This is a genomic window from Actinoallomurus oryzae, from assembly GCF_039541955.1.
GTDB classification, from domain to species: Bacteria; Actinomycetota; Actinomycetes; order Streptosporangiales; family Streptosporangiaceae; genus Actinoallomurus; species Actinoallomurus oryzae.
On the sequence record NZ_BAABHF010000057.1, the window covers coordinates 1 to 53521 of the forward strand.

The 53521-nt window shown below is 73.0% G+C and carries 61 protein-coding genes; 33 read left to right on the top strand and 28 right to left on the bottom strand.

The annotated features are described in order from the left end of the window. Positions 1-110: 110 nt before the first annotated feature. Positions 111-866 carry a nuclease-related domain-containing protein gene (locus ABEA10_RS43910; protein ID WP_345474501.1) on the bottom strand — a complete coding sequence of 252 codons (756 nt, stop codon included), beginning with the start codon at positions 864-866 and terminating at the stop codon, positions 111-113. Positions 867-1070: 204 nt separating this feature from the next. Here ABEA10_RS43910 and ABEA10_RS43915 point away from each other — a divergent pair, with 204 nt between their 5' ends. Beyond that, positions 1071-2006 (top strand): hotdog domain-containing protein, encoded by a 936-nt coding sequence (locus ABEA10_RS43915; RefSeq protein WP_345474503.1) that lies wholly within the window; start codon positions 1071-1073, stop codon positions 2004-2006. A 180-nt stretch (positions 2007-2186) separates the two neighbouring features. Here ABEA10_RS43915 and ABEA10_RS43920 read toward each other — a convergent pair whose 3' ends face one another. Continuing rightward, positions 2187-2969, bottom strand: coding sequence for an alpha/beta fold hydrolase (locus tag ABEA10_RS43920; RefSeq protein WP_329235496.1), 783 nt, complete (start codon positions 2967-2969; stop codon positions 2187-2189). A gap of 332 nt (positions 2970-3301) precedes the next feature. Between ABEA10_RS43920 and ABEA10_RS43925 the strand changes: the two genes are divergently transcribed. Genes ABEA10_RS43925 through ABEA10_RS43945 form a run of 5 tightly spaced genes read left to right on the top strand, consistent with a single transcriptional unit; the run spans position 3302 to position 5853 of the window. Then, the gene (locus ABEA10_RS43925; protein ID WP_425551038.1) at positions 3302-3430 is read left to right on the top strand and encodes an urease subunit gamma; all 129 of its coding nucleotides are present in this window, start codon (positions 3302-3304) and stop codon (positions 3428-3430) included. After that, positions 3427-3849: an urease subunit beta gene (locus ABEA10_RS43930; protein ID WP_425551039.1), complete on the top strand. Its 423-nt coding sequence runs from the start codon at positions 3427-3429 to the stop codon at positions 3847-3849. Before ABEA10_RS43925 ends, ABEA10_RS43930 begins: the two co-directional genes overlap by 4 nt. Continuing rightward, positions 3842-4198: a hypothetical protein gene (locus tag ABEA10_RS43935; RefSeq protein ID WP_345474509.1), complete on the top strand. Its 357-nt coding sequence runs from the start codon at positions 3842-3844 to the stop codon at positions 4196-4198. Before ABEA10_RS43930 ends, ABEA10_RS43935 begins: the two co-directional genes overlap by 8 nt. Next, a complete protein-coding gene (locus tag ABEA10_RS43940; protein WP_345474510.1) occupies positions 4198-4944 on the top strand; it encodes an urease accessory protein UreF in 747 nt (248 codons plus the stop codon). The genes ABEA10_RS43935 and ABEA10_RS43940 overlap by 1 nt, the downstream gene beginning before the upstream one ends. Positions 4945-5004: 60 nt before the next feature. After that, positions 5005-5853 carry an urease accessory protein UreD gene (locus ABEA10_RS43945; protein ID WP_345474511.1) on the top strand — a complete coding sequence of 283 codons (849 nt, stop codon included), beginning with the start codon at positions 5005-5007 and terminating at the stop codon, positions 5851-5853. On the opposite strand, the gene ABEA10_RS43950 is transcribed toward ABEA10_RS43945, so the two are convergent. Next, positions 5822-8251, bottom strand: coding sequence for a hypothetical protein (locus ABEA10_RS43950; RefSeq protein ID WP_345474512.1), 2430 nt, complete (start codon positions 8249-8251; stop codon positions 5822-5824). The genes ABEA10_RS43945 and ABEA10_RS43950 overlap by 32 nt on opposite strands. A gap of 156 nt (positions 8252-8407) precedes the next feature. Here ABEA10_RS43950 and ABEA10_RS43955 point away from each other — a divergent pair, with 156 nt between their 5' ends. From ABEA10_RS43955 to ABEA10_RS43965, 3 genes are all read left to right on the top strand, one after another. Further along, positions 8408-9385 (top strand): EamA family transporter, encoded by a 978-nt coding sequence (locus tag ABEA10_RS43955; protein WP_345474513.1) that lies wholly within the window; start codon positions 8408-8410, stop codon positions 9383-9385. A 199-nt stretch (positions 9386-9584) separates the two neighbouring features. Then, entirely contained in the window at positions 9585-11189 is a 1605-nt protein-coding gene (locus ABEA10_RS43960; protein ID WP_345474515.1) for an FAD-dependent oxidoreductase, read from the top strand. A gap of 34 nt (positions 11190-11223) precedes the next feature. Beyond that, a complete protein-coding gene (locus ABEA10_RS43965) occupies positions 11224-12501 on the top strand; it encodes a cytochrome P450 (protein WP_345474517.1) in 1278 nt (425 codons plus the stop codon). Positions 12502-12538: 37 nt separating this feature from the next. Here ABEA10_RS43965 and ABEA10_RS43970 read toward each other — a convergent pair whose 3' ends face one another. Next, positions 12539-13291, bottom strand: coding sequence for a hypothetical protein (locus ABEA10_RS43970; RefSeq protein ID WP_345474519.1), 753 nt, complete (start codon positions 13289-13291; stop codon positions 12539-12541). Between the two features lie 53 nt (positions 13292-13344). Beyond that, positions 13345-14058 (bottom strand): ABC transporter ATP-binding protein, encoded by a 714-nt coding sequence (locus ABEA10_RS43975; protein ID WP_345474521.1) that lies wholly within the window; start codon positions 14056-14058, stop codon positions 13345-13347. 161 nt (positions 14059-14219) lie between these two features. Between ABEA10_RS43975 and ABEA10_RS43980 the strand changes: the two genes are divergently transcribed. Together ABEA10_RS43980 and ABEA10_RS43985 are read left to right on the top strand one after the other, a co-directional pair. Continuing rightward, the gene (locus ABEA10_RS43980; RefSeq protein ID WP_345474523.1) at positions 14220-15374 is read left to right on the top strand and encodes a sensor histidine kinase; all 1155 of its coding nucleotides are present in this window, start codon (positions 14220-14222) and stop codon (positions 15372-15374) included. Beyond that, positions 15371-16015, top strand: coding sequence for a response regulator (locus ABEA10_RS43985; protein WP_345474524.1), 645 nt, complete (start codon positions 15371-15373; stop codon positions 16013-16015). Before ABEA10_RS43980 ends, ABEA10_RS43985 begins: the two co-directional genes overlap by 4 nt. A 28-nt stretch (positions 16016-16043) precedes the next feature. Here ABEA10_RS43985 and ABEA10_RS43990 read toward each other — a convergent pair whose 3' ends face one another. Continuing rightward, complete coding sequence (locus ABEA10_RS43990) at positions 16044-16646, bottom strand: TetR/AcrR family transcriptional regulator (RefSeq protein WP_345474526.1); 603 nt, start codon at positions 16644-16646, stop codon at positions 16044-16046. A gap of 92 nt (positions 16647-16738) precedes the next feature. Between ABEA10_RS43990 and ABEA10_RS43995 the strand changes: the two genes are divergently transcribed. Next, positions 16739-18379, top strand: coding sequence for an FAD-dependent monooxygenase (locus ABEA10_RS43995; protein WP_345474528.1), 1641 nt, complete (start codon positions 16739-16741; stop codon positions 18377-18379). Positions 18380-18471: 92 nt separating this feature from the next. Then, positions 18472-19176 carry a DedA family protein gene (locus ABEA10_RS44000; protein WP_345474530.1) on the top strand — a complete coding sequence of 235 codons (705 nt, stop codon included), beginning with the start codon at positions 18472-18474 and terminating at the stop codon, positions 19174-19176. Here the strand turns inward: ABEA10_RS44000 and ABEA10_RS44005 are convergent, their stop codons facing one another. Then, positions 19177-19677: a universal stress protein gene (locus ABEA10_RS44005; protein ID WP_345474532.1), complete on the bottom strand. Its 501-nt coding sequence runs from the start codon at positions 19675-19677 to the stop codon at positions 19177-19179. A 3-nt stretch (positions 19678-19680) separates the two neighbouring features. After that, positions 19681-20904, bottom strand: a complete 1224-nt coding sequence (locus ABEA10_RS44010; RefSeq protein WP_345474534.1) for an SLC13 family permease — start codon at positions 20902-20904, stop codon at positions 19681-19683. A gap of 144 nt (positions 20905-21048) precedes the next feature. On the opposite strand from ABEA10_RS44010, the gene ABEA10_RS44015 reads away from it, so the two are divergent. Further along, positions 21049-21816 carry an SDR family NAD(P)-dependent oxidoreductase gene (locus ABEA10_RS44015; RefSeq protein WP_345474536.1) on the top strand — a complete coding sequence of 256 codons (768 nt, stop codon included), beginning with the start codon at positions 21049-21051 and terminating at the stop codon, positions 21814-21816. A 265-nt stretch (positions 21817-22081) separates the two neighbouring features. On the opposite strand, the gene ABEA10_RS44020 is transcribed toward ABEA10_RS44015, so the two are convergent. From ABEA10_RS44020 to ABEA10_RS44030, 3 genes are read right to left on the bottom strand one after another with little or no spacing between them, the layout of a single operon-like run. Continuing rightward, the gene (locus ABEA10_RS44020) at positions 22082-22873 is read right to left on the bottom strand and encodes an alpha/beta hydrolase family protein (RefSeq protein WP_345474538.1); all 792 of its coding nucleotides are present in this window, start codon (positions 22871-22873) and stop codon (positions 22082-22084) included. 23 nt (positions 22874-22896) lie between these two features. Beyond that, on the bottom strand, positions 22897-23760 hold the full coding sequence (locus ABEA10_RS44025) for an ABC transporter permease subunit (RefSeq protein WP_345474540.1): 864 nt from the start codon (positions 23758-23760) through the stop codon (positions 22897-22899). Then, positions 23757-24668: an ABC transporter ATP-binding protein gene (locus tag ABEA10_RS44030; RefSeq protein WP_345474542.1), complete on the bottom strand. Its 912-nt coding sequence runs from the start codon at positions 24666-24668 to the stop codon at positions 23757-23759. Before ABEA10_RS44030 ends, ABEA10_RS44025 begins: the two co-directional genes overlap by 4 nt. Positions 24669-24824: 156 nt before the next feature. Here ABEA10_RS44030 and ABEA10_RS44035 point away from each other — a divergent pair, with 156 nt between their 5' ends. Both ABEA10_RS44035 and ABEA10_RS44040 read left to right on the top strand, forming a co-directional pair. After that, on the top strand, positions 24825-26087 hold the full coding sequence (locus ABEA10_RS44035; protein WP_345474734.1) for a sensor histidine kinase: 1263 nt from the start codon (positions 24825-24827) through the stop codon (positions 26085-26087). Beyond that, a complete protein-coding gene (locus ABEA10_RS44040) occupies positions 26084-26737 on the top strand; it encodes a response regulator (protein WP_345474544.1) in 654 nt (217 codons plus the stop codon). Before ABEA10_RS44035 ends, ABEA10_RS44040 begins: the two co-directional genes overlap by 4 nt. Positions 26738-26831: 94 nt before the next feature. Here ABEA10_RS44040 and ABEA10_RS44045 read toward each other — a convergent pair whose 3' ends face one another. Further along, positions 26832-27791 carry a helix-turn-helix transcriptional regulator gene (locus ABEA10_RS44045; protein ID WP_345474546.1) on the bottom strand — a complete coding sequence of 320 codons (960 nt, stop codon included), beginning with the start codon at positions 27789-27791 and terminating at the stop codon, positions 26832-26834. A gap of 94 nt (positions 27792-27885) precedes the next feature. Here ABEA10_RS44045 and ABEA10_RS44050 point away from each other — a divergent pair, with 94 nt between their 5' ends. Then, entirely contained in the window at positions 27886-28623 is a 738-nt protein-coding gene (locus tag ABEA10_RS44050) for an alpha/beta hydrolase (RefSeq protein WP_345474548.1), read from the top strand. Here ABEA10_RS44050 and ABEA10_RS44055 read toward each other — a convergent pair. Further along, positions 28612-29124 carry an SRPBCC family protein gene (locus ABEA10_RS44055; protein WP_345474549.1) on the bottom strand — a complete coding sequence of 171 codons (513 nt, stop codon included), beginning with the start codon at positions 29122-29124 and terminating at the stop codon, positions 28612-28614. The two genes, ABEA10_RS44050 and ABEA10_RS44055, sit on opposite strands and share 12 nt — an antisense overlap. An 89-nt stretch (positions 29125-29213) precedes the next feature. Between ABEA10_RS44055 and ABEA10_RS44060 the strand changes: the two genes are divergently transcribed. Together ABEA10_RS44060 and ABEA10_RS44065 are read left to right on the top strand one after the other, a co-directional pair. Continuing rightward, positions 29214-29870 carry a class I SAM-dependent methyltransferase gene (locus ABEA10_RS44060; protein WP_345474550.1) on the top strand — a complete coding sequence of 219 codons (657 nt, stop codon included), beginning with the start codon at positions 29214-29216 and terminating at the stop codon, positions 29868-29870. A gap of 82 nt (positions 29871-29952) precedes the next feature. After that, positions 29953-30399 carry a GNAT family N-acetyltransferase gene (locus tag ABEA10_RS44065; RefSeq protein WP_345474552.1) on the top strand — a complete coding sequence of 149 codons (447 nt, stop codon included), beginning with the start codon at positions 29953-29955 and terminating at the stop codon, positions 30397-30399. Between the two features lie 43 nt (positions 30400-30442). Here ABEA10_RS44065 and ABEA10_RS44070 read toward each other — a convergent pair whose 3' ends face one another. Beyond that, entirely contained in the window at positions 30443-31876 is a 1434-nt protein-coding gene (locus ABEA10_RS44070; RefSeq protein ID WP_345474554.1) for a DHA2 family efflux MFS transporter permease subunit, read from the bottom strand. Between the two features lie 183 nt (positions 31877-32059). On the opposite strand from ABEA10_RS44070, the gene ABEA10_RS44075 reads away from it, so the two are divergent. The 3 genes from ABEA10_RS44075 to ABEA10_RS44085 all read left to right on the top strand — a co-directional run bounded on the left by ABEA10_RS44075 (position 32060) and on the right by ABEA10_RS44085 (position 34765). Continuing rightward, entirely contained in the window at positions 32060-32686 is a 627-nt protein-coding gene (locus ABEA10_RS44075) for a TetR/AcrR family transcriptional regulator (RefSeq protein ID WP_345474556.1), read from the top strand. A 91-nt stretch (positions 32687-32777) separates the two neighbouring features. Continuing rightward, on the top strand, positions 32778-34247 hold the full coding sequence (locus tag ABEA10_RS44080; protein ID WP_345474558.1) for an AlkA N-terminal domain-containing protein: 1470 nt from the start codon (positions 32778-32780) through the stop codon (positions 34245-34247). A gap of 35 nt (positions 34248-34282) precedes the next feature. Beyond that, a complete protein-coding gene (locus ABEA10_RS44085) occupies positions 34283-34765 on the top strand; it encodes a methylated-DNA--[protein]-cysteine S-methyltransferase (protein ID WP_345474560.1) in 483 nt (160 codons plus the stop codon). Here ABEA10_RS44085 and ABEA10_RS44090 read toward each other — a convergent pair. Then, positions 34749-35327 (bottom strand): GNAT family N-acetyltransferase, encoded by a 579-nt coding sequence (locus tag ABEA10_RS44090; RefSeq protein ID WP_345474562.1) that lies wholly within the window; start codon positions 35325-35327, stop codon positions 34749-34751. The two genes, ABEA10_RS44085 and ABEA10_RS44090, sit on opposite strands and share 17 nt — an antisense overlap. 96 nt (positions 35328-35423) lie before the next feature. Here ABEA10_RS44090 and ABEA10_RS44095 point away from each other — a divergent pair, with 96 nt between their 5' ends. After that, complete coding sequence (locus ABEA10_RS44095) at positions 35424-36362, top strand: alpha/beta hydrolase (RefSeq protein ID WP_345474563.1); 939 nt, start codon at positions 35424-35426, stop codon at positions 36360-36362. 6 nt (positions 36363-36368) lie between these two features. Here ABEA10_RS44095 and ABEA10_RS44100 read toward each other — a convergent pair whose 3' ends face one another. After that, the gene (locus ABEA10_RS44100) at positions 36369-37181 is read right to left on the bottom strand and encodes a pentapeptide repeat-containing protein (protein WP_345474564.1); all 813 of its coding nucleotides are present in this window, start codon (positions 37179-37181) and stop codon (positions 36369-36371) included. 94 nt (positions 37182-37275) lie between these two features. Next, positions 37276-37620 carry an ArsR/SmtB family transcription factor gene (locus tag ABEA10_RS44105; protein WP_345474566.1) on the bottom strand — a complete coding sequence of 115 codons (345 nt, stop codon included), beginning with the start codon at positions 37618-37620 and terminating at the stop codon, positions 37276-37278. 81 nt (positions 37621-37701) lie between these two features. Between ABEA10_RS44105 and ABEA10_RS44110 the strand changes: the two genes are divergently transcribed. Beyond that, positions 37702-38931, top strand: coding sequence for an MFS transporter (locus tag ABEA10_RS44110; RefSeq protein ID WP_345474568.1), 1230 nt, complete (start codon positions 37702-37704; stop codon positions 38929-38931). 32 nt (positions 38932-38963) lie between these two features. Here the strand turns inward: ABEA10_RS44110 and ABEA10_RS44115 are convergent, their stop codons facing one another. Together ABEA10_RS44115 and ABEA10_RS44120 are read right to left on the bottom strand one after the other, a co-directional pair. Continuing rightward, positions 38964-39785: an alpha/beta fold hydrolase gene (locus ABEA10_RS44115; protein WP_345474570.1), complete on the bottom strand. Its 822-nt coding sequence runs from the start codon at positions 39783-39785 to the stop codon at positions 38964-38966. 28 nt (positions 39786-39813) lie between these two features. After that, positions 39814-40623 carry an inositol monophosphatase family protein gene (locus ABEA10_RS44120; protein ID WP_345474571.1) on the bottom strand — a complete coding sequence of 270 codons (810 nt, stop codon included), beginning with the start codon at positions 40621-40623 and terminating at the stop codon, positions 39814-39816. Positions 40624-40860: 237 nt separating this feature from the next. Between ABEA10_RS44120 and ABEA10_RS44125 the strand changes: the two genes are divergently transcribed. Both ABEA10_RS44125 and ABEA10_RS44130 read left to right on the top strand, forming a co-directional pair. Then, the gene (locus ABEA10_RS44125; protein ID WP_345474573.1) at positions 40861-41121 is read left to right on the top strand and encodes a hypothetical protein; all 261 of its coding nucleotides are present in this window, start codon (positions 40861-40863) and stop codon (positions 41119-41121) included. 174 nt (positions 41122-41295) lie between these two features. Further along, positions 41296-41586, top strand: a complete 291-nt coding sequence (locus ABEA10_RS44130; RefSeq protein WP_345474575.1) for an ABC transporter permease — start codon at positions 41296-41298, stop codon at positions 41584-41586. Positions 41587-41648: 62 nt separating this feature from the next. On the opposite strand, the gene ABEA10_RS44135 is transcribed toward ABEA10_RS44130, so the two are convergent. Further along, positions 41649-42341: a TetR/AcrR family transcriptional regulator gene (locus tag ABEA10_RS44135; protein ID WP_345474577.1), complete on the bottom strand. Its 693-nt coding sequence runs from the start codon at positions 42339-42341 to the stop codon at positions 41649-41651. A gap of 53 nt (positions 42342-42394) precedes the next feature. Here ABEA10_RS44135 and ABEA10_RS44140 point away from each other — a divergent pair, with 53 nt between their 5' ends. Beyond that, positions 42395-43555 carry an FAD-dependent oxidoreductase gene (locus tag ABEA10_RS44140; RefSeq protein ID WP_345474579.1) on the top strand — a complete coding sequence of 387 codons (1161 nt, stop codon included), beginning with the start codon at positions 42395-42397 and terminating at the stop codon, positions 43553-43555. 87 nt (positions 43556-43642) lie between these two features. On the opposite strand, the gene ABEA10_RS44145 is transcribed toward ABEA10_RS44140, so the two are convergent. Beyond that, positions 43643-44776, bottom strand: a complete 1134-nt coding sequence (locus ABEA10_RS44145; RefSeq protein WP_345474581.1) for an FAD-dependent oxidoreductase — start codon at positions 44774-44776, stop codon at positions 43643-43645. Between the two features lie 123 nt (positions 44777-44899). Between ABEA10_RS44145 and ABEA10_RS44150 the strand changes: the two genes are divergently transcribed. Then, positions 44900-45598 (top strand): TetR/AcrR family transcriptional regulator, encoded by a 699-nt coding sequence (locus ABEA10_RS44150; protein WP_345474583.1) that lies wholly within the window; start codon positions 44900-44902, stop codon positions 45596-45598. A 92-nt stretch (positions 45599-45690) separates the two neighbouring features. Here ABEA10_RS44150 and ABEA10_RS44155 read toward each other — a convergent pair whose 3' ends face one another. Then, entirely contained in the window at positions 45691-46650 is a 960-nt protein-coding gene (locus ABEA10_RS44155) for a quinone oxidoreductase family protein (RefSeq protein WP_345474585.1), read from the bottom strand. After that, positions 46647-46895 (bottom strand): hypothetical protein, encoded by a 249-nt coding sequence (locus ABEA10_RS44160; protein ID WP_345474587.1) that lies wholly within the window; start codon positions 46893-46895, stop codon positions 46647-46649. The genes ABEA10_RS44155 and ABEA10_RS44160 overlap by 4 nt, the downstream gene beginning before the upstream one ends. Before the next feature lie 68 nt (positions 46896-46963). Between ABEA10_RS44160 and ABEA10_RS44165 the strand changes: the two genes are divergently transcribed. After that, positions 46964-47617: a TetR/AcrR family transcriptional regulator C-terminal domain-containing protein gene (locus ABEA10_RS44165; protein WP_345474589.1), complete on the top strand. Its 654-nt coding sequence runs from the start codon at positions 46964-46966 to the stop codon at positions 47615-47617. 16 nt (positions 47618-47633) lie between these two features. Here the strand turns inward: ABEA10_RS44165 and ABEA10_RS44170 are convergent, their stop codons facing one another. The 3 genes from ABEA10_RS44170 to ABEA10_RS44180 all read right to left on the bottom strand — a co-directional run bounded on the left by ABEA10_RS44170 (position 47634) and on the right by ABEA10_RS44180 (position 48667). After that, positions 47634-47804 carry a hypothetical protein gene (locus tag ABEA10_RS44170; RefSeq protein WP_345474590.1) on the bottom strand — a complete coding sequence of 57 codons (171 nt, stop codon included), beginning with the start codon at positions 47802-47804 and terminating at the stop codon, positions 47634-47636. A gap of 106 nt (positions 47805-47910) precedes the next feature. After that, the gene (locus tag ABEA10_RS44175; RefSeq protein ID WP_345474592.1) at positions 47911-48117 is read right to left on the bottom strand and encodes a VOC family protein; all 207 of its coding nucleotides are present in this window, start codon (positions 48115-48117) and stop codon (positions 47911-47913) included. Between the two features lie 193 nt (positions 48118-48310). Beyond that, entirely contained in the window at positions 48311-48667 is a 357-nt protein-coding gene (locus ABEA10_RS44180; protein WP_345474735.1) for an SDR family oxidoreductase, read from the bottom strand. 164 nt (positions 48668-48831) lie between these two features. Between ABEA10_RS44180 and ABEA10_RS44185 the strand changes: the two genes are divergently transcribed. Continuing rightward, on the top strand, positions 48832-49410 hold the full coding sequence (locus tag ABEA10_RS44185; protein ID WP_345474594.1) for a TetR/AcrR family transcriptional regulator: 579 nt from the start codon (positions 48832-48834) through the stop codon (positions 49408-49410). A 55-nt stretch (positions 49411-49465) separates the two neighbouring features. On the opposite strand, the gene ABEA10_RS44190 is transcribed toward ABEA10_RS44185, so the two are convergent. Next, the gene (locus ABEA10_RS44190; protein ID WP_345474596.1) at positions 49466-50647 is read right to left on the bottom strand and encodes an MFS transporter; all 1182 of its coding nucleotides are present in this window, start codon (positions 50645-50647) and stop codon (positions 49466-49468) included. 55 nt (positions 50648-50702) lie between these two features. On the opposite strand from ABEA10_RS44190, the gene ABEA10_RS44195 reads away from it, so the two are divergent. Continuing rightward, complete coding sequence (locus ABEA10_RS44195; RefSeq protein ID WP_345474598.1) at positions 50703-51275, top strand: TetR/AcrR family transcriptional regulator; 573 nt, start codon at positions 50703-50705, stop codon at positions 51273-51275. A gap of 231 nt (positions 51276-51506) precedes the next feature. Here ABEA10_RS44195 and ABEA10_RS44200 read toward each other — a convergent pair whose 3' ends face one another. Further along, entirely contained in the window at positions 51507-51860 is a 354-nt protein-coding gene (locus tag ABEA10_RS44200; protein ID WP_285568720.1) for a winged helix-turn-helix transcriptional regulator, read from the bottom strand. A 240-nt stretch (positions 51861-52100) separates the two neighbouring features. Here ABEA10_RS44200 and ABEA10_RS44205 point away from each other — a divergent pair, with 240 nt between their 5' ends. Both ABEA10_RS44205 and ABEA10_RS44210 read left to right on the top strand, forming a co-directional pair. Further along, positions 52101-52394 carry a DUF1330 domain-containing protein gene (locus ABEA10_RS44205; protein WP_345474602.1) on the top strand — a complete coding sequence of 98 codons (294 nt, stop codon included), beginning with the start codon at positions 52101-52103 and terminating at the stop codon, positions 52392-52394. Positions 52395-52593: 199 nt separating this feature from the next. Next, the gene (locus ABEA10_RS44210; protein WP_345474604.1) at positions 52594-53475 is read left to right on the top strand and encodes a PhzF family phenazine biosynthesis protein; all 882 of its coding nucleotides are present in this window, start codon (positions 52594-52596) and stop codon (positions 53473-53475) included. The last annotated feature ends 46 nt before the right edge of the window (positions 53476-53521 follow it).

Consider the following 53521-nt stretch of genomic DNA (forward strand, 5'->3'; position numbering starts at 1 on the left):
CGCCGGCGCCGTGCGGCCTCGCGACCCGGCGCAGCCCCCGCCGCGACGGCGGCACGGCGCCCCACCTCGGTGACCGGCCCCGGATCGGCCACCGGAGGACCCGCGACCGGTCAGCGGACGAAAAGGGCCTGCCGGCTGATGGGCAGGGTGCACGCGGCCTCGTAGATCTCGGTGACCTGCTCCGGGGTGTAGCGGACCCGCCGGTTCCGCAGCCACAGGGGCAGGCGGTGCGCCCGCAGCAACGTGACGCCCTCGGCGCTGACCAGGCCGCGTTGGAGGTCGCCGCCGTAGACGACCTTCACCGGCTCGACGGGAACCTCGCGGCCGAGCCGCTCCCGAAGCATTTCGGCCGCCTGCTCGGCGGTTTCGCGCAATTCCGTGGCGGCCTTGGCGCCGGGCCGCTCATCGATATACAGCTTCCCGCGGTATTCGGCCATTTGCATCTCCGGCGGCACCGCCTCGTTCTGGATGAGCATGACCCCGGCGCCGCCGATGACCAGATGATCGACCTGCCCGCGACCGGGGATCTTGCGGCCGTGCAGCACGTGGTAGCCGCGCCATTCGACGAGCGCCCGCAGCACCCGCGCCGTACGGCGCTCGCCGCGCATGCCCTTGCGCCAGACGCTGGAGGCGGCACGCTCCCGCCAGCGCCACAGGGTGTCCGCGCCCGCGACCACGATCGCGGCCAGCAGGCCCCAGGGCAGCGAGAACAGCCAGGTGCCGATGATGAGCGCCGCCGCGGCCATGCCGGCGCGGATCTGCAGACGCCGGCGCCGGCCCTGCGCCCACAACTGCTCGTGTATGGACTGCGGTGACCCGCCGACCCACGCGGGGTTGTCCGGTACATAGATCGACCTGCCGAACATTTTTGCCGCCCCTTTCCGCGATACATACCTATTGTTACTTAACCTCGCGGCGAGGCGCACGAGCGGGTAAGGCTATTGGCGCAGCAGGGCAATATTACAGAATGTGTAATGCCACTGTTGATAAAAGTTGCAGCGCAAGCCGCCGCGGGTGTGCGACCGGCGCCGGGCGGGCGGCGCGTCGGAGGGCGGGGGTACCGTACGCCCGTGAGTGAGGATGAGGCCGCAGCGCTGCTGGCGCGGTTGCACGCCGCGCAGAACGACTTCTACGGCGGTGGCGGGGACGCCGCGCTTCGTGAGGTGCTCAGCCCGGACATCTCCTGGCACGTGCCCGGCGACAACGCGATCGCCGGGCACTACGAGGGCATCGAGGCCGTGCTGGCCTACTTCGCCGGACGCCGTGATCTCGCCGGGCGCACCTTCCGGATGCGCCCCCGCGACCTGCTCGCCGGCCGCGGGGAGTGGGTGGCCTCGCTCACCGACGGCGAGGCGGTGCTCGGCGGGCGACCGGTCCGCTGGTCGACGGTCGGGCTGTACCGGCTGAGCGGCGGCAGGGTCGCCGAGTGCCGGCTGCTGCCGCTCGACCCGGCGGCGTTCGACGCGGTGTGGGCGGGCCCGGCCGCGGACCGGGCGGACGTCCGCGCCGCCCCCGAAGACGACCGCGCCGCCGCGCCCACCGGCTCGGGGGCGACCTCGCCGACCTCCACCACCGGCCCCGGCCACCTCCCGACGGCCGCCGCGTCCACCGTCTCGGCGTTCCGCGTACGGCCGCGGCACTGCGACGCGCAGGGCATGGTCTACGCCGGCCGCTACCACGAGCTCTTCGAGGACGCCTTCCTCGACTGGCTCGACGAGCACGCCGGCGGCTACGCGGCCCTGCGGGACGAGGGCGTCGACATGGTGATCGTCTCCAGCGCCTGCGACCATCGCCGTCCCGCCCGCCTGGGCGACCCGCTGACCGTCGAGACCAGGCCCGAGCGGGCCGGCCGTACGTCGCTGACCATGGCCTTCACCGTACGCGGCCCGGCCGGGCCGGTCGCCGAGGGACGCATCACCTACGTCGCGGTCGGGCGCGGGGGCGCGGCGACCGGGCTGCCGGACACGCTGGCCGGCGCGGCAGGCGCCGCGGACCGGGAGAGATGAGCAGCCGCTGCGGGCCCAGGCCTACGTTGTCGCGCTGAACGGCCCGCACCCGCAGGTGCTCCAAAGCCGCCAGCCAATCGGGCGAGCAGGTGCGCCCGCAGCGGAAGCTCGGTGCGCGACCGCCGGTGGGCGGACGCGGATACACCTCCATCGTTACCCGCCGGCCGCCGGAACGCAAAGCTATCCGGCCGAGCTTCCCTCCAGCAGGACCTTGGTCACCTGCTCCGGATCGTCGGCCATCGGCACGTGCCCGCAGCCGCGCAGCCACACGAACCGCACGTGCGGCAGGTTCTGCTGTGCCCGTACGGCCTGGCCGCTGCGCAGCAGCCGGTCGCGGGTGCCCCAGGCGATCGTCGCCGGGACGTCGCGCAACGCGCCGTGGAACCTGATCCCGCGGCCGGCCCGCAAGGTCGGCTCGAACCCGACGGCGTCGTGCAGCGCGGACGCGTCGGCGATCAGCGTCTCGATGTCGATCAGGTCCGGCCGGCCGTAGATCATGCCGAACATCAGGTTGCGGCGCCGCGGCGAGCGGGCCAGCCAGCGCATGACCGGCTCGGGCACGCCGGCGCCGAGGCGGCAGGCCCGCAGCACCGCCCCGACGTACCGCAGTTCCATCGGGGTGAAGAAGCCCGCCGGGGACAGCGCGGTGACCGAACGGGCCAGGCCGCGGTCGGCGGCCTCGAGCGCGAACAGGCCGCCGAGGGAGTTGCCGGCCACGTGCGGGCGGTCCAGGCCGAGCTTGTCGATGAACTCACCGAGCACCGTGACCATCGTGTCCAGGCCGTACGGTCTGTCGGGCGGCAGGGGAGGGGAGGTGCCGAAGCCGGGCAGGTCCACGGCGATGACGTCGCGTTCTTTGGCGAGGCGGTCCATGACCGGCTCCCACGCCTGCCAGCGGTGGCCGATTCCGTGCATGAGGAGCAGCGGCGGGCCGTCACCCCGCCGCTCGAAAACGATGTCCACGCGCCGAGACTAGACCTGAGTTACCACTCAGTCACCGTGACCGCTGTCACCTTGCCCGGTGCGGACACCACCTCCTGTCCGTCGGTGGAGCGGCGGGCGCAGGGAGCCGCTGCGGGGCCGCGCGGCGGTCACCACCGGAAGCACGCCGCGCGGCGGTGCACCGCTTGGTCGCCTGGTCATTCCGGACCGACAACTTTGACGGCCGGTTGTTCGGCCTCGGGCCGCGGCACGGGAAGAAATGCCCTTGAAGACGACGGCCGTAAGACCTCAGGGGCGACGGCCTGGCGACGGCGTACCTGCCCTGACCTTGTGACCAGGATGCGGAGGTAACGATGGGCCGTGGCGTGTTGAGCCGTGACGAGGTGATGGACGGGGTTCCGGAGATGCTCACCCAGGTCCAGGTTGAGGCGACGTTCCCGGACGGCACCAAGCTCATCGCCGTACAGGAGCCGATCCGGTGACCGACGGCCGCGGTCCATCCGGTTCCGGCGGGCAGAGCCGGCCGGCGTCGGGCAAGGGAGCCGTCGTCGGCCTCACCCGGCCGGGCGCGGACTCCGCTGAGCGGGAGAGAAGCCCGGGACAGATCATCTACGGCTCGGAACCGGTGGTGATCAACGCCGGGCGGGCGGTGATCACACTGGCCGTCATCAACACCGCGGACCGTCCGGTCAGCGTCGGCTCGCACTACCACTTCGCCGAGGCCAACCCCGCGTTGAGCTTCGACCGGAAGGCGGCGTGGGGCCACCGGCTGGACATCATCGCGGGCGGGATGGTCCGTTTCGACCCGGGCGCGACCGTGGAGGTGCGGCTGGTGCGGCTGGGTGGCCGGCGCATCGTCCGGGGACTGCGCGGCGAGTGCGGGGGCCGGCTCGATGGCTGAGGTTCCCGGGATGGCGGCGATGGCGCTGTTCGGCGATCCGAACGCCGCCGTGCCCACCCCTCAGCCCCGGCTCTGCTACGACACCCGGACCCGGGCGGCGGCGACCAGCGTGGCGTTCGTCGCCCCGGCCGCGATCGAGGACGGTCCGGCCGACCGCCTGGCCGTCGAACGTGAACTGGTCGCGGTGAAGAACATGCGCGGCCGGACCAAGGCCGATCCGCCCGCGAACGACGCGCTCCCCGCCATCGAGGTCGATGCGGACACCTTCGCCGTACGCGGCGACGGCGAGGAGGTCGACCACGAGCCGGCGGCCGTGTTGCCGATGACCCAGCACCACCTGCTGTTCTGATGAGCGCCCCCGGCCACCGCGGCGTGGCACCCGACGCCTCGCCGGCCGGTCACGCCGCCGGCCTGTCGGCGTTGCTGCTGCTGGCCGACGGCAGGTTTCCCGCGGGCGGCCACGCCCATTCCGGTGGGCTGGAGGCCGCCGTCGCCGCCGGGCGCGTCACCGACGTGACAACGCTGACGTCATTCCTGCGCGGCCGGACCGTGACCAGCGGAGCGGTCTGCGCCGCGTTCGCCGCCGCGGCCTGCGCGGCGTTCGAGGCCGACCCCACGATGGCCAGTGGCGAACTCGGAGATCTCGACGCCGAACTGGACGCACGCACCCCCTCCCCGGCGCTGCGCGGCACCTCGCGCGTGCTCGGCCGCCAGCTGCTGCGCGCCGCCCGGGCCATCCGGGCGCACCCCGGTCTCGACCCGCTCACCGTCACCATGCCGGACGGTCCCCACCAGCCGATCGCGCTGGGCGTGACCTCCGCCGTCTTCCAGCTGACTCCGCACGCGGCGGCGGTGGCGGCCCTGCACGAGGCGGCGGCCGGACCCGCGACCGCGGCGATCCGGCTGCTCGGGCTCGACCCCTTCGCCGTGCACGCCGTCCTCATCCGGCTCGCGCCGCAACTGGACGAGCTGGCGCGCGAAGCCGCCGATCACGCCACCACACCGGCGGAGCGGCTGCCCGCGCCGAGCGCCCCGGTGCTCGACATCTCCGCCGAGCACCATGCCGCCCGGGAGGTGCGCCTGTTTGCGTCCTGAGCACGGTCATGAGCCCGGCGGGGTGCGGCCGCCCGCGGCACCGGCGTGAGGAACCATGCGATGGCCCGTCTGGCCACCGAGGCCGACCCTCGGGGGCGCACCCGGGTCCAGATCCTGCGCTCCGGCTGGCCGCTGATGCTCCGAACCACCCTGCCCCGTGAACCGGACGTGGTCACCGGCTGGGTCGCCCGCGACGACGTCGCCCAGGTGCACCTGACCGCCGCGGGCGCGGGCCCGATCGGCGGCGACCGGCTTCGTCTGGAGGTCCGCGTGGGACAGGGCAGCGCGCTGATCCTGGGTGAGGTCTCCCCGACCCTGCTGCTGCCAGGCCCGCACGGCGAACGGTCACGGACCGAAATCGACATCCACGTCGCCGCGGGCGCCACCCTGGCCTGGCTACCGGAGCTGGTCATCGCCGCACAGGACTGCCGTCACCGCACCGATATCCGGGTCACGCTGCACGCCGGCGCCCGGCTGCTGCTGCGCGAGGAGATCCTGTTCGGCCGGCACCAGGAGCAGCCCGGGACGTTTCGCCAACGGCTACGGGTCGTGCGCGACCACCGTCCGCTCTATGACCAGGAACTCGCCGTAGGGCCGGGAACGCCGGGATGGGACGGCCCGGCGGTCACCGCCGGGCACCGCAGCGCCGGGACGCTGCTCGTCGTCGACCCCGACGGATCCGCTCCCGCCCCCGCCACTGCCCGCGCACCCCACACCGCGGTCATGGCCCTGGCCGGACCGGCCACCATGGTCAGCACGCTCGCCCCGGACACGGCCACACTGCGCCGGCGACTCGATACCGCACTGGCCCGCATCGTCACCGGCCGGCGGCAGGCCACAGTGCAACGAAGCCCCCGAGGAGCCGGTCCGGCCGGGATCAGGGTTCGAGTTCCGCCGCGACGCCGGTGATGTCGCCGATGTCCAGGGTGAGGGAGATCTCGCCGCGGAACACCTGGGTCTCCCCGGCCTGACTGAGATGCCGGCTGCACGCGCGGTCGAGATAGGCCTCGACGAGCCGGGCGTTGGTGAGCCGCCCGCGCCCGCGCAGCGTCCCCAGGTCGCGGCGGGCCTCCTCCCAGGCGCCGGGCGTCAGCCGCAGGTGCCGTTCGGAGGCCAGCAGCCCGGCCAGGGCCACGCGTGCCCGCGGGTCGGCGAAGTCCGGCAGGCGCACGGAGCGGAAGTCGGTGACCAGTTCGGGGCTGGCCTCGGTCAGGGCGCTGAGCCGGTCCGGCGCGCAGGTGCCGACCAGCGCGATGTCGCTGACGCCCTCGGCCCGCAGCCGGTACAGCGACGTGGCGTACGCGGCGCCGCGCTCGTCGTCGAGGATGAGAGCGTCCAGGCCCTCGACCAGCAGCGTGTGGCCGGCGTGTTCGGCGAGGCGTTCGCGCAGCTGCCGCGGGTCGATCTCGGCGAGGTCGTCCACGTCGACGGTGCGGACGTCGCCGCTGTTCATCCCGCCCTCGGCGAGCGCGCGGGCGATCATGCGGGTGAGGCGGCGCTGCCCGCAGGAGATGTCGCCGACCAGCAGGACCGCCGGGGCGGAGGCGCTGGAGACCTCCTGGCCGCGCAGGCTCTGCGCCCACTTGCCGCGGCGCCGCAGCTCGGTCAGCAGCCGTTCGATGTCGTCGGCGCCGGGCAGGAACGCGATGCCGTACGCCTCCACGGTGGCGGGCACCTCGCCCGAGACCGACGTGGCCGGGGCCCCGGCCGCGACCGTGGGCGGTGAGGTGGAGTACGCGGGCGGTTCCGCCGCCGTCGGCGGCGCGGCCGGCGGGGAGTCGGACGCCCCCGGCCAGGCCGTCGTGGCCGGCTGCCCCGCCGCCTCCTCCGTGCCGGGCCAGGCCGCCTGGCCCGGCTGCTCGGCCGCCTCCTCGGTGCCGGGCCAGGCGGTCGTGCCCGGCTGCTCCGCCGCGGGCTCGGCGCCGGGCCACGCCGTGGTCGCGTCAGCGGCGGGCGCGGCGGGCGCGGGTGGTTCGGCCGCCGCCGCGTCGGCCTTGCGCTGCTCGGCCAGGTGCGCCCGCGCCGCCTCGATGATCTCCCACGGCGTCATGGACTCGCCCGCGACCGGGTCGGGCGCGGCGACCAGCGTGTTCATCAGCGCGGCCGGCACGGTGAAGCCCGGGCGGGGCGGCGCGGTGCCGGCGAGCCGGCACCAGGCCAGGTCGGTGGCGTAGGAGGCCGCCAGCAGGGTCCGCAGGATCTGCGGGTCGGCGCCGGCGACCGCGTCGGGCAGGGTGCCGCCGGTCGGCCACAGCCGCCGCAGCGGGTGGTCGGGCTGGGCGAGGGCCTGCAGCGTGCGGACGCCTTCGGCGTCGAGCCAGGCCATGACGGTCCCCGCCGCGGCCGGGGAGTCCTGCAGGTCGGCGGCGAGCAGCGCCAGGGCGACGCGCCGGGCCTCGGCCGGTCCGCTCGCCGCGGCCGGGAGCATCGCCGCGGCGGCGGCCAGGTCGTAGCAGGCGAGGCGGAAGTGGTCGCCCGGCGTCGTCTCGCGCAGCACCGCGATCCGCAGCTGCGGCGGGCAGCGTCGCAGCCACTCCTGGTAGACGGCCGCGTCGCCGAAGCGGACGCCGGCGTGGTCGCTCTGGACCATCCGCAGGGTCGCGCCGCTCATCGCGGCCAGCGCGTCGGCGCGCGGGCGGAACGCCGCGCCGCCGCGCAGCGTCTCGGCGGTCTCCCAGATCGTGCGGACGATGTGGGTGGCGCCCATGGGGTCGTTCGCGCGCAGGCGTTCGGTGTAGGCGCCGACGATCAGTGACAGGTCGGGCTGCAGGAACCAGCGCGGCCCGCCGTCGGTGCCGCTGAGGTAGCGGCTGAAGAGCCCGAGGATCGGGTGGTCGGGGTCGGCGACCGGCGCGCCCGCGCACCACAGCACCGAGAACAGGCAGACCGCCGCCGGGCTCGGCGTGCCGGGGACGAACTGCGGGTCGTGCATCGGGAACTGCGCCGGGTTGACGGCGGCGGCCGTGGCCAGGGTCTGCTGGAGCCGGGACAGCAGCGGGGGAGGCGGCGGCGCGCCGAACAGCCCGTCGGCGGCCAGCGGGCCGGGCGTCAGGTCGGGGCCGCTGGGCACCATCGACGGGGGCACGGGCGGGCTGCCGGCGCCGGGCGGCGCGGGCATCATCGCCTGGCGCGCCACCGGGTCGAACGGCGGCGGGCACAGGTGCCAGTTGCCCTCCAGGCCGCAGCGGTACCAGCGGCCCCACAGGCCGAACAGCCACCACTCGCCGGCACCGGCGAGCATCCGCGCGGTGACGGCCTGGGCGCGTTGCGGCGGGACGGCGTTCATCCACCACGGCGAGGCCGTCATGGCACGGATGTCCGTTTCAATCGCTGCGAACGGATCCGTGGGGGCTGCGCCGGGCCAAGTCACCCTGGGCATGGTAGTGCGTCGTGAGAATCCCGTTGTCGTACGTAAGGAGCATGATGTATTGATGCTCCTGATTCGACAGGTGAGGGGGGCTCCATGGACGCCGCTCGGGTGAAGGCATGGGGACTGGGATTCGGGGTGTTCTCCTCGGTCTGCTTCGGCACCTCCGGTGCGTTCGGCAAGGCGCTGATCGAAGCCGGCATGTCGCCGTTGCAGGCGTCGTGGATCCGGGTGGCCGGCGCGACGCTGGTGCTGGTGCCGGTGATGCTGGCGGCGCGCCGCCGGGCGGCGGCCGCCGCGGTGCGCGGTCACTGGCGGCTCCTGTTGCTGTACGGCGCCATGGGCGTGGCGGGGTGCCAGTCCTTCTACTTCGTCGCGGCGTCGCGGCTACCGGTCGGTGTGGCGATCCTGCTGGAGTTCACCGGTCCGGTGCTGGTGGTCGGCTGGACCCGGTTCGTGCTGCGGGCGCCACTGCCGCGTTCGGCGGCGGTCGGGGTCGGCATCGCGCTGGTCGGGCTGGCCTGCGTGGTGGAGGTGTGGTCGGGGCTGCGGCTGGACCTGGTCGGCGTGCTCGCCGGGCTGGGTGCGGCGGCGTGCCAGGCCGCCTTCTTCCTGGCCGCCGACCGGGCCGGCGGGCGGATCGACCCGCTCGCCATGACCGCCACCGGCTTCGCCGTCGGCACGGTCGTCCTGGCCGCCTGCGCTCCGCCGTGGACCGTGCCCTGGCACGAACTCGGCGTGGACGTCGCGCTCGGCGGCCGCACCGCGCCCGGCTGGCTCCTGCTCACGCTGCTGGTGCTGATCAGCACCGTCACCGCGTACGTCACCAGCGTCGCCGCCGTGCACCGGCTGTCGGCGCCGGTCGCGGGCGCCGTGGGGTATGTCGAGGCGGTCGCGGCGGCGGTGTTCGCCTGGGTGATGCTGGGCGAGCGCCTGTCCCCGGTCCAGCTCGCAGGCGGTCTGATCGTGCTGGCCGGCGCGTTCGTCGCCCAGCGGTCGGTGGCCGCCCGCGAGCAGGTGATCGGGGAGCCGCCCGTCATGGAGACCGTCGGCGTCACGCGCTCTCACGGATGAACGCGCGGGCGCCGGCGGCGAACACCGCTGACACCATGACGCCGCCGGCCGGAGCGGAAGATCGGCCGAGGCGCCCGCGCCCTCAAGGAGGCCCCCGCCGGATGAGCCGCCCCGCGGGGAAACTACCGGCCGCCGAACCCGGGTAGATCCCCGATACGGGGGACGGGCGGAGCAGGCACGCCCGGAAAGGGGGACCCGGGTGAGAGTCGTCGTCGACCTGACACGGTGCCAGGGGTACGGGCAGTGCGTCTTCATGGCCCCGCGGGTCTTTTCGATGAACGGCCGCGAGGCGCTCGCCTACGACCCCGCCCCCTCCGAGGACCAGCGCGAGAACGTGCTGCGGGCCGCGGCGGCCTGTCCCGTGCAGGCGCTGCACGTCGAGCGGGCCGCCCCGACGGGCCCCGGGCCCGAGCCCGGGCCGTACACCGCGGACGGCGACCGGTTCCGCCGCGACGGGCGCGTCGTCATCGTCGGGTCCTCACTGGCCGGCACCCGCGCCGCGGCCGTGCTGCGCGCCGAGGGCTTCGCCGGTTCGCTGACGCTGGTCGGGGACGAAACCGGCGAGCCGTACGACCGGCCGCCGCTGTCCAAGCAGGTGCTCAGCGGCCGGGTGCCCGCCCGCGCCACGGCGCTGCCCCGGCTCCCCGACCTGGACGCCGAGTGGCTGCGCGGCGTGCCCGCCACCGGGCTGGACCTCGACCGCCGACGCGTGATCCTCGGCGACGGCCGCGACCTGCCGTTCGACCGCCTGCTGATCGCCACCGGCACCCGGGCGCGGCCGTGGCCGGACCCGGCGGAGGCGGCCCTGGAGGGGGTCCGCACGCTGCGGACGGCCGAGGACGCCACCGGGCTGCGGCAGCGCCTGGCCTCCGGCGACGGCCGCGTGCTGGTCATCGGCGGCGGGTTCACCGGGTCGGAGATCGCCTCGGTCTGCCGCGAGCTGGGCCGCCCGGTGACCGTCGCCGAGCGCGGGCCGGCGCCGCTCGTCGGCGCCGTCGGCGGTGTGGTCGGCGGGATCGCCGCCGACCTGCAGCGCGCGCACGGCGTCGACCTGCGCTGCGGGGTCGGCGTCACGGCGCTGGAGGGCGAGAACGGCCGGCTGCGCCGCGCAAGCCTGTCCGACGGCGACGTGCTGGAGGTGGACCTGGCGGTCGCCGCGCTCGGCGCGGTCCGCAACGTCGAGTGGCTGGAGGGCTCCGGGCTGGCGGCCGGGCCCTGGGGTGTGGCCTGCGACGCGGGCTGCCGCGTGTTCGACATCAACGGCCTGGTCACCGACGACGTCTTCGCCGCCGGCGACGTCGCGCGCCTGCCGCATCCGGTGTACGAGTACCAGTTCCTGGCGCTCGAGCACTGGGGGAGCGCGGTCGCCCAGGCCGAGGTGGCGGCGCACAACATGCTCAGTGGCCAGACGCGCCGCTGGCCGCACCTGGCGCTGCCGGTGTTCTGGTCCACCCAGTTCGGCGTCGAGATCAAGTCCGTGGGAGTGCCGACCTTCGCGGACGAGGTGATCATCACGCAGGGGTCGGCCAAGGAGTTCCGTTTCGTCGCCGTGTACGGCTACCGGGGGCGGATCACGGCCGCGGTCACCTTCGACCAGGGGATGTGGCTGGAGTTCTACCAGGGGCTGATCGAGCAGGCAGCGCCGTTCCCGCCCCGGTTCCGCACCGTCGACCCGGCCGGCGCGGCGAGCCCGGTCCCGGCACAGGTGCCCGACCGGGTGACGGCCAGCCACGGCGCGACCGTCGTGGTGACCGGCCACGACCCGGCCGAACGCCGGGCCTGGCTGGTCCACCGATCCCGGTGACCGCCGCCGTGCGTCGCCGGAGGAAGGGGGAGACATGACAGAGAGCCAGGTGTTCGGCCGGATCCTCGACCGTGCCGGGCGCGCCGACCCGTACCCGCTGTACGCCGAGTTGCGCAAGACCCCGGTGGCGGCGCTGGAGGACGGCAGTTACGTCGTCAGCACCTACCGCGAGATCGTCGCGCTCCTGCACGACCCGCGGGTCAGCTCCGACCGCCGCAACCTCGCCGAGCACTTCGCCGACCGCGAACCCGTACCGCCCGGCCGCGAACCCCCCTTCATCGTCGTCGACCCGCCCGAGCACGACCGGCTGCGCGGCCTGGCGATGCGGCACTTCGGCCCGCCCGGATCACCGGACCTGGTCAAGGGGCTGCGGCCGGAGCTGACCGCGATCGTCACCGAACTGATCGACGCGATCGCCGGCGACCGGCGTGCCGACATCGTCGAGTCGGTCGCCTACCCGTTCCCGGTGACGGTGATCTGCCGGCTGCTCGGCGTGCCGCGCGAGGACGAGCCACGGTTCCACGCGTGGTCGACCGAGATCGTCGAGAGCGTCGGCCCTGGTGAGCGCCATGTTCCGTGGGCGGAGGTCGCCTCGGAGGGAGCGGGGAGTGGTGAGCGACACGACAAGCCCGAACGTGTGCGCCGCCGTGAGCGCGCCGCCGAGGCCCTGGCGGACTACGTGCGCGGGCTCGCGGACGCGCGCCGCCGCGCCCCCGGCCGGGACCTGCTGTCGGGACTGCTCACCGACGACGGCCCGGACGGCGGCATGTCGATGGAGGAGGTGGTCAGCACGGTGACGCTGCTGCTGGTCGCCGGGCACGAGACGACCGTCAACCTCATCGCGAACGGGATGCTCACCCTGCTGCGCCACCCGGAGGTGCTCGAGCGGACGCGGCGTGAGCCGGACCTGGTCGTCGGCGTCGTGGAGGAACTGCTCCGCTACGAGCCGCCCGTGCACTTCCCCGCGACACGTGTGGCGCTCGACGACATCACGATCGGCGACACCACGATCCCGCGCGGCGCGCCGATCGTGCTCGCGCTCGCCGCGGGCAACCGTGACCCGGACCACGTACGTGCCCCGGAGCGCTTCGACCCGTGCCGCGAGGCCAACGAGCACCTGGGGTTCGGCGGCGGCGTCCACTACTGCTTCGGCGCGCCGCTGGCCCGGCTGGAGGCCCAGACCGCGCTGGGGGAGCTGACCCGGCGGCTGCGCAACCCCCGGCTGGTCGCCGACCCGCCGCCGTACCGGCCGAGTTCGGCGCTGCGCGGCCCCCGGCGGCTGCTGGTGGACTACGACGGCGTCGGTCCCTGAGCGCGGACTCCGGCGTACGGGACCACGTCCCCGCCGGTCAGTTCACCTCCTTGCGGATCGCGCGTACGAACCCGGCCGTCATCGGCGCGACGATCCAGAAGGTGACCGACACGGCCAGCCGGGCGGCCTCGGTTCCGGACATGTCGCCCTGAGCCAGGGGGCCGACGGTGGTGTTCAGGTCGAACCAGCGGACCAGGAGCTCGCCGGTGGCGCCGAGGTGACCGACGAAGGTCCCCAGGGCGGGTGCCGACAGGTACACGACGATGGAGGCCGGGGCGCTCAGCAGGAGCATGCCGACGGCCAGGCCCATCGCGACCAGCAGGACGTTCGTCGCGGTCCAGCCCAGCACGGCGAGCGGCCCGAAGTTCCAGTCGGCAGGGACGCGCTCGACCCGGGCGCTGATCACCGTCACCGGCACCGTCACCAGCAGCGCGAACAGCGAGGCGGCCACGGCGGTGACCAACGGCGGCAGGCACTTGGCCGCCAGCACCCGGTGGCGCCGGGGTTCGAGCGCGAAGGTGGTCATGGCGGTGCGGTGGCTCCACTCGCCGGTCACCGTGAGGATGCCGAGTACCGGCAGCAGCGTCCCGAACCCGACCCCGGCGGTGCCGGTCAGCGTCCGCGGGTGCGGACCGGCCACGACGCCGCGGGCGGCGATGAGCGCGACGGTGAGGCCCGCCAGGACCAGAGTCATGATCTTGGCGCTGCGCGTGTCGAAGAGCTTGCGCGTCTCGACCCGCAGCAGCCGGTGGAAGGGAGGGCGTGCCGGGGCGGTGATGCCGGTCATCATCGTCGGAGGGCGTGACCCTAGGGACGTGTCATCGATTCCCTCGCTGCGCGCGGTCATGAAGCACTCCGATCGGCGTTCGCGGTGAGTTCGAGGAAGGTCTCCTCGAGGCTGCGGCCCCGGCCCAGCTCGGTGACGGTGCCCTGCGCCAGGATCCGGCCGCCTCCGATCAGGACGACCCGGTCGGCGACCTGCTCGATCTCATGCAGAAGGTGTGAGCTGAGCAGCACCGAGCATCCGGAGTCCGCGAGCCCGCGCAGCAGCACGCGCATCCAGTGGATGCCCTGGGGGTCGAGGCCGTTGGCGGGCTCGTCGAGGATGAGGACCTCGGGCCGGCCGAGGAGCGCATGGCCGATGCCGAGGCGTTGCCGCATCCCCAGCGAGTAGCCGCCGACGGGCCGGCCGGCCTCCCGGCCGCTCAGCCCGACCAGGTCGAGGACCTCGCCGACCCGTGCCCTCGGCAGGCCGATCGTCATCGCGCCCAGCGTGAGGACCTCGCGCCCGGTGCGCCCCGGATGCAGGGCACCGGCGTCCAGCAGCGTGCCGACGCGCGCTCCGGGGGCGTCCAGGTCCGCGTACGCCCGGCCGAGCACGGTGGCCGAGCCGGAGGTGGGGCGGACGAGGCCGACCAGGATGCGCAGGGCCGTCGACTTCCCGGCGCCGTTGGGTCCGAGGAACCCCGCGACGCATCCGGGGCCGACCGTGAAGGACACGTCGTCGAGCGCCCGCACACCCCGGTAGGTCTTGCTGACGTGGCTGAATTCGATCACGCGTCCAGTCCACCGGAGCCGCCCCGGCCGATCATCGGACCCGGGTCGAGCGCGGCCGGACGTGGGTCGGGGCTCACCGCTCACCCGCGTAGACCTTCGTCGACCCGGGGTCGACCCGGGTCGCTAACGGCCCCGGCGCGGGCGTCTCTAGGCTGCGGGCTGTGGAGGACCACCCGCGGAACCAGCCGCCCCTCGACCGTGCGGGCGTCGCGCTGCGCTACCTGTGCGCCGCCGTTCCCATGGTGTTCTACGCCTCCACCTGGGCCGCGGCCCTCTCCCGCGACCACCACCGGCTCGTCCCGGCGCTGGTCGACCTGGCGCTGGGCCTGACCGGGCTGGTCCTGATGCGCTGGCGACGACGCCGGCCCTGGCCGATCGCGCTGGCGACCGCCCTGCTCACCGGCTATTCCGACCTCGCGACCGGCCCGGCGCAGGTGGCGTACGTGTCCTTGAGCACACGCCGGCGCTGGCGCGAGATCATCCCGATCGCGGCCGTGTCCTGGCTGTGCCTGGTGGCGCGTTCGGTGCGCTTCGGCATCGGCCAGGCGACCGTCGTCTCCCTGGCGACCGGCACCCTCATCCTCGGCGGGCTCACCGTCTTCGGCCTCTACCTGCGCGGACGCCGCGATCTGGCGGCCTCACGCCGCGAGGCGGAGCTGACCGCCGAGCGCGAGCAGCTGTCCCGGATCGAGCAGGCGAAACTGGCGGAGCGCGCCAAGATCGCCCAGGAGATGCACGACATCCTCGCGCACCGGCTCTCGCTGCTGTCGATGCTCGCCGGCGGCCTGGCGTACCGTACCGACCTCGACGCCGAGGAGATCCGCTCGGCCGCGCAGGCGATCCAGGAGAACGCGCACCGGTCGCTGAACGAGCTGCGCACCGTGCTCGGGACGCTCCGCTCCGACGGTGCCGTCGCGGCTCCGCAGCCGACCCTGGCCCATGTGGGCGCCCTGTTCGAGGAGGTACGCGCCGCCGGCCAGCGGGTCGAGGTGGCCGACACCATCGCCGACCGGGACCTGCTCCCCGAACAGACCGGCCGGCACGCCTACCGGATCCTCCAGGAGGCCCTCACCAACGCGCGCAAACACGCGCCGGACAGCCGGGTGACCGCCGAACTCGGCGGGCGACCGGGCGAGGGCCTGCGCATCCGGGTCAGCAACCCGGCGTCCGACGCCTCGCCCGGTCCCGGCGGGCGGCTGGGGCTGGTCGGCCTGGCCGAGCGGACCCGCATGGCCGGAGGTACCCTCAGCCACGTCCTGCGGGACGGACGCTTCGTCCTCGACGCCTGCCTGCCCTGGGAGATCCCGAGCCCGTGAACCGACTGGTGATCGTGGATGACGACCCGATGGTCCGCACCGGGCTGCGCCTCATCCTGGGCGGCGAGCCCGACCTGGCCATCGTCGGCGAGGCCGGCGACGGCCGCGAAGCCCTGCGGGTGATCGACGAGCTGGGGCCCGACGTCGTCCTGATGGACATCCGGATGCCCGTCCAGGACGGCCTGGTCACCACCGAGCGCCTGCTGGCGCGCCCGGATCCGCCCCGGATCCTCGTGCTCACCACCTTCGACGCCGACGACATGGTGCTGCGGGCCCTGCGGCTCGGCGCCGCCGGCTTCCTGCTGAAGGACACACCGCCGGCCAAGATGATCGAGGCGGTCCGCACCGTGGTCAACGGCGAGCCGGTGCTCTCACCGAGCGTGACCCGCCAGCTGATCGCCGCCGCCACCCGGCAGGACCTCCCGCGCACCCAGGCTCAACGTGAGCTGGACAGGCTCACCGAACGCGAGCGCGAGGTCGCCGTCGAAGTGGCCCGCGGCAGATCCAACGCCGAGATCGCCCAGCAGCTGTACATGAGCGTCGCCACCGTGAAGGCCAACATCACCCGGATCTTCACCAAACTCGGCACCGACAACCGTGTCCACGTCGCCATGAAGGTCCGCGACGCCGGCCTCTTGTGACCTCACCGGATCACGGTGTTCTTGCCCGTCAGCTCGGCGCCGCGCCGCTGAGGACGAGGTCGATGATCTGGCGGCTGGTCCGTTCGGGGTCGAGCCGGTCGGTGCCGCCCGATGCCATCCGGGCGAGCAGGGGCGCGACGAGAAGCTCCGAGACCAGGTCGGGGTCGACGTCCGGGCGGATCTCTCCTCGTTCCACGCCGCGCCGCAGGACACGGTTCATCGCCTCCCGGCGGGGGGCGACGATCTCCTCGAAGTAGCGGCGGTGCAGCCGGGGGAAGGTCGCGGCCTCGGCGTTGAGGGCGCGCAGCATGCTGCTGGCCCGTTCGTCGACGACGCGCTCGGCCAGGGCCCGCAGGAGGACGGCCAGATCGCCGCGCGTGTCGGCGCCGGTCGGTGCGGGCCGTGGCCTGTTGATCGTCTCGAGTACGTCGAGGTAGAGCTCGTCCTTGGTCTTCCAGCGCCGGTAGACGCTGTTACGGGAGACTCCGGCCTGCTTGGCGATGGCCACCAGCGACAGGCCGGTGAGGGTCGCGCCGGCGGTGACCAGGTCGAGGACCGCGTCGATGATGGCCGAGTCGGCGGCCGGGTCGCGCCGCCGACCGGCGCGACGGGCCGGAAGTTCCGCGTTCACCTCCGTAACGATACAGGGCTGTTTCGTTTGCTCCTGGCGCGAGGTAATAATGGAACAGATCTGTTCCGATTCGTTTGAAGGGAACCCTCCCCATGCCCGACGCCAGTACCACCACGCCGGCCGGCGAGATCGCCCCGGTCGCCGCCGATCCGCCGCCCTCGGCGCGCGTTCCCGTCCTGATCGTGGGCGGCAGCATCGTGGGGGCTTCGGCCGCGCTGTTCCTCGCGGCCCGCGGCATCACCCCCGTCCTGGTCGAGAAGCACACCGCCGTCTCGGCCAGGCCACGCGCCAAGCTGTTCTATCCGCGCACGATGGAGGCGTACCGCTCGGTCGGCGCCGACCAGGACGTCTACGCCGTCCAGGACCGCCTCCCGCCGGCCGACCATGCCGCGGTGGTCACCTCGCTCGCCGGCCCGGAGCTGCGGCGCTGGCCGCTGCCGGCCGCGGAGGACTTCAGCCGCGTCTCGCCCTGCCCCAGCGCCTTCGTCAAACAGGCCGACCTGGAAGAGGTCGTCCGCGCGCACGCACGCGCCGCCGGCGCCGACCTGCGCTTCGGCCACCGCCTTCTCGAACTGCGCCGGCACGAGGACCATGTCCTGGCGCGGATACGCGGCGCCGACGGCGGCGTGTACACCGTGGCGGCCGACTTTCTGCTGGCCGCGGACGGAAACGGCAGCGCCGTCCGCGAGGGCCTGGGCATCGGCCGCAGCGGCACCGATGCGGTCGCGCACGTCATGGAGATCGGCTTCGAGGCCGATCTGCGCCCGCTGCTCGAGGGCAGGCGGCTCGCCCTGGCCTTCACCGGGCCGCCCGAGCAGGCGTTCCTGTCCTGGAACACCGCGCAGGACCGCGGGACGGTGTCGGTGACCTACGATCCCGCCCTCACCGACCCGGCTGCGTTCGATGCCCGGCGGTGCCGGGAGATCGTCTCCCGGGCGCTCGGCCTGCCGCCGACGCGTTTCACGCTCACCGAACGCCGCCCCTGGCAGATGGGCGGCTGGGTGGCCGATTCCTACCGAGCCGGCCGCGTTCTCCTGCTCGGCGACGCGGCGCACGTCACGCCGCCGACCGGCGGATTCGGCGCCAACACCGGCATCCAGGACGCCTGGAACCTCACCGCCAAACTGGTCTCGGTCCTGCGCGGCCACGCCGACCCGCGGCTGGTGGAGGACTATGAGCCCGAGCGCCGCACGGTGGGCCGCATCACGGTGGAACAGGCGCTGCTGCGCGCCCGCGACCGCGCCCGGGTTCCGATCGAGGACCGCCCGCTGCTCAGTGAGGCGGCGGTGGCCGTCGGCTACCGCTACCCCCTACCGGACGAGGCGGACGGCCTGCCGACGGCCGACGAGCCGGACCGCTGGCGCGGCGAGCCCGGCACCCGGCTGCCGCACCTGCCCCTCATCGGCCAGGACGGGCTCCGCTCCACGCTCGACCTGGTCCGCGATGGCCGGTACCTGCTTCTCGCCGGGCCAGAAGGACACCCCTGGATACGCGCCGTACGCCGGCTGGACCCGCGCGGCGCCTTCCTCGACGCGACGCTCCTGCCCGGCGACATCGCCTCGGCGACGGCCCGGCCCACCGACGTCTGCGGCATCGGCCGCCAGGGCGCCCTGTTGGTCCGCCCCGACCAGGTGATCGCCTGGCGCGCTCCCCGCGCCGTCCCCGATGCCCTCGCCGCGCTCACCGTCGCCACGCGACGGGCGCTGGGAGCCGGCCGTCCGGCGGCGCGCTGAAGGGGCCAGAGCCCACACCGGCTTCGTCAAGATTCCCCCAGCGACCCCGCCCTCCCGCCGGATCCCTGGCCTGCGGACCCTACGATCGAGGTATGACCACCGCCCAGGACAGGGCATCTCAGGCACCGCAGCCCGGCGTCCCCTGGGCGGGCCGGCCCCGGCGGGCCGATCTCATCTGCTGGTTCGGCATCGCGGCGAGCGGCCTGTACGCCCTGGCGATCATCCCGGTACGGCCCCTGCTCATCGGCAGCCATCCGGTGCTGCTGGAGCTGCTGACCGGCAGCATGACCTCCATCGTGACCGCCGGCGCGTTCGCTCGCGTCGGGCAGGTGCCGCTGTTCCTGGTCGTCGTCTCCGCCGTCCCGGGGATGATCATGTTCGATCCGTTCTTCTGGTGGGCGGGCCGGCGCTGGGGACGCGGCCTGTTGCTGATCTTCGCGGGCCGCAGCCGCCGCGGCGCCCGGCTGGTCGCCCGCGCCGAGAGGTACGGGCGCCGGCTGGGCTGGCTGGGCGTCGTCTTCGCCTACTACCTGCCCATACCGGCGGCGCTGCTGTTCGTGGTCGCCGGCTGGACCGGGATGCGGCTGATCACCTTCGTGCTGCTCGACGTGGTCGCCGCGCTGCTGTGGATCGGGATGCTCGCCGCGCTGGGCTACTACCTGGGTCAGGACGCCGTCGACGTCGCCAGGACCATCTCCCACTACGGGCTGTGGATCTCCATCGCGCTGGTCGCCGGGGTGATCGTCGTGCAGCGCCTGCGCGGCCGCCGTACCCCGGCCACCGTCGACGCGGACTGATCAGTGCCGCGGCGGGGGTGGTGGCGGCAGGGAGTCCAGGCCGGGCGCCTCCCGCGGCCACACCACCAGCACCGGGCAGGGCGCGTGGTCGACGACGAAACGCGCCGCCGGACCGAGGCTGCGCGGCCCGAGCCGCTCGCGGTCACCGTCGCGCGCGCAGATCAGCAGGTCGGCGTCCTCGGCGGCCCGTACGACCTCGCGCTCGACCCGCCCCCGGCGCCGCAGGACCGCCGCCGGCCGGCCGAGCCGCTCCCCGGCCGCCCGCAGCAGATCCTCCGCCGCGGCCTCCGAAAGCTCCTCCAGCCGGTCGCCGGGGTCGCGTCCGCCGCGTCCACCGCGGCCCAGCAGCCCGGCGAACGCCGCGTGCGCCGCACCGGCCGCCTCACCACCGCTGACGTGCAGCAGCGTGAACTCCGCGTCGGGCGGGGCGAGCGTGCGGGCCGTATCGACCGCCGCCTGCCACGTGCCCTCGGTGATCCAGATGATCGTCATCACCGGCATGTGTCATCCTCCGAGCACACTTTGCATCACCCACAGTGCCACCGTCGCCGCCGCCAGCGTGGCGGGCACCGCGATCAGGCCCAGCCGCGTGAAGTCGCCCAGCGCCGGTTCCGCGTCCCGCTCGTGCAGGACCCGCCGCCACAGCAGCGTGGCCAGCGACCCGACATAGGTGAGATTGGGGCCGACGTTCACCCCGATCAGCGCCGCGAGCACCGGACCGGGCCCGCCTGAGGCGAGCAGCGGCACCAGCGCCAGAACGGCGGGCAGATTGTTGATCAGATTGGCGAGCAGCGCCGCCACGGCCGTGACCGCCAGCAGCGCGGGCAGGCTCGACCCGTGCGGGAGCACGTGCCGTGCCACGGTGCCCAGCCCGTTGTCGGTCACGGCCTTGACCACGACACCGAGCGCCAGCACGAACAGGCAGAACAGCGGGTTCGCCGCCCCCACCAGCTCCCGCACGCTCGTACGCCGCCGCGCCAGCGCCCGCGCCGCCAGCACCAGCACCCCGGCCAGCGCCGCCCAGGCCGGGTTGTGCCCGGCGAGAGAGACCAGCGCGAACCCCGCCAGCGTCAACGCCAGCACCACCAGGGGGAACACCGGCAGGCGCGTGCGCCGCGCCGGCGCGGCGGGCGTGGCCCAGGCCGCCAGGTCGGAGCGGAAGAACCACCGGAACACCGCGTACTCCACCGCGATCGCGGCCAGCCACGGCAGGGCCATCAGCGCCGCGAACCGCGCGAAGGTCAGCCCGGTGGCGGGGAAGGCCAGCAGGTTCGTCAGGTTCGACACCGGCAGCAGCAGCGACGCCGAGTTGGCCAGGTGCGTGCACGCGTACACGTGCGGTCGCGGCCGGGTGCCGGCCCGCGCCGCCGTAGCGAACACCACCGGCGTCAGCAGCACGACCGTCGCGTCCAGGCTGAGCACCGCCGTGACCAGTGCGGCGACGGCGAAGACACCGCCGAGCAGGCGTTCGGGACGCCCCCGGCAGGTCCCCGCCATCAGGTCGCCGGCGGCGGTGAACAGGCCCTCGTCGTCGCACAGCTGCGCCAGCACGAGCACCGCGGCCAGGAAGAGAACGACCGGCAGCAGCTGCCGGACCTGCGTCCACGCCCGCTCGGGCGGCACCGCGCCGATCGCCACGACCAGTGCCGCCGCCGGCACCGCCGCCGCCGCCTCCGGCAACCGCCGCGGCCGCGCGACGGCGAACGCCAGCACCGCCAGCAGCGACACGGCCGAGACGATCCCGGCGACGACGGTGTTCAGTACGGCCTCCCGGAGACGATCCCGACGCCTCGCGGTCGGATTATCTCCGCGATCGCCGCCGCCAAGCGCGGCTCGCCGCCGCGCCGATCCGATCCGATAGCGTTTGCCGCTGTGACGGGGTTCTTGGAGGAGACCTTCGGGCTCACGGGCCGGGTGGCGATCGTGACCGGTGGCAGCTCGGGCATCGGCCGGGGCATCGCGACCGCACTGGCGGGGGCCGGCGCGAGTGTCGTGCTCATCGCCCGCGGCGCGCCGGCGCTGCGCGAGACCGTCGCCGCGCTGGAGTCGGCCGGCGGCCGGGCCGCCCATGTCACCGCCGACCTGGGGGAGCGCGCCGAGGTAGGGCGGGCGGCCGAGGACGCCGCGCAGATCTTCGGCGAGCCCGACATCCTGGTCAACTGCGCCGGCATCAACCTGCGGCCGCCGATGGACGAGCTGGACGCGTCGGTGTGGGACCGGTCGATGGCGGTCAACCTCGACGCCCCGTTCCTGCTCGGCCAGCGGTTCGGGCCGGGCATGGCCGAGCGCGGCCACGGCCGGATCATCAACGTCGCCTCCCAGCAGTCCTTCCGCGCGTTCGGCAACAGCGGCGCCTACGGCGCCACCAAGGGCGGCCTGGTCGCGCTGACCCGTTCGCAGGCCGAGGCGTGGTCGGCGCGCGGCGTGTGCTGCAACGCGCTCGTCCCGGGGTTCGTCGTGACGCCGCTGGTCACCCACATCCCGCCACAGAGGCACGCCGCGATGGCGGACCGCACGCTGATCGGCCGCAACGGCCGGCCCGACGACTTCGCCGGCGCGGCCGTGTTCCTGGCGAGCGCGGCGTCGGCGTACGTCACCGGCCAGTCGATCTTCGTGGACGGCGGTTTCTCCGCGCACTGAACGCCCGGCACGGCTTGGTTCTCCGCCTCCTTGTGCCGCGACTGCCCCATCAGCGGCTCGGAGGCGTCGCGGCTGGTGAAGGCACTCACCGAGGCGGGACCGAGGTCGCTGCGCGCTGACCTGGTCGACCGGCGTGGCGAGCGCCGGCGCCCGCAAGATCGCTGATCGGGCGATCCGGAAGGCCGCGCGGGTGAAGAACAAACCCGCCGGGATCTACCCCTCCGACGACCTGGTCATCAAACCCGCCGGGATCGCGGCCGCTTCGTCACCCGTGCTGGAAGGTGACCTCCGGATAGGCGGATGTCGGACGGTCGAGCAGTGTCCGGTGTTCGCCCTTGAGGTGCTGGTCGAAGAAGGCGCCGACGTAGGCCCGGGTGATCGTCAGTGCGCGCGAGCCGGAGAGCTCGGAGGGCATGCCGAGCAGCGTCGACAGGATCGGCCCGTCGGTGAAGCTGGAATGGTCGGCACCGGTGACGGTCAGCCAGCGCTTCCACCCGTCGAGGTTCGGCCAGTCGCGGTCCCAGGTCTTGTCCTTGTCACCGCCCGAACCGTGGATGGAGCTCGTACCGAGGAGCAGGAAGGGCCTGCCGTGCAGTCCGGTGGTGGGGACCGGCGCGTAGAAGGTGCCGTCCAGGTTCACTCCGGCCCGCACCCGGTCGTCGGCGGCCATGGTGACGGGTGCTGCGTCGCCGCTGATGGAGTGCCCGGCCAGGCCGATGTGCCTCGCGTCGATCATGTGGGCGGCAGGCCATGCCGGGTGCCGGCCGGTCAGCCGGTCGAGGACGAAGGTGAGGTCCCTGGCCCTGCTCTCGGCGATGGCCGGCTGGCCGCCCGCGGGAGGCCGGTCGCAGATGACGCAGGCGAGGGTCCGCCCGTCGGGGAAGGTGATGCCGGCGGCCTCGTAGGTGTGGTCGACCAGCGCGACGACGTAGCCGCGGCTGGCCAGGTCCTCGGCGAGCCCGGAGAGCACGGCGCGCGGCAGTGTGAGGCCGGGTGACAGCACCACCAGCGGGAAGCGGCCGTGCGCCGGGCGCGCGTCGGTCAGGTTCGGTTTCATCGGATTCCTTTCGAGACGCCTGGTCATACGTCGCGCCGTCGAACGACGATCGCGGCGAGAGCGGCGGAGACCAGCGGCCAGACGGCGAAGACGATCCATGAGCCGGTCGTCGTCGGCAGTGCGGGAGCCGACCTGGGATGCCGCTGCGACAGGCAGTTGACCCAGTCGTAGAAGGGGAACCAGGCGTAGACGTCGTTGGCCCACTGGTGGACGGTGGGCTTGAAGAAACCGGGCGCGATCACAAGGACGGCGCAGCAGGTGGCGACGGTACCGGCGGTGTGCCGGAGCAGCGCGCCGACGCCCATGCCGACCAGCGCGGACAGGGGCGCGAGCAGCCCGTTGGCGACCAGCACGTGCGGCACGCCGGAGGCGCCCGGAGACAGGGCGACACCGCGCCCGGACAGGATGGCCTGGCTCACCGCGAACGTGCTGAGCGACAGCGCGGCGCCGAGCACGAGCATGACGGCCGCCATGACGGTCGCCTTGGCCGCCACCACGCGCCCGCGGGCCGGAACGGCGGTCAGGGTGGTGCGGATCAGGCCGGTGGAGTACTCGCCGACGATCGTCAGCGCCCCCATGACGCCGGCGCCGATCATGATCAGAGTCGCCGTCACGCCACTGAACGCCGTGGTCAACGGGTCGAAGTGGGCCTTCTCCATCGGGCGGAAGGTCGGCCAGGAGTTGTAGGCGTCCAGGCTTTTCTGCAGGGTGCCCCCGAGGACGAGCAGCAGGCCGAGCCCGAGTACCCAGCGGGTCGAGCGCAGCGACCAGAATTTGATCCACTCGGCGGCCAGCAGGTCACGGAACCGGACGCCGGGATCCGCGACCGGATGACGCCGGGCGCCCGGAGCCGGTGCGACCGCCCGGGGCGAGGCCGGGGCGGTCACCGGCGGTCTCCCGCGCGGTACTCGGCCTGGTCGGCGGTGAGTTCCATGAAAGCCTCCTCCAGTGACGCGGTGCGCGTCGTGAGTTCGTGCAGCGGGATCCGGTGCGCGAGGGCCAGGTCACCGACACGGGCGGCCGGCAGCCCCGTCACCGTCAGCGCCTCGTGGCCGTCCGCCGCCGCGACCGCACCGGCGGCGGTCAGCGCGGCCGCCAGCCGGGCGGGCTCCGGTGTGCGCACCGTGACCCGGGCGCGGGTGCCGCGCGCCGCGAACTCGGCGACCGTCTCCTCCGCGATGAGCGAGCCCCGGCCGACGACCACCAGCCGATCGGCGGTGTTCTGCATCTCGCTCATCAGATGGCTGGAGACCAGCACCGTACGGCCCTCGGCGGCGAGCCGCCGGAACAGGTCCCGCACCCATCGCACGCCCTCGGGATCGAGACCGTTGACCGGCTCGTCGAACATCAGCACCGGTGGATCCCCCAACAGCGCGGACGCGATGCCCAGCCGCTGCCGCATGCCCAGGGAGAACCCGCCGACGCGGCGGCGCGCCGCGCCCGCCAGCCCCACCTCCTCCAGAACCTGCCGCACCCTGCGGCGGGGCAGGCCGTTGCCGCGGGCGAGCGCGGACAGGTGCGCGACCGCGTTGCGCCCGGGGTGGACGTCGCCGGCGTCCAGCAGCGCGCCGACGTGACGCAGTCCGGCGCGCCGCTCACTGAACGGCCGCCCGTCGATCGTCGCGGTGCCGGCGCTGGGCCGGTTCAGCCCGAGGATCATCCGCATGGTCGTGCTCTTCCCCGCGCCGTTCGGCCCGAGGAACCCGGTGACCTGGCCGGGCGGCACCGTGAAGCTCAGGTCGTTCACCGCCAGAACGTGCCCGTAGCGTTTGGTCAATCCGTTGACTTCGATCACCCGGCCCACGCTGCCGGGGGTGGTGGTGATCCCGCATCGGTCCGGCGGCGGGGATTCCGCGCGTGGGATCGGCCGGCGGGCATACGCCCGCGAGCATAGGTCTCGAGGCTGACGCCAGGGCGGTGGCCGGACCCGTACGATCCGCCCGTGCACCAGATGACACCGGACCTTCCGCCCGCGCGACACACGTCGCCCATCGCGCGAACCGTGCTGTCCGCGTGCGCGGTGGCTGGACCGGCCCTCGTGCTGTGCGCCACGATCACGGGCGGCGCCGAGCCCGGCAGCCCCGGGAACGACCTGTCCGCCGGCCTGGTGGCGGTGACGATGGCGCTGGCCGCGCCGCTCGGCTGGGCGCGGCACCGCCCATGGCCGGCCCTGGGGGTGCTGCTGGCCGCGATCGCGGCGACCGCGCCGCTAGGACTGCGGGCCGAGCAGGTCTGGCCGCTGTTCGTGACGACGGACCTGCTGGTCGCGTTCGTCACCGCCACGCGGACACGCCGCGAGGGCCTGACGGCGACCGCCGCCACGCTCGTCGTCCAAGAGGTGACCTGGCAGGTGGGCCTGGTCGAGGACGGAGGACCGCATCGCCTGCTCGTACCGGGGTTCGTCGCTCTGACGGTGCTGCTCGCCGTGAGCGTCGTGACGGCCTGGCTGACCGGGACCGCGCTGCGTCAGCGGCGCGAGTACGGCGAGACGCTCCGCGCCCACGCGACGGTCCAAGCGGTCACCGCCGAGAGGCTGCGGATCGCCCGTGAGCTGCACGACATGGTCGCCCACAGCATCGGGGTGATCGCCATTCAGGCCGGCGCGGGCAGCCGGGTCATCGACACCGCGCCACAGCAGGCACGGACCTCGCTGCGGGCGATCGAGGCCGCCAGCCGGCAGACCCTGCACGGACTGCGACGCATGCTCGACGTCCTCCGCCAGGCCGAACCCGAGACGACGCCCGAGGACGTCACACCGCTCGCGGGACTGGCCGACCTGGACCGGCTGACCGCGACCACGGCGACGGCCGGCGTCACGATGGACGTACGACGCCACGGGGAACGGCGTCCGCTGCCGCCCACCGTCGACCACGCGGCCTTCCGTATCATCCAAGAGTCGGTGACCAACGTGATCCGCCACGCGGGCACCCGCCGGTGCCGGGTGTCGATCGATCACCGTCCCGACGAACTGCGCATCGAGATCACCGACGACGGACACGCCGGCACGGCCGGTCGCCGTACTTCGGGATCCGCCCGGCCCGGCGAGCCGTCGTCCGCCGGCACGGGTGACGCCGGATCGGGGTACGGGATTCCCGGCATGCGCGAGCGAGTCGCTCTCCTGAACGGCCGGTTCAGCGCGGGCCCACGCTCCGAAGGCGGCTTTCTGGTCAGCGCGCGACTGCCCCTGCCCACGGACGCCGGACAGGCGCGATGACGATCCACGTCGTCCTCGCCGACGACCAGGAACTGGTCCGCGCCGGCCTGCGCATGGTCATCGACACCACCCCGGACGTCGAGGTCGTCGGCGAGGCCGCGACCGGAGCCCAAGCCGTCCGGCTGGCCCGGGAACTACGCCCTGAGGTGGTCGTCATGGACATCCGGATGCCCGGCATGGACGGCATCGAGGCCACCCAGATGATCACCGCGGACTCTCCGGCGACCGGTGTCGTCATCCTCACCACCTACGACACCGACTCCAACGTCTACGCCGCGCTCCGCGCCGGCGCCGGTGGCTTCCTCGTCAAGGACATGGCCCTCGACGACATCCTCACCGCCGTCCACGTGGTGGCCGCCGGCGACGCGCTGATCGCCCCGGGCGTCACCCGCCGCCTCATCGCACAGTTCGCCGGCCGCTCCGAGCCGGCCCCGGTACCGGAACTCGACCGCATCACCGCACGCGAACGCGAAGTCCTCACGCTCGTCGGACGCGGCATGTCCAACGCCGAACTGGCCGCCCACCTTCACATCAGCGCGGGAACCGCCAAGACCCACGTCGCGAACCTGCTCGCCAAGCTCGACGCCCGCGACCGCGTCCAACTCGTCATCCTCGCCCACCAATCAGGACTGGTCGCACCGACCCGGTGACCGGCGGGAACTCCTCGCCCGGTTCAGGGGCGGGCGGTCCGCGCCACGACTCTGCCACGGCCGGCCGAAACGTTCACCGGCCACGGCGAGCCGGTCAGCCGGACAGCGGGTCCTGCGCGCTCTCGACCGACCGGAGCAGGTGCTCGCCCAGCTCCCGTACGGCTCCGCGCAGCTCCTGCGGCCGGCGGACCGTGAAGGGCCATCCGAGGCCGGCCAGCATTCTCGCCATGCCGTCCAAGCGTTCGGCGCGGGCGCGCAGCAGCACGCCCTCGGGCACCTCGGTGAGCGTCGCCATCGTCGGCGGCAGCCGCCGCCTGGCCTCCGTCAAGGTCGTCCGCAGCACGACCTCGACCTCGTGGGCGTACGGCACGGACGCGAGCGAGGCGGTCAGGTGCGCCACGACGTCGAACTCGCCCGGATCGGGGAAGGTGACCCGAAGCGGCTCAACCGCCGCGATCCGGTCGACGCGGAAGGTGCGGACCTCGCCGTGCCGGTGATCCAGCCCGGAGGCGTACCAGCGGCCGGAGTGGAACACCAGGCCGTAGGCGTCCAGCTCGCGTTCGCTGTCCTCGCCTCGCCAGGAGCGGTACCGCAGCCGCACCCGCCGCCGGTCGCGCGCCGCGGCGGCCAGGACCAGCAGCGCCGACGCGTCCGGCGACGACGCCTCGCGCGGGGCCAGGGTGAACCCGAGGGTCTCGCGCAGAGCGGCGACGCGGTCCCGCAACGACGCCGGCAGGACGCGATGGATCTTCTCCAGCGCCCCCTCGGTGGCGATCCCGAGCCGGCGCCCGACGAGGAGGCCGAGCACGACCGCGACCGCCTCGTCTTCGCTGAACATCAGCGGCGGCAGCTTGTAACCGGGCAGCAGCCGGTAACCGCCGTACCGGCCGCGCCGCGCCTCCACCGGGATGCCCAGCTCGGCCAGGCGCAGCGCGTAACGCCGTACGGTGCGCTCGTCCACGCCGAGCGCGTCGGCCAGTTCCCGGCCGGTGAGCTCCCGGCGCGCCTGCAGCAGTTCGAGCATCGCCAGCACGCGGGTGGTCGGATGGGACATCGGTTCCTCCCCGGGCGAATTCTGCTCTTTATACCGGACCGATGCTGTCCGGATTCGGCTCTAGGTTCGGGCCAGACGAGAGAAAGGACGCATGATGGCGACATTCGTACTGGTCCCGGGGTTCTGGCTCGGCGGCTGGGTGTGGGAGGCGGTCGGCGCCCGGCTGCGGGCGGCCGGGCACGAGGTGCATCCGGTGACGCTCACCGGACTCGGCGACCGGGCACACCTGGCGACGCCCGAGGTCGGCATGGAGACCCACACCCTCGACGTGGTCAACACCCTGCGGTACGGGGACCTGCGGGAGGTGATCCTCGTGGGCCACAGCGGCGGCGGGCTGCCGGTGGCGCAGGCCGCCGACCGGGTCCCCGAGCGGCTGGCCCGGGTGGTCTACCTGGACTCGGTGCCGCTGCCGGACGGGGTGCGGCAGTTCGACGTCAACCCGCCCGAGGCCCGTGCGGAGATCGAGAAGCGGGTCGCGGCGGAGGGGGAGGGCTGGCGGCTGCCCCCGCCGCCGTTCGCCGAGGTCGCGGAGGACCCGCGCAACCTGGCCGGCCTGGGCCCGGCCGACCTGGCGCTGCTGCGCGAACGGAGTGTGCCCCAGCCGTTCGCGACCGCGACCGAGCCGCTGCGGCGGACCCGTCGCACACCCGTGCCGGAGACGCTGATCGCCTGCGTCTTCGCCGAGGAGCAGGTACAGCAGATGTTCGCGGACGAGGATCCGATGATGGCCGGCTTCGACGGGGTGCCGCAGGTGGTGCCGTTGCCGACCGGGCACTACCCGATGCTGTCGCGCCCGGCCGACACCGCGCGGGCGCTGGCCTCACTCGCCTGACTCGGCGCGCTTCTTCAGCGCGGCGTTCATCGCGTCGAAGCGGTCGCAGCTCGCGGCCAGGCTCCCGTGGAACAACGGCACGGCGATCCCGCGGAACGTCTCGGCCTGGGTGAACCGCACCCGCCCCGGGGCGGCCGCCTCGATCGTGAACCGGTGCTCGCCGTCGGCCAGCCCGCCGACCTCGTGATAGTGGCTGAACCAGCGCAGTTCACGGCCCGCCTCGGCCGCCCGTACGGTCGGGCGGACGGTCGAGGTGCCGCCGCTGGAGTGCAGGCGGAGGGTCAGGGTCTCACCGACGGCGAGACGGCCGCCCACGTCGGTGATCTCGGGGTTCCAGTGGTCGTAGGAGCGCAGGTCGGTGAGGACCTGCCAGACCCGGGCGGGGGAGGCGGCGATCTCGGTGGACCGCGTCACGGTGTAGGGGTGGGAGCGGCCCCACAGGTAGAAGCCGGCGAGGACGATGGCGGGTGCCAGAATGCCCGCGATCAGCCGGTTGAACATGAACGGGAGCATGCCACAAACGCCGCACACCGCACGTACGGGTAGGAGATCGCCTGGTCGGTGAGCCAGAGACCTGGTGGACTGACGCCATGCCGACACCGCCGCGCCGCGTCCTCGGGGCACTTCACCGGTTCAACGCCGCCCACCCTTGGGACCACAACGCTCACTACCACCCGTGGATCCTGCGGCGGTTGCCCCGGCGCTTCGGCAGTGCCCTGGACGTCGGCTCCGGCAGTGGCGACCTGGCCAGGCTCTTGGCCGCACGCGCCGACAAGGTGCTCGGCATCGACTCCGACCCGAAGATCACCGCCCGGGCCCGGGAGCTGACCCCTCCGGCGGCTCCCGTCACCTTCACGACCGCGGACGCGCTGACCGGCATCCCCGGCGGCCCCTACGACGTCATCACCTGCGTCGCCGCGATCCACCACCTGCCGTTCACCGACGCTCTCGCCGTCTTCCGCCGCCACCTGGCGCCCGGAGGAACCCTGGTGGTTCTCGGGCTGTCGCGCCCGACGACTCTCGCCGACCACCTGCTCGCGGCCGCGGCCGTCCCGCTCAACGTCGCCACGGGCCGGCTCAAGAACAGGGGCCGCACAGCACCTCGTCCGGTTTCGATGACGGCCCTGACCCGGCCGGCCGAAATGAGCTTCCCCGACATCGTCCGCGACGCCCGAGCGGCCCTGCCCGGCGCACGACTGCGCCGCCGGCTGTTCTGGCGTTACACGCTCGTCTGGCGTCACGGTTGAGCGGCTACGAGATCGCCGTATCCGACAGGCGTCGGGAGAACGGCCAGCCGCGATCGAGCCGTTCGTCTGTCATTCTGCCGAGATGCTCTTCCGTATTGCGACACGGCGGGACCTGCCCGCGATCATCGCACTGTTGTCCGATGAGCAAGCGGTCGTGGATCCGGCGACCGTGGTGGTCGACGAGGCGTACGCGCAGGCGTTCGAGGCGGTGGACGCCGACCCGCGCAACGAGATGGTGGTCCTCGACGAGGGAGACGGTACGGTCCTCGGCTGTCTGCAGCTCACCTATATCCCCGGTCTGGGCCGCCACGGGCAGGAGCGCGCGCTGATCGAAGCGGTGCGGATACGCGCCGACCGGCGCGGGGCCGGCCTCGGCCGTACGATGCTCACCTGGGCCATCGACCGGGCTCGTGCCCGCGGCTGCACACTGGTGCAGCTCACCAGCAACAAACGGCGCACCGAGGCCCATCGCTTCTACGCCTCGCTCGGCTTCGTGCGCAGCCACGACGGATTCAAGCTGCCGCTGTGACCTCGGCTCCGTCCGACGGCTCCGCCGGCTCGGCGAGGGCGCCTCATGCCGCCGGCTGAGTGTCCGCGGGGTGCCGGGGGAGCAGGAGTGCGGCACCGGCGGCGGCGATCGCGGCGATGAGGGCGGCGACGCCGAAGGCGAGGCCGTAGCCGTCGGCGTGGCCGGAGTGGGCGGTGACCAGTGTGGACAGTACGGCCAGGCCGACCGCCGCGGCGACCTGACGGACGGTGTTGAGGACGCCGGCGGCCACCCCGGCCAGGTCGGCGGGGACGGCGGTGGCGGCGACGGTGATCGGGGTGAAGGCCACACCGATGCCGAGGCCGAACAGGACCTGCGGCAGGGCGATCGCGGGCCAGTACCGCGTGTGTGCTCCCAGGCGGGCCAGCCAGGCGAATCCGGCGGCGGCGAGGAGGGCCCCGACGGTGGCGACCAGCCGGACGCCGTGACGGTGGGTCAGCCGTCCGGCGAGCCGGGCGCCGGTGAACAGCGCGCCGGCGGCGGGCAGGAACGCCAGTCCGGCCCGCATCGGCGGGTAGCCGAGCGCCTGCTGCAGGTAGATCGACAGCAGGACGGGACTGGCGAAGAAGCCGAGCCCGAGGCAGAAGATCACCGCGTTCGCGGCGCCGACCGGGCGGGAACCGAACAGGCCGAGCGGCACCAGCGGCGCGCTCGCCCACCGGTGCCGGTGGGCCGCGAACACGACCAGCAGTACGGCCGCGGCGCCGAGCGAGACGACGACCGGGAGCGATGACCAGCCGTCGTCGGCGCTGTCGAGCACGCCGTAGACCAGGGCGGTGAGCCCGCACGTGGCCAGGACCGCGCCGACCACGTCGAGCCGGGCCCGCGCGGGCCGGCGGTCCGCATGGGGCATGACGATCACGGTCGCCACCGCGATGACCAGGGTGAGGGGGACGTTGACCAGGAACACCCAGCGCCAGCCGGCCAGGTCGGTGAGCACGCCTCCGATCACCGAGCCGGCGGCGGCACCGGCGGCTCCGACGGCGCTCCACAGCCCCAGCGCGCGGCTGCGCGCCGCGGGGTCGAGATAGGCGCCGGTGACCATGGTCAGCGTGGCCGGCATAACGATCGCCCCGCCGGCGCCCTGAACCGCGCGGGCCGTGATCAGAACCCATGCCTGGGGAGCCAGCCCGCACGCCAGGCTCGCCGCGCCGAAGCAACAGACGCCGGTCAGGAACGTCGCGCGGGCCCCGTAGTTGGCGACCAGCCGTCCGGCGAGCAGCAACAGCCCGGCGAAGGCCAGCGTGTAGGCGTTGACCACCCAGGCCACGTCGGCGGGGGCGAACCGCAGGTCGGCGGTGATGCCCGGCAGGGCGACGGAGACGATGGTCGCGTCCAGGATGATGACGAACACCCCGGCGCACGCCAGCGTCAGGACCGGTGCGCCGCCCGAGCCGGCGCGGGTGACCGGCCCGGAGGCGGTACCGGCCGCGAGGGGAGAATCTGGCTTCGCGCTCATGAAGGTAAGCCTAACCTAATTAGTGACCATTGGTCACTATATTGATCCCGTAGGGGTGGCGGTACGGCGTGAGCCGGCGGCGGGCCGGTCCCGGAGGGCTCTGGTGACGGGCGGCTTCGGTAGCGGACGGTCGCAGCTCCGGTGACGGAGGTGTCGCCTCCGGCGGGCCGTAGACTCAGGCCCATGGCCAGCCGCGCCGGACAGGACGCCAAGGGAGCGCCGCACCGGCCGCGGCGAGGACGCCCGCCGCAGCTCAGCCGCGAGCAGATCGTCTCCGCCGCGCTGGCGTCGAATCTGGAGACCCTGACGCTGCGGGAACTCGCGGCCCGCCTCGGCGTCACGCACGGCGCGCTGTACCGGTGGATCTCCAACCGCGACGAGCTGATGGACATGGTCAGCGACGTACTGGTGGAGCGGATCCTGCCCGCCGACGAGCCCGAGGAAGGCCAGTGGCGGCCCTGGCTGCGCCGCCTGGCCTGGTCGATGCACGATGAGTTCCTCGCCGTCCCCGGCTACGCGACGCGCACCGCCCGTCCGCACCGTCACAACGCCGAGTCGTTCGGGCGGCTCCGGGCCGGGGTCATCCGCGCCTTCACCGGCGCGGGCGTCTCCCCGGAACTGGCCGAGCAGAGCTGGTACATCTTCGGCACCTCGCTGGTGAGCTGGCTGGCCGCCCAGGAGCAGTCCCTGGACCTGGGCGACGGCCGGCCGCGATTCGACCTGTTCCTGGACGTCCTGCTGCGCGGCCTGCCCGCACGCGAGCCGGCGGATCCTCCTCCCGCCGGCCGAGACGACCGTGAAATCGGCTGAGACGACCGCCGCGGGCCGTCCTCGGGGCGCCGCACGTTGATGTCGGATTCTCGCTAGCGGAGGCCGGTGGCCAGAGGCGATGCTGGGACGCATGCATGAGGACGTGGAACGCTGCGTACGCGCCGTACGATCCAAGGACGCGAGGTTCGACGGCTGGTTCTTCACCGGGGTGCTGACCACCGGGATCTACTGCCGGCCGAGCTGCCCGGTGGTCCCGCCCAAGGCGGAGAACATGCGGTTCTACCCCAGCGCCGCGGCGGCCCAGCAGGCCGGGTTCCGCGCGTGCAAGCGGTGCCGTCCCGACGCCAGCCCCGGCTCACCGCAGTGGAACGAGCGCGCCGACCTGGTGGCCCGCGCGATGCGGCTGATCGCCGACGGTGTCATCGACCGTGAGGGCGTGCCGGGCCTGGCCGCACGGCTGGGCTACAGCACCCGGCAGATCGAACGTCAGCTGCGCGCCGAACTGGGCGCCGGCCCGCTCGCGCTGGCCCGCGCCCAGCGCGCCCAGACCGCCCGGCTCCTGATCGAGACCAGCACGCTGCCGATGAGCGACATCGCGTTCGCGGCCGGGTTCGCCAGCATCCGCACGTTCAACGACACGGTGCGGGAGGTCTTCGCGCTCTCGCCGACCGAGCTGCGCCACCGCGTCGGCCGCGGCCGGCCCGTCGAGACCTCCGGCACGCTCACGCTACGGCTGCCGTTCCGCGCGCCGCTGTGCCCCGACAACCTGTTCGGTCACCTGGCGGCGACCGCCGTGCCCGGCGTCGAGGAGTGGCGCGACGGAGCGTACCGGCGCACCCTGCGGCTCCCGCACGGCCACGGGATCGTCTCGCTGCGGCCGGGCGCGGAGCACGTCACCTGCCGGCTGGCCCTCACCGACCTGCGCGACCTGGCCAACGCGATCAGCAGGTGCCGCTGGATGCTCGATCTGGACGCCGACCCCGTCGCGGTGGACGATCTGCTGCGCCGCGATCCGGTGCTGGCGCCGTACGTGGACAAGAGTCCCGGACGGCGGGTGCCGCGCACCGCGGACGGCGCGGAGTTCGCCGTCCGCGCCGTGCTCGGCCAGCAGGTGTCCACCGCCGCGGCCCGTACGCACGCGGGCCGGCTCGTCAGCGCCATCGGCGACCCGGTGACCGACGCCGAGGGCGGGCTGACCCACCTGTTCCCGGCCTCCGAGGCGCTGGCGGAGGTCGACCCGGCGACGCTGGCGTTCCCCCAGGCCCGCCGCGTGACGCTGACGACCCTGGCGGCGGCGCTCGCCGCGGGTGAGATCGACCTGGGGCCCGGCAGCGACTGGGCCCAGGCACGGGTGCGGCTGGGCGAGCTGCCCGGCCTGGGTCCCTGGACGATCGAGACGATCGCCATGCGGGCCCTCGGCGACCCGGACGCCTTCACCGCCACCGACCTGGGCGTACGCATCGCCGCGCGACACCTCGGCCTGCCCGGCACCCCGGCGGCGCTGATCCGCCACTCCGCGGCGTGGCGGCCCTGGCGCGCGTACGCGGTGCAGCACCTGTGGGCCACCGGCGACCATGCCATCAACCGGATCCCCGCCTGAAGCCCCTCCGCCCCCGACCCGATCAGGAACACACCATGCCCCACACCGTCGTGGACAGTCCGCTCGGCCCGCTCACGCTCGTCGGCACCGACGGCGCGCTCACCGGCCTCTACATGGACCGGCAGCGGTACCGGCCCGAACCCGAGACCTTCGGCGACCGAGACGACGCGCCCTTCGCCGAGGCGGCGCGGCAGCTGGAGGAGTACTTCGCCGGGAGACGCACGCGCTTCGACCTGCCGCTCGCCATGGCCGGCACGCCGTTCCAGCGGCAGGTCTGGGAGGCGCTGCGGGCGATCCCGTACGGGCGGACCGTGTCGTACGGGCAGCTCGCCGACCGGCTCGGCCGGCCCACCGCGGCGCGCGCCGTCGGCCTGGCCAACGGCCACAACCCCATCGGCATCATCGTGCCCTGCCACCGGGTCGTGGGCGCGAGCGGCGACCTGACCGGCTACGGTGGCGGGCTGGACCGCAAGCGGCGGCTGCTGGACTTCGAGCGGACCGTCAGCGAGCGGTCCTGACGGTGCGGCGGGCGCGCCACTCGTCCTCGAGCATCGCGTACACGAGTTCGTCGGTCCACTCGCCCTTGACCATCTCGTTCTGTACCAGATGCGCCTCGCGGCGCATGCCGAGGCGTTCGAGGACCCGGGCGGAGGCGGTGTTGCGGCCGTCGAGGCGGCCGACGACACGATGCAGGCCGAGCCCCTCGAAGGCCAGGCGCAGGATAACCTCGGCGGCCTCGGTGGCGTAACCGTGCCCGCCGTGGTCGGGGTGGAAGATGTAGCCGATCTCGCCCTGCCGGTGTTCCTCGCTGGTCCAGAAGAGCTGGACATCGCCGATCATCTTGCCGGTCTCGGGCAGCTCCACGGCGAGCGTCAGGTTGTCGCCCTCCTTGCTCAGCCCGGAGGCGGCGATCTTCATGGCGAGCGATCCGCGTGTCTGGGTGAGGTCCCGCGGACCCCAGTACAGGTAGCGGGTCACGTCGGGGCGGGACTGGATGTCCGCGAGGTCGTCGAGGTCGTTCTCGGTGTAGAGGCGCAGCAACAGCCGTTCGGTCTTGATCGGGAGCTCGGGAGACAGCACCGGTCGATGGTAGTGACCGGCCCGGCGGGATCGCGAAGTGATTTTCGCCCGTCTGGGGGGTTTCGTGGCCAGGTTGGCCTGCGGCACGCTGGGACAATGCTGATCACGACCGGCGCGGACGTCGTCGAGGAGACGCGCGCGTTCAACCAGACCCTGGCCGAGACTCTCGCCGCTCTGCCGGCGCATCACGAGGTGAACGACCCCGTCGTGTCGCGGGCGGCGCGGGCCCGCGGCGAGGGAGCCTTCCCGGCCCCGGTGCGCCTGGACGTGGGCCAGGACCGCGCGATCCCCGGCCGTGCCGGGCAGATCCCGCTGCGCGTGTTCACGCCTCCGGTCGTCCGCGGCGTTCACCTGCACATCCACGGCGGCGGCTGGACGTTCGGCTCGGCCGCGGACCAGGACGGGCTGCTGTGGCGGCTCGCGCAGGCCGCCGAGATGGCCGTGGTCAGCGTCGACTACCGGCTCGCGCCCGAGCACCCCTACCCGGCCGCCCCGGACGACTGCGAGGACGCGGCGCGCTGGCTGGTCGCGAACGCGCGGAGCGAGTTCGGCACGGACCGGCTGACGATCGGCGGCGAATCGGCCGGCGCGCACCTGTCCGCGGTCACCCTCCTGCGCCTCGGCGGGCGGGGGTTCCGCGCGGCCCAGCTGACGTTCGGGGTCTTCGACCTGTCGATGACGCCCAGCCAGCGGCTGTGGGGTGAGCTGAACCTCGTCCTGTCCACGCCGATCATGGCCTGGTACTACGACCAGTTCGTGCCGGGCATCGACGTCGAGGCGCGTCGCGCCCCGCACGTCTCCCCGCTGTACGCGGACCTGAGCGGCCTTCCGCCGGCCCGGTTCGTCGTCGGCACGCGCGACCTGCTGCTGGATGACACGTTGTTCATGGAGGCGCGCTGGCGCGCGGCGGGCAACGAGACGACGCTGGAGGTGATCGCCGAGGCCGCCCACGGGTTCCTCTCGCACCCGCTGACGGTCGCCGAGCGTGAACTGGCCGCCCAGGAGGAGTTCCTGGCCAAGGCCGTCGCCGACTAGGTCGCCCTAGGCCACCGCGCCGGGCCAGTGCGCGGGGCGTACCCGCGCGGCCGGCAGGCGGGTGCGGGCGTCGCCCTTCGCGGCGTCCAGCTGGGCCTGGGTGAGGAACAGGCTCCGGCTCAGGTCGGTGCCGCGCACGTCGGCGTCACGCAGGTCGGCCCCGGTGAGGTCGGCGTCCGCCAGGTCGGCGTTCCTCAGGTTCGCGCCGATGAGCAGGGAGCCGCGAAGGTTCGCGCCGCGCAGGTCCCTGCCGCTGAGGTCCCGGCCCATGAGATCGGCGCCGCGGTGGTCGCGTCCGGGTGTGCCGGCGCGTGCGAGCTCGCCGGCGCGCGACAGCAGCGTGTTGGCCTCGCGCCGGCACGCGGCGACGTCGACCTTCAGCAGGTCGTCGGGGCCGCCCTCGGTGAGACGCTCGATCTCCCGGCGCTTGTGGTCGAGCCGGTCGGCCAGCGGGCGCGCCGCGGGCAGGGCCAGCGCCTCGGTCAGGTACCACAGAAGCTCGTGCAGGTCCCGCATGACCGGGAAGACCGCGAACATCCGCCGCGCGGTGTCCGGCTCGTCGCGCCAGTCGCGGCCGCCGAAGGTGCTCTGGGAGACCTTCTGGCCCGCGCCGAAGCAGTCATAGACGGTGCAGCCGCGAAAGCCCTTGTCGCGCAGGTCCGCGTGGATGCCGCAGCGGAAGTCGGCGTGCAGGTTGGGGCAGGGCCGCCCGGCGCCCTTGTCGATCGCGAAGTCCACCGAGGCCGCGAAGGCCGGTGCGACGCAGCACAGCGCGAAACAGTTCGCGCAGTCGGCGCGCAGCTCTTGTTCCTCGGGCAAGCCGGATCCCCCGTGATGATTCAGCCGATTCTTCGCAGCCTAACGCCTGTCATGAGCGAGCAGACCGGCGGCGCCTGACGTCCCTCGGCGCTCGTCACCAGCCGGCGATGACCTGGCGCCCCTGGGGGATGGCGAGGTCGAGCAGCCCGGGAAACCGGGCGTCGAGGTCGTCGCGGCGCAGACGGTTGAGCCGCCGTGTGCCCTCGTCCCGCTGACGGATCACCCCGGCCTCGCGCAGGGCCTTGAAGTGACCGCTCTGCGTGGACTTGCTGACCGGGAGCGCGAACGTCGTGCACGCGAGCTCGCCGTCCGGCTCGGCGTCGGCGAGCCGGGCGACGATCGCCAGCCGGACCGGGTCGCTGAGGGCGGCCAGCACGGTGGTGAACCGCAGTTCGGCACGGTCGGGATGCAGGAGTTCGGTCGCGGTCCGGCTGGCCATGGCGTCCAGCATAACCGTCATGTTCGATAAGTCCGAACATCTGCTATGTTCGCGTTTCCCGAACATGATGGGAGCTCGCGAATGCCGTTCCTCCTCACCGCCGCGCGCCGTGGCCGGATGCCCGGCCACGACCGCCGCTCGCCGGGCCCGGACCCACGGCCCCGGCGGTGGCGTTTCTGGGCCGTCGCCTACGCGCTGCTGATGCTGCTGACCGGCACGAACCTGCCGACGCCGCTGTACCGCGGGTACGCGGTGCGGTTCGGCTTCTCGCCGCTGGTCGTCACACTGATCTTCGCCGTCTACGCGGCCGTCCTGATCCCCTCACTGCTGGTGGCCGGCCCGCTGTCGGACGCGGTGGGGCGTCGCGCCGTACTGCTGCCGGCGGTGGCCCTGGCCGCCCTCGGCTCGCTGGTGTTCGCCCTGGCGGAGGGCACGGCATGGCTGTTCGCGGCCCGGATGCTGCAGGGAGCCGCGCTCGGCGCGGCCTCGGGGCCGCTGACCGCGGCGCTGGCCGAACTGGAGCCCGGGGGAGACCGCCGCAGGGCGGCCCTGGTGGCCACCGTTGCCTCCGCCGGCGGGCTGGGCCTCGGACCGGTGGTGGCCGGGCTGCTCGCCCAGTACGCGCCGGCGCCGCACGTGCTGCCGTTCGCGGTGGAGCTCGTACTGCTCGCACCGGCCTGGGCGGCGATCGCGACACTGCCGGCGAAGCGATCCGGCGCCCGATGGGTTCCGCGCCGCCCGCAGATCCCCGCCGCCATGCGGACGGTGTTCGCGACCAGCGGGACGGCGAGCTTCCTGGCCTTCGCCGTGATCGGGCTGTTCCTCACTCTCGTTCCGCCGTACGTCGCCGAGCTGTCCGGCAGCGGCAACCTTCTGCTGGGCGGTGCGGCCGTCGCGCTGATGCTGGCCTGCTCCACGCTCGCCCAACTCGCCGGCTACGGCCGGCCGGCACGGCGGCTGGAATCGGCCGGCCTCCCGCTGCTCGCCACGGGGCTGGTGCTGCTCGCCGTCGCGGGCACCGTCTCCTCGCTGCCGTTGCTGCTCGTCGCCACCGTGATCGCCGGGTCCGGCCAGGGCCTGGTGTTCCTCGGCGGTCTCACCGCGGTGAACCAGGCGGCTCCTCCCGGCCGCCACGCCGACGTGCTGTCCAGCTTCTACGTGGTGCTCTATCTCGGCGTCGGCGTACCGGTCGTCGGTGTCGGCTTCCTCGCCACCGCGGTCGGGCTCCTCGTCGCCGTACGGTACTTCGCCGCCGTAACCGCAGGGCTGTGCCTGATGCTGCTGCTCGTCCTCGCCCGCGCCCGCCGCTGACCGTGCCTCCATCCGCCGGATCACCACGGCGATCAGAGGTGTCGCTCCAGGAAGCCGGTGAGCACGGCCCGCAGCGCCTCCGGGGCGTCGAGGTGAACGTCGTGCCCGGCGCCGGGCACGGTCACCATCGCCGTGCCCGGCCGCGCCGACGTCATCTCCCGTTGCTCGTCGAGGGGGATGATGCCGGACTCGCCGAGGACGACGAGCGCCGGACAGGCCACCCGCCGCCATTCACTCCAGAAGGACGGGCGCACCAGGCCCGCAAGGGAGCGCACCATCAGCCCGGCGTCGAACCGCGGCCACCATCCGCCGGCCCGTCGCTCCAGCCCGGCGGCCCAGCCCGCTCCGGCCGGGCCGCCGCCGAAGAACTCCGCCGCCGCGTCGAGGGAGCCGAACGGCACGGGCCAGGAGTCGAGCCAGGCACCGATCCGGTCCACCTCACGCGTGACCATGCCGCGGGCGCCCGCCTCGACCATCACCAGCGCCCGTACGAGATCGGGGCGGGCGGCGGCGACCAGCATGGCGGTGTTCCCGCCGAGGGACTGACCGACCAGGGCGACGTCGTCCAGGCCCAGCGCCGTGATGACCTCGATGACGTCCGCCACGTACGCCGACCGGGACATGTCACCGCCGGGCGGACGGCGTTCGCTCGCGCCGTGCCCGCGCTGGTCCAGCGTCACCACGCGGTACCGCCCGCACATCCCGGCGACGGTGGCGTCCCACTCGCCGCCGTACCCGGCGAGCCCGTGCAGGAACAGGACGGGACGCCCGGCGCCTCCATGGTCGCGTGCGACCAACCGGACCCCGTCCCGTACGACGGTGCGCTCCGTCCAGGCGGTGTGCGGCCCGCTCATCGCTCGCCCCGCCTCCTCGGCCTGCTCGTCACCGGTCGGACGAGACCTGATTCCCGATCATCTTCAGCAGCGCGGCGTGCGTCTCCGGGTCGGCGGCCACGACCAGCCCGCCCGCACCGGTGTGCAGGGGCCGGCCGTCGATTCCGGTCACGACGCAGCCGGCGGCCTGGCACAGGGCGATCCCGCCGGCGAAGTGCACGCTGTCACGCAGGTGGCCGTCGGTGACGTAGGCGGCTCGCCGGCCGGCCGCCACCCAGGCCACCGCCAGAGTGGTGGAGACGACACGCGGCCGGAACCGCTCGGCGAACTCGGCGTCGGCGAGGAGGCGGACCGCACGGAAGCGCGGTGCGTTCGGGAACGGCGGATCGAGGTTGACGTCCACCAGGTGCGAGTCCGGTGACGGCGTGAGTTCCGCGTCCGCGCCGTCGCGGCGGACGCAGGCGCGCTCACCGTCGGTCCAGAACACCTCGTCGTTGAACGGATCGGCCGATGCCGCCGCCGTGATCTGCGACCCCACGCGCAGGGCGACGTTCACCGCGACCAGCATGTTCCGGACCGCGTAGTTCAACGTGCCGCACAGGGGATCGACCAGCCACATGCGCTCCGCGCCGTCGGTGCCCGTACGGCCGCTCTCCTCACCCAGCACGGCATCGTCCGGCCGGGCGGTCCGGAGGAGGTCGAGGATGGCCTTCTCCGCCGCCAGATCGGCGGCCGTGGCGAAGTCACCGGCCGACTTCTCGAACCGCGCCAGCGGTTCCCCGTACATCCGGCGCACCACGGCGGCTCCCGCCTGCGCTGCCGACACGGCCAATTCGACGTCCGTCCCCGCCTTGAGCATTCGCGCAGGATAGTCGCCTCGGACCCGGTCGAGCCGCCGTGGCCACCACGGGAGGCGGAACCCGCCCGTCGCCTGCGGGCCGCTGGTCTTGACCTTGACGCAGGGGCGACCCTCCATCCTTCTGCCAGATCCGCGAAGGAGGCAGGGGATGACCGCGTTCATCGAGAAGGTCGTCGCCGACCTCGGCGACGAGCGGAGATGGCGGCAGTACGAGGCGCGCACGACGGGTACCCGCTCATGACGGCGCAATCGGCCGCCGGCCCGGCGATTCGCGTGCGGGGTCTGGAGAAGTCGTACGGGAGGCTGCAGGTGCTGCGAGGCGTGGACTTCGCGATGAGCCTGATCGGGAATCCGCCGGTGATCTTCCTGGACGAGCCGACGACCGGGCTCGACCCCGAGGCGCGGCTCGAGGTGTGGCAGGCCGTCGAGGAGCTCGGATGCTGGTGTTCGTCTATGTGTTCGGCGGCGCGGTCGACACGGGCTCGGACTCGTATGTGAACTACACGCTGCCCGGCATCCTGCTCATCACGATCGCGTCAGGCATCTCCTACACCACGTTCCGCCTCTTCATGGACTTGAAGAGCGGGATCTTCGAGCGTCTCCGGTCCATGCCGATCGCACGGTCGGGCGTCCTGTGGGCACACGTGCTGACCTCGCTGATCGCGAATCGCCGTGATCGTGGGCTTCTCCGCGGCGTCGGTCGAGGCCGCGGGCGCGTACTCCTACCCGCTGATCTTCCTGCCGTTCATCAGCTCGGCGTTCGTGCCCACCGGGACCATGCCCGGCCCGGTGCGCCGGTTCGCCGAGAACCAGCCGGTGACGTCGATCGTCAACACGATCCGTGACCTGCTCGCCCGGCGGCCGCCCGGCGACGACATCTGGATCGCTCTCGCCTGGTGCGCCGGCATCCTCGTCGTGGCGTACGCCTTCGCGATGGTCACCTGTCACCGGAAGGTCGCCTGAGGCAGGCTGAGAGACCGTCACTGAAGCGTTGCCGGGTCACAACGCCCACACTGCGCGGCTGCTCACGTCGGCGGCTGGGTGAGTTTGGCGGCCACGGCGTCGAGGACCCAGTCCAGGCCGGTCGCGAAGGACACCTCGGCGTCCACCTCCGTGCCGTCGTACACGGCCTTGCTCAGCGCCGGGAAGCGGCCCGTGGCGAGCATCTTCCTCACATGCGGGCCGGAGGCGCGCTGCCATTCGCGCTTGGACATGCCCGTGTCGCGCTCGGCCCGCAGGTTCGCGATCTCGCGTCTGATCGCGCCGGTGAGGTAGGCGCCGACGGTCTCCACGGCGCGCATGACGGTGTCGAGGTCGCTGAGGCCGTCGAGGGCGGCCAGCGTGGCCTCGGTCACGGCGAGGGCGTTCGGTCCCAGGGTCGGACGGCCGCCGAGCAGGTCGGCCAGCCATTCGTGACGGAGGGCGGCCTGCCTGGTGCGGTGGGCGCGGATGCGCAGCACCTCGCGCCAGTCACCGGGCTGCTCCTCGGGGAGGATCTCGGCGTAGACCTCGTCCACCATGAGGTCGAACAGCTCCTCCTTGGTGGAGATGTATCCGTACAGCCGCATCGGGCCGACGTCCAGCCGGGCCGCGACCTTACGCAACGAGACGGCATCCAGCCCGCCCTCGTCGGCCAGCGCGACGGCGGCGGCAACGATTCGCTCCCGGTCGAGCGGCGCGGGGCGAGTCGGCGGCTCCGGTCGGTCCCATACAGACATGGTTACACCGTACTCTTGCAATACACCGTAATGCCCCAATACGGTGTATCGACATGAGACACCGTATCGCCGTGGTCGGGGGTGGCCCCGGCGGCCTCACCTTCGCCCGCGTCCTGCACCGCCATGATCACCCCGTCACCGTTCTCGAACGCGATCCCGCCCCCGACGCCCGTCCCCCGGGCGGCACGCTGGACCTGCACGAAAAGCTGGGCCAGCTCGCGCTGGAAAAGGCGGGGCTGCTGGCGGAGTTCCAGGCGCTGTCCCGTCCCGAGGGGCAGGCCATGCGCATCCTGGACACGGACGGGACCGTCCTCCGCGACTGGCCGGCCCGTCCAGATGACCAGGCCCATCCCGAGATCGACCGCGGGCAACTCCGTGACCTGCTGCTCGGCCCTCTGGACGTTCAGTGGGGGCGGGACGTGACGGAGGTGGTGCCGGAGACCGAGGACGGCGTGCTGGTCCGGTTCGCGGACGGGCGGCAGGAGGCGTTCGACCTCGTGATCGGCGCGGACGGCGCCTGGTCCCGAGTGCGCCCGGCGGTCTCACCCGCGACGCCGCACTACACCGGCATCACCGCGGTCGAGACCTCCCTGGACGACGTCGACACTCGCCATCCCGATCTCGCCCGGCTGATCGGCGACGGTTCCCTGGCCGTGTACGGCGTGAACCGCGCCATCGTCGCCCAGCGCAACAGCGGCGGCCACGTCAAGGCGTACGCCCAGTTCCGCGCGCCGCTGGACTGGCACACGAACCTGGAGCGGCACATGGGCCTGATCGGGCACGCGGACCTGGACCTGGCCGACGTCGAGGCCGTGCGATCAGGCCTGCCGGCTCTGTTCGACGGCTGGGCCGCTCCCGTCCTCGATCTCCTCCGCCACGGCACCGCTTTCGTTCACCGCCCCCTCTACGTCCTGCCCGTGTCCCACACCTGGACCCACGTACCCGGGGTGACGCTCCTGGGCGACGCCGCCCACCTGATGCCCCCGCTGGGGGCGGGCGCGAATCTCGCGATGCTGGAGGGCGCCGAACTCGCCGAGTCCGTCGCCGCCGCCTCCGGCCCTGGAGATCTCGATGAGGCCGTTCGCGCCTTCGAGGAACAGATGTGGGCGCGGGCCGGAAGATGGGCGAAAATCACGACGGCGGGTCTGGAACGCCTCGTGAGCCCGGACCCCGCCGAAGCCATCGCCCTCTTCGACGAAGTCCAGCCGGCCTGACGGCCGAGCGCGAGAGCACCGGCGCTGACGACTTCTTTGAAGCGCGCCGGCCGGGTGAGGATCGCGGCCGGGCAGCCACCCCATGAGTCACGAATCCTGCCGGGAACCGGTCATCAGGGCGATCGTGCTGTGGGGTGCGTCGCCATCGATCATGATCGCGTACATGTCGTCGTCGCCTGCTTCTACGGCGGCGGCGCGGGCGAACATGCCGCGTTCGTGCTCGGAGAGCGCAGCCTCCACGTTGTCCGGGTGCGCGGCGAGGGCCCGGCCCAGCTCGGCGCCGTCCTGCATGGCCAGGTTGGCGCCCTCACCGTTCGGCGGCCTGAGGTGGGCGGCGTCTCCGAGCAAGGTCACCCCCGGCACCCGGTCCCAGCGGTGCCCGGTCGGCAAGGTGAAGATACGGCGCAGTACCGGCGGAGTGTCGCTGTCGGTCATCAGAGCGGTGAGTTCGGGGGCCCAGCCGTCGAACTCCTTCGCGACCTGCGCGGTCAGGGTCGCGGCATCGGCAGCGTCGAGGTCGGCGAGCCAGTCCTGGGGCTTCCTCAGCTGCGCGTAGGCGTGCAGCGTCCCGCCGCCTTCCCGATGTGCCAGCAGGCCCCTGCCCGGCGCGAGCGCGAACAGTGATCCGGCACCGACCGCGTCCGCGGCGGCGGGATGGCGGGTGTCGCCGTCGAACAGAAACGTCTCCACGCTGCAGACGCCGAAATACTCGGGAGCGGCGGCCGACAGCACCGGGCGTACCCGCGACCACGCGCCGTCAGCGCCGATGAGCAGGCTCGCGACAGTGCTGGTGTCGTCGGCGAAGCCGACCTCATGACGGCCCTCGCCCAGGCCCCGCACGCGAGTGACCTTGTGCCCCCACCGGACGGTGCCGGGCGCAAGCGCGTCCAGCAGCAGCCGCCGCAGCGCGCCGCGCGGCACCTCGGGGCGCCGGCCGGTGCCGTCGTCGGGGATGTCGAGCAGCACGGTCCCGGTCTGGTCCATGACACGGTAGGACTCGCGGCCGGGCAGGATGAGCCTGCGGAACTCCTCGATCAGGCCGGCCGCCTCCAGCGCCGGCCGGCCGTTCCAGGGGTGGATGTCGAGCAGGCCGCCCTGGCGGCGCGCGTCCGGTGAGGGATCGGCCTCATGGACCGTGGCCGTGATGCCGTGCACCTGCAGCACCCGGGCCAGCACAAGGCCGCCCAGACCGGCTCCGATGATCGTGACCGGTGTCGTCATGGTTTCCTCCCAAGCCCGCTGGATCCGCACTGGATCATGCGTTGGATCGCTCGTTGGATTAACGATCCATTTCAGGCTAGCGCACCTTTGGAGCGGCAATCCATCGGTGTCATACTGGTGCTTGTGGCGAAGAGATCTACGCAGGGGACCGCGGGGAGGACTCCGCGAAGCCCGCGGCGCGCGGAGGCGCTGTCCAGGGAGGCGATCGTCCAGGCCGCGACCGACCTTCTGGACGAGGGCGGCGAGACCGCTCTGACGATGCGCGCGCTCACCGGTCGCCTGCACACCGGCTACGGAGCGATCTACCATCACGTCGCGGACAGGAACGACCTGCTCGCGGCGGCCACCGACGACGTCATCGCCCGTGTCCTGGCCGGCGTGGTCGTCGATGCGGACCCGCCGGAGGCCCTGCGTCGGCTCGCGCTCGGCCTGTTCGACGCGATCGACGCGCACCCCTGGGTCGGCGCTGAACTCTCCCGGCAGCCGTGGCGGCCCGTGCTGCTGGAGTTCTACGAGAACATCGGCCGGCTGCTGAACGCACTCGGCGTCCCCGCCAGAGCGCGCTTCGACGCGGCCGGGACGCTCGTGAACTACATCCTCGGCGTCGCCGCGCAGAACGCCGCCAACACCCGATATCTCGCCGGCGGCGACACCGATCGAGACGCCTTCCTCACCGCCGCCGCCACGCAATGGGCCCGACTGGACCCCGGCCGGTACCCGTTCGTGCACGAGGCGGCGACGCGACTGCGCGAACACGACGACCGCGAACAGTTCCTCGCCGGTGTCGACATCTTCCTGGCCGGTATCGCGACCCTGCGCTGACCGGCCCTCCGCCGCGTCCGGATCTTCCGGTGGGGACGGCGACGGAACGCGGACCGTTGATCATCGCTGGGTGTGTCGTGGGCGCGGGCCGGTCATGGCATCACGACGAGTCGCCTGCCTTTGAGGTCGGTTCGCTGCCAGGCGGTCTCGATGTCGCTCAGCGGGACCTTCTCCACGTCGAAGGTGAGCTCGCCGGACCGCGTCCACGTCACGATCTGCTGGTACGCCTCGTCCATGGTCTGCGGGTCGAGCCCCTTGGCCGCGCCGTAGATCTCCACACCGGAGGTGCGCAGGCTCGACGCGGCGAGGGCGAGCTCAGCGCCCGCCGACTCGCCGATCTGGACCACCCGGGTCGGCTTGCCGAAGGCGAACGACCGCGGCACCAGCGCGCGCAGCAGGATCTCGCTCGGCCTGCCCCACAGGTAGTCCACGACGACGTCGTAGCCGTCGCCCCTGGCATCGAGGTACGCCTGCGCAAGCACCTCGTCGGAGACCGCGGTGTTGATCACCGTGTCGGCTCCGATGACCCGTACCTCGCGCAACTGGTCGTCGTCTCGGCCGGTGGCGACGATCCGGCCGGCGCCCAGCAGCCGGGCCACCTTGACCGCGAGCCGCCCGGCGACCCCGGTGGCGCCCTGCACCAGCACCGTCTCCCCGGGAACGAACCCCGCGGCCGCTTTCATCGACATCGCGGTGATGGCCGAGGCCATCACGGTCGCCACGGCCGGGTCGATGCCGTCGGGGATCGGCACGTAGGAGCCCTGAGGCACCACGGCCTTCTCGGCGAGCGCGCCGTAGGGCGGGCGAATGTCGCCGAACCCGACGAGCGTTCCGTCCGGGAGGGCGCCGATGCCGTCGAAGGCAGGGATCACCGGAAACCGGCCGATGTACTGCTCGCCGGCGTAGTGCGTACCGGCCGCGATCGCCCTGTCGACGTTCTCGACGGCGACCGCCTTGACATCGATGATCATCTCGCCGTCGCCGGGCACCGGATCGGGGAAGTCCTCATAGCGTGGGATGCCGCCGGCCTCGTGAAGCACTGCCGCCTTCATCCCAGATCCTGACCGAACAAGCGGGCGATCCGCGTCTGCCACGCCGCCAGGACCCGAGGCGGACGGGCCGGAGAGTGGTTGAACCCGTGGTGGTGCGAACGGTGATGCGTGAGCGAGTGCCGCCGCCCATGGCCGTGGCGGGCCTGGCCCTGGTGGCCGGCCGGCCGCTCGATGTGCGCGGGAATCCCCGGAATGCGATGGGTCGTCCAGTGCAGCAGGTCGCGGAGTGAGTGCCGGTGTCTCATCGTTGCCTCCCATGGGCGCTCTCTATCACTGATAGAGGACTCTATCACTGATAGGGTCTGGAAGGGAGGTGCCGGAATTGGCTCTGGACAAGCAGCGGATCGTCACCGAGGCCGTCGCGCTACTGGACGCCGAGGGTCTCGACGGCGTGACCACGCGCAAACTGGCCGCCCGGCTCGGCGTACGGTCGCCGACCCTTTACTGGCACATCCCGAACAAGGCAGCGCTGGTCACCGCGATCGCCGAGGCGATCCTTGAGCAGCAGTTCCCCGAGCTGGCGTCACCCGCGCCGGAAGAGCGCTGGCAGGACTGGCTGATCGGCCTGGCCGGGCGCCTGCGGCACGCGTTGCTGGCCCACCCGGACGGAGCCCGGATCATCGCGGCCTCCCAGCTGTCCCTCAAGATGGCCGCCATCTCCGAACTGGCGATGAGCACACTGGTGGGGCGGGACATTCCCTTGCGGCAGGCTCGCCTGATCGTGTTGACGGTGTTGCGCTTCACCGTCGGCTTCGTTCTGGAGGAACAGGTCGGCCGCCCCGACGCGGACGCCCTGGACGGCTTCGACATGGACGCGTACGCCGCGGCGTACCCCACGGTGACGGCCGGCGTGGCCGAGTACTTCCAACCCGGCCGCACCGTCGACGATCTGTTCCGCGATTGTCTGGAACAGATCATCCATGGTCCTGCCGCGACCTCGAGCGGGCCGCGGCCTGGCACTGGCTGAGCTTGCCGGTCATCACTCAGGGCAAGACGGGTCGGCGTGCGGGCGTGGTGTCCTCACCGGCCGGAGCGATCCGGTAGCCGCGTCGCGCCAGCGCCGCCATCCGCGGACCATCACGCTCGCCCAACGTCTCGACGCAGTGCTCTTGGACTTCGGCCAGCACCTTGGCCACGTCCATGTCCACGCTCATGCGGGGCATCCAACCACTACCGATTCGCCCGCAATATGGCTGAACCCAACGAGACCCTCACCGCCCTCGGCGGCCACGAGGTACGGCGCGGCGAACGGCGGCGGTCTCAGGCCGATCGCAGGCAGAAGGGGTGTCCGGCCGGGCTGGCGTAGACCCGGCTGCCGGTGCGGGTTTCCGGGGTGACGTCGTCGGTGGGCCGCAGTCGGGTGGCGCCGGCTTCGGTGGCCGTACGGTCGGCGGTCGCGAGGTCGTCGACGCCGAAGTCGAGGTGCATCTGCTGGGAGGTGCCGTCCGGCCAGTTTCGGGGCGACATGTCTGGGGGCCGACTGGACGACGATCACCGGGAGGCCGGGCGCCTGGATGAAGTGGTGGGTCGGTGTGCGGGTGATCGAGCCGTCGAGCAGCCGGTGCCAGAAGGCGCTCTCCGCCTCGACATCGGCGGCGTCGATGATCACAGAGGCCAGGGTGATGGGCATGGGGGTCCTGTTCTTGTTGCCGGTCGGTGCTCAGACGGTCGGGATGATGCCGCCGTCGACGCGGAACTGCGCTCCGGTGAGCCACTTCGCGCGGCCGGAGGCGAGAAAGACGATCATCTCGGCGACGTCCTCGGGGTCTCCGGGGCGGCCCATGGAGACCTGCAGGTGATCCACGATCTGCCGCGTGATCTCGGCGGTGGTGACGCCCTGCTGGTCGGCCATGTGCTGGAGGTGGGCGGTGGTGCCGTCGGTGACGACGAAGCCGGGCAGGACGCACACCACGCGCACCCCGTGCTCGCCGACCTCGGTGGCCAGTTCGCCGTGTTGGCGCCCTCCCTCGGCCTGCTCCGGGAGGCTGTCAGCACGATCGCGCCCGCTGCGGCGAATCGGCGGACGGTCGCCTCGCCCAGGCCGCGGCTGCCGCCGGTGACCAGCACGCGAAGGCCGTCCAGTCCTTCGCCTGCGATCGTCATGGGCATCTCCTCCCTAAGATGAACCGGACTCCGGAAACGATACACAAGCGGAACCGGACTCACCTTATGGAGGCTCTGTTGTCGTCATCACGCCCGCTGCGCGCGGACGCGCGACGCAACCGCGAGGCGCTCCTGGCCGCGGCGCGGGAGGCGTTCCTCGGCGGCGACGCCGACGCACACGTCGAGGAAATCGCCCGCAGCGCCGGCGTGGCCGTCGGGACGCTCTACCGCCACTTCGAGACGCGCGAAGTGCTCATCGAGGAGGTCTATCGCAAGGAGGTCGACGACCTGTGCGCCGCACCTTCCAAGCTCCTGGACCGGCACCCCCCGGACGAGGCCCTACGGCGCTTCCTGCTCCTGCTCGTGGACCACGCGGCCGTGGGGAAGGGGATGTCGGTCGCCCTGGAGAGCATCATGGCGACGGACTCACCGGTCTTCGAGACCGCCCGCACCCGGATGGCGAACGCCCTCACCCAACTGCTCGACGCGGGCACCGCGGCCGGCACGGTCCGCGACGGCGTCACCGGCCCCACCCTGTTGCGCGCCCTGGGCGGTATCTGCGGGATGCGCGCCACGGAAGGCTGGCTGGGCGAAGCCCACCAGATCACCGCCCTCCTCTTCGACGGCCTGCGCTACGGCGCCCCACGGACAACCTGAACCGCGGACGTTGTCGGTTGTGCCCAGCCGTGGCGCTTGAAGTGGACCTCGTACGTCACAAGGACGACCTGCCGGGGCTACCGGTGATTGCGCACTCGGCCTTCTCGCGGGCCAACGTGCGGCGAGGGCGGAGGGCCGCAGCCGTCGCGAAGGCTCCGAGGGCCGCGGCGATGGCGGCGGCGAAGGCCGTCCGGTATCCGAGGTGCGCGGCGATCTGGCCACCGAGCGGTCCGGCGGCGAGGATGCCGAGGTCCCAGAAGGACGTCATCGTGCCGACCGCCGCGCCGGGCCGCAGCGCCCCCGTACGGCCGAGGGTGATCGTGGTCGTGCAGGGGTAGACCAGGCCGAGCCCCGCTCCGGTGACGGCGACGCCGGCGAGCGCGGCGGGTTCGGACGCCGCGGCCGTGAGGAGGGTGAGGCCTGCCGCCTCGACCAGCAGGACGATCCGGGCGACGGCGGCGCCGCCGTACCGGTCCACCAGGGGGCTGCCCGCCGAGCGCGCGAGCAAGAACGGCACGGCGAACAGCGCCAGCCCCGCCTGCTGTCCGCCGATGTGCCGGTCGCCCAGGTAGAGGACGAGCAGAGCGGTCAGGGTGCCGTAGCCATAGGCGGCGAGGCCGAGGCACAGCCCCGGCAGCCCGGCGCCGCCGGGCAGGAGGTCGTGCCAGGAGGCCGGCCGCCGCTCCTGCCGCGAACGGGTGGTGGCGACGAGGGCGCTCGACACGAGTGGCAGGGCCACGACCATCCACCAGACGGCGTCCGCGCCGCCGAGCCGGTGAATGAGGACTGCGAGCACGGGTCCGGCGGACAGGCCGCCCCACATCGACAGCCCGAACCATCCCGTCAGCCGGCCCCTCCGGTCGTCGGTGGCCCCGGCGAGGACCCAGGGCAGGGCGCCGGAGAACAGGGCCGCCTCGCCCGCGCCCATGACCAGCCGGGCGGTGAGCAGCACTGCGAGGTTCGGCGCGAGCAGATGGCCTGCGGCGCCGGCGGCGGTCAGCGCGCCGCCCGCCATCACCACCGGGCGGGCCAGTCCGGCGTCCCCGGCGCGTCCGGCGAACGGGCGGACGAGCGCGGTGGCGGCGAAAGCGGTGCCGACGGCCAGCGCCGCCGCCGCGGTGCCCCGGCCCATGTCGTCGGTCACGTATCCGGGAAGTTCCTGCAGCGTCGCGCCGAGCGCGAGGTAGCCGCAGAGAACCGCCGCCCAGAGTCGCCGTATCGGCACCTGATCGTCCATACGGCAAGACAGTACAGTTCTGTACTGTGACAGTACAACCCGGTATCGTGGGGTCATGGCCGAGACGATGACGGCGGGCCAGGCCGCCACCCGCGCCCGGATCCTGGGAGCTGCCGCAGATCTGTTCTACGAGCGCGGCGTCCACGCCGTCGGCGTCAACGAGATCGCCGCGCGGGCGAGCGCGTCCAAACTCAGCTTGTACCGGTACTTCCCGTCCAAGGAACTGCTCGTACAGGCCATGCTCGCCGAGTACAGCGACCGCATCCACGCCTGGCTCGACCGCGAGACGGCGTCCGCGCCCCCCGGGCCCGAACGGGTGCTGTCGGTCTTCGACCTCCTCATCGACTGGTTCGCGCGGCCCGGCTACCACGGGTGCGCCGTCGTCAACACCGCCACCGACACCCGCGCGAACGGCGAGGTCGCCGCCATCGCGCGCCGCCACCTCGTCCGGTACCGCGCGCTGCTGGAGGACCGGCTGGACGGCCTGGGCCTCACCGACCCGGCGGCGGTGGCACGGCAACTGCTGCTGCTGATCGAGGGCGCCAGCGTCGTCACCGCAATCGACGGAACCCCGGCCGCGGGGCAGGACGCGCGTGACGCCGCCCGCCGCCTCCTCGCCCGGGCCTAACGTCGGAGATCCGGCCGAGCTCGGTGCCGGCCGGGCCACCTACCACACCGCCGCCCCGGCGCTGCCGGCCGCTCTCAAGGCGGCGACGATGGCCGACGCCACCGACGAGCAACCGAGCAGGTGGAGGTGCGCGTCGGACTATCTGTCCCGACCCAAGACCGCTTATGAGCATTCCCGGGAGATCCGTGACCGCTGGGGCCGAATGACGCTAGCGCTTCGATATCAGAAGCGCTAGCGGGCGTCTTCGGAACCGGCGGCGGAGAGGGTCGCGGCCCACTCTGCGGACCACCGGACGAGCGGGCGCAGCGCGCGGTGGACGCCGTGGCCCAGCTCGGTGAGGGCGTAGGTGGTGTCCGGATGCTGCTCGACGAGGGCGGCGTCGAGCAGCTCGGTCAGCCGTTGCCGCAGCACGCTGGAGGACATGTTGTCGCAGCGCTCCTGCAGCGCACGGAAGCCGACCGGTCCGTGTCGCAGTTCCCAGACGATCCGCAGGTTCCACCTACGGCCGAACAGGTCGAGGGCGGCCATCAGTGGCCGGCCGGTGCTCGACCCTCGAACCGCCCGTCCCGGCCTGGGTGCCGCCATCCGTCGTACCGTCCCCTCTTGCTGCTTCGATATCCGACACACTATCGTGTGCCCGTCGATTCGATTTCCGAAGCGCTGAGGAAGACTTCGCCTGGACGCGAACCCGGCAGCCGCGGGTGGCAGAGCCGAACCAGGCCGTATCAGCACGTCCTCACAGACGTCCGGTGCTCCGTCGCCGGGATCGAGCAATCTGAGCGTCGATTCAAAGTCGGACATGTCCGGCCGAACACAGGAGGTTTCATGGCTAAGGGCTACTGGGTCAGTGTCTACCGCGCCATTTCCGACCCTGAGAAGCTGACTGCCTACGACAAGCTGGCCGGTCCGGCCGTCCGAGCTGGGGGCGGGCGGCTCCTGTCCCGTGGCAGCCGAGTCGTCGCCCACGAAGCCGGAAACACGCAACGCGTCATTCTGATCGAGTTCGACAGCTTCGAACAGGCCGTCGCGGCATACGAGAGCGAGGCATACCAGAAGGCGCTGGTGGTCCTCTCCGACAGCGTCGAACGCGACTTCCGCATCATCGAAGGCATCGACTGACCGACGGGCTCGGCCATCGCTGCCGTTATCTTGGGTTGTGAAGCGTTTGCGCAGGTCAGCGGCTTGGATGAAGTTAAGGCAAGTTAGGCAAGTAGTGAAGGCGTGGTCGGTCGGCCGTCGCGGGCAGGCCCGGCTATCGGCGGACGCCGTTCGCGGTCGCCGGTTCGTTGAGCGTCAGTTGAGCGTCAGAGGTGGGTCGATGTCCTGGCCGGATATCACGGTGGTCGAGGCGTGCGTGCGGCGCGACGGCCGGGGCGGTAGCCCCACGGCCGTCACCGACGACGACCCGGCGGCGACGGACGCGGACCGGCGTGCGGTCGCTGCTGCGGCCGGCACCTCGCACGCGGCGTTCCTTGGCCCGGGGCGGACGCCGGACGGTGGCCGGCCGGTCCGGTTCTTCACCGCCACCGCCGAACTGTCCGGCTGCGGCCACGGCACCGTTGCCGCGCAGGCCGTCCGGTTGACCCGCACCGCGGTGGGCGAGCTGAACGACCGCCAACACACCGGCGGGCGCACGTTCGACACCGTCGCGATCCGCCGCCCCGCCGGCATCGAGGTGTGGTTCGACCAGGGCCTCGTCGCGCTGCGTCACCCGGCACCGGACGAGCGCGCCGCGATCGTCGCCGCGCTCGGGCTCACCGCGGACGACCCGCATCCGACCGACGCGCCACGGATCGCCGCGCCCGGCGCACCACGCATGCTGGTACCGGTCCACGACCGGTCGGCGCTGCTCCGAGTCCACCCGCACCTCGGCAGGCTGACAGCGGCGTGCCGGCGGTACGGGCTCCTCGGCTGTTTCGTGTACGCGCCGCCGGTGGGCGACCGACCGGGTGCGGCGCGGATGTTCGCGCCGGCGATCGGTGTCGACGAGGACGTCGCCAACGCCAACAGCACCGGCTGCCTGGCCGCCCACCTGCTCGACACGACAGGGGCACAGACGGTCGCGATCGAGGTGGAGCAGGGTGACACCCTCGGTCGACCGGCCAGCGTGCTCGCTTCGGCCCGACGCGGACCGGCGGGCATCACGACCCGGGTCGGCGGGTCAGCGGTGGTCCGCGACGGACACCGAGGCGACAACTAGACCGTCCTCCTCTGCGATCCGCGCATGTGGCTGGGGCTGTCCGCTG

Excerpts from the sequence above, each read along its gene's own strand:
- ABEA10_RS43910 (WP_345474501.1), bottom strand. The coding sequence starts at position 866 with ATGTTCGGCAGGTCGATCTATGTACCGGACAACCCCGCGTGGGTCGGC.
- ABEA10_RS43925 (WP_425551038.1), top strand. The coding sequence starts at position 3,302 with ATGGGCCGTGGCGTGTTGAGCCGTGACGAGGTGATGGACGGGGTTCCG.
- ABEA10_RS43935 (WP_345474509.1), top strand. The coding sequence starts at position 3,842 with ATGGCTGAGGTTCCCGGGATGGCGGCGATGGCGCTGTTCGGCGATCCG.
- ABEA10_RS43940 (WP_345474510.1), top strand. The coding sequence starts at position 4,198 with ATGAGCGCCCCCGGCCACCGCGGCGTGGCACCCGACGCCTCGCCGGCC.
- ABEA10_RS43945 (WP_345474511.1), top strand. The coding sequence starts at position 5,005 with ATGGCCCGTCTGGCCACCGAGGCCGACCCTCGGGGGCGCACCCGGGTC.
- ABEA10_RS43950 (WP_345474512.1), bottom strand. The coding sequence starts at position 8,251 with ATGACGGCCTCGCCGTGGTGGATGAACGCCGTCCCGCCGCAACGCGCC.
- ABEA10_RS43955 (WP_345474513.1), top strand. The coding sequence starts at position 8,408 with ATGGACGCCGCTCGGGTGAAGGCATGGGGACTGGGATTCGGGGTGTTC.
- ABEA10_RS43965 (WP_345474517.1), top strand. The coding sequence starts at position 11,224 with ATGACAGAGAGCCAGGTGTTCGGCCGGATCCTCGACCGTGCCGGGCGC.
- ABEA10_RS43970 (WP_345474519.1), bottom strand. The coding sequence starts at position 13,291 with ATGATGACCGGCATCACCGCCCCGGCACGCCCTCCCTTCCACCGGCTG.
- ABEA10_RS43995 (WP_345474528.1), top strand. The coding sequence starts at position 16,739 with ATGCCCGACGCCAGTACCACCACGCCGGCCGGCGAGATCGCCCCGGTC.
- ABEA10_RS44000 (WP_345474530.1), top strand. The coding sequence starts at position 18,472 with ATGACCACCGCCCAGGACAGGGCATCTCAGGCACCGCAGCCCGGCGTC.
- ABEA10_RS44005 (WP_345474532.1), bottom strand. The coding sequence starts at position 19,677 with ATGCCGGTGATGACGATCATCTGGATCACCGAGGGCACGTGGCAGGCG.
- ABEA10_RS44020 (WP_345474538.1), bottom strand. The coding sequence starts at position 22,873 with ATGAAACCGAACCTGACCGACGCGCGCCCGGCGCACGGCCGCTTCCCG.
- ABEA10_RS44035 (WP_345474734.1), top strand. The coding sequence starts at position 24,825 with ATGACACCGGACCTTCCGCCCGCGCGACACACGTCGCCCATCGCGCGA.
- ABEA10_RS44040 (WP_345474544.1), top strand. The coding sequence starts at position 26,084 with ATGACGATCCACGTCGTCCTCGCCGACGACCAGGAACTGGTCCGCGCC.
- ABEA10_RS44045 (WP_345474546.1), bottom strand. The coding sequence starts at position 27,791 with ATGTCCCATCCGACCACCCGCGTGCTGGCGATGCTCGAACTGCTGCAG.
- ABEA10_RS44050 (WP_345474548.1), top strand. The coding sequence starts at position 27,886 with ATGGCGACATTCGTACTGGTCCCGGGGTTCTGGCTCGGCGGCTGGGTG.
- ABEA10_RS44055 (WP_345474549.1), bottom strand. The coding sequence starts at position 29,124 with ATGTTCAACCGGCTGATCGCGGGCATTCTGGCACCCGCCATCGTCCTC.
- ABEA10_RS44060 (WP_345474550.1), top strand. The coding sequence starts at position 29,214 with ATGCCGACACCGCCGCGCCGCGTCCTCGGGGCACTTCACCGGTTCAAC.
- ABEA10_RS44065 (WP_345474552.1), top strand. The coding sequence starts at position 29,953 with ATGCTCTTCCGTATTGCGACACGGCGGGACCTGCCCGCGATCATCGCA.
- ABEA10_RS44070 (WP_345474554.1), bottom strand. The coding sequence starts at position 31,876 with ATGAGCGCGAAGCCAGATTCTCCCCTCGCGGCCGGTACCGCCTCCGGG.
- ABEA10_RS44075 (WP_345474556.1), top strand. The coding sequence starts at position 32,060 with ATGGCCAGCCGCGCCGGACAGGACGCCAAGGGAGCGCCGCACCGGCCG.
- ABEA10_RS44080 (WP_345474558.1), top strand. The coding sequence starts at position 32,778 with ATGCATGAGGACGTGGAACGCTGCGTACGCGCCGTACGATCCAAGGAC.
- ABEA10_RS44085 (WP_345474560.1), top strand. The coding sequence starts at position 34,283 with ATGCCCCACACCGTCGTGGACAGTCCGCTCGGCCCGCTCACGCTCGTC.
- ABEA10_RS44095 (WP_345474563.1), top strand. The coding sequence starts at position 35,424 with ATGCTGATCACGACCGGCGCGGACGTCGTCGAGGAGACGCGCGCGTTC.
- ABEA10_RS44105 (WP_345474566.1), bottom strand. The coding sequence starts at position 37,620 with ATGGCCAGCCGGACCGCGACCGAACTCCTGCATCCCGACCGTGCCGAA.
- ABEA10_RS44110 (WP_345474568.1), top strand. The coding sequence starts at position 37,702 with ATGCCGTTCCTCCTCACCGCCGCGCGCCGTGGCCGGATGCCCGGCCAC.
- ABEA10_RS44115 (WP_345474570.1), bottom strand. The coding sequence starts at position 39,785 with ATGAGCGGGCCGCACACCGCCTGGACGGAGCGCACCGTCGTACGGGAC.
- ABEA10_RS44120 (WP_345474571.1), bottom strand. The coding sequence starts at position 40,623 with ATGCTCAAGGCGGGGACGGACGTCGAATTGGCCGTGTCGGCAGCGCAG.
- ABEA10_RS44125 (WP_345474573.1), top strand. The coding sequence starts at position 40,861 with ATGACGGCGCAATCGGCCGCCGGCCCGGCGATTCGCGTGCGGGGTCTG.
- ABEA10_RS44135 (WP_345474577.1), bottom strand. The coding sequence starts at position 42,341 with ATGTCTGTATGGGACCGACCGGAGCCGCCGACTCGCCCCGCGCCGCTC.
- ABEA10_RS44140 (WP_345474579.1), top strand. The coding sequence starts at position 42,395 with ATGAGACACCGTATCGCCGTGGTCGGGGGTGGCCCCGGCGGCCTCACC.
- ABEA10_RS44145 (WP_345474581.1), bottom strand. The coding sequence starts at position 44,776 with ATGACGACACCGGTCACGATCATCGGAGCCGGTCTGGGCGGCCTTGTG.
- ABEA10_RS44155 (WP_345474585.1), bottom strand. The coding sequence starts at position 46,650 with ATGAAGGCGGCAGTGCTTCACGAGGCCGGCGGCATCCCACGCTATGAG.
- ABEA10_RS44160 (WP_345474587.1), bottom strand. The coding sequence starts at position 46,895 with ATGAGACACCGGCACTCACTCCGCGACCTGCTGCACTGGACGACCCAT.
- ABEA10_RS44170 (WP_345474590.1), bottom strand. The coding sequence starts at position 47,804 with ATGAGCGTGGACATGGACGTGGCCAAGGTGCTGGCCGAAGTCCAAGAG.
- ABEA10_RS44175 (WP_345474592.1), bottom strand. The coding sequence starts at position 48,117 with ATGTCGCCCCGAAACTGGCCGGACGGCACCTCCCAGCAGATGCACCTC.
- ABEA10_RS44190 (WP_345474596.1), bottom strand. The coding sequence starts at position 50,647 with ATGGACGATCAGGTGCCGATACGGCGACTCTGGGCGGCGGTTCTCTGC.
- ABEA10_RS44195 (WP_345474598.1), top strand. The coding sequence starts at position 50,703 with ATGGCCGAGACGATGACGGCGGGCCAGGCCGCCACCCGCGCCCGGATC.
- ABEA10_RS44200 (WP_285568720.1), bottom strand. The coding sequence starts at position 51,860 with ATGGCGGCACCCAGGCCGGGACGGGCGGTTCGAGGGTCGAGCACCGGC.
- ABEA10_RS44205 (WP_345474602.1), top strand. The coding sequence starts at position 52,101 with ATGGCTAAGGGCTACTGGGTCAGTGTCTACCGCGCCATTTCCGACCCT.
- ABEA10_RS44210 (WP_345474604.1), top strand. The coding sequence starts at position 52,594 with ATGTCCTGGCCGGATATCACGGTGGTCGAGGCGTGCGTGCGGCGCGAC.